The organism is Mycobacterium persicum (genome assembly GCF_002086915.1).
Classification (GTDB): domain Bacteria; phylum Actinomycetota; class Actinomycetes; order Mycobacteriales; family Mycobacteriaceae; genus Mycobacterium; species Mycobacterium persicum.
In genome coordinates this window covers 1,000,736-1,058,406 of sequence record NZ_MWQA01000001.1, presented here as the reverse complement: position 1 = coordinate 1,058,406, position 57,671 = coordinate 1,000,736, and the positions used below count along the sequence as shown (strand labels likewise).

Sequence of the window (57,671 nt, the reverse complement as noted above, 5' to 3'; positions counted from 1 at the left end):
GGTTGGCCCCGAAGGCGGTATCGCGCCGGCGGAGATCGACGCGCTGACCGGCGCCGGAGCCGTCGCGGTCCGGCTGGGCCCGACGGTGTTGCGGACATCGACCGCGGCCGCGGTGGCGCTGGGCGCGCTCGGAGTGCTGACCCCGCGCTGGGACTAAGCACCGCACTGGCACTCGCGTGACCGGTCACCGTCTGGCCTGGCAGCGCACGAGCTGCGCTCTCGTAAATCAACTTCTCGGCAGTGTCCACATCGAATCCGGGCTCAAGTTCAATCCCGTTGACACCCAAGAACCGCCACGCCGACCCCGGCGTTGAGGACGTCGCCGTGATCGGGCAGCTCCACCACCTTCAGAGCTGACACGGCGTCGAGCCGGCGATTTTCCCGCAGCACCGTTGCCGGCGTGGGACTCTCGGGTGCGAAAGGAGCGTGCCCCATGACCCATACTCCGCGCGACCTGGGTGCAATCTTCGACGAACACGTCGCTCACGAGTTCGTCGCCAAGAACCTCGCCGCGACCATGGCGACGATGACCGCCGATCCCTACGTCAACCATGTGCCCACCATGATGGGCGGTGTCGGCGCCGCCGGGGTGGCCGAGTTCTACGGCCAGTACTTCATCGGGCACTGGCCCGAAGACACCAGCATCATCCCGGTCTGTCGTACCGTCGGCGCCGATCGTGTCGTCGACGAGATGATCATGTCGTTCACGCACGACATCGCGATGCCGACCTTTTTGCCCAACGTGGCGCCCACCGGCCGCGCGGTAATGCTGCCCGTCGTCGTCGTGATGGGATTCGAGGTCGACCCGGACTCCCGGGAACCAAAAGTCGCCTACGAACGGAATTATTGGGATCAGGCCTCGCTGCTGGTGCAGGTCGGGCTGCTGCCCGAGGACCTGCTGCCGGTCACCGGCGTGGCCCAAGCGCACAAGGTCCTGGACAAGGACCTGCCCGCCAACACGCTGCTACGCCCCGCGTGAACCGGTGGCGCGCCAGGAATTGACCCGCCGTTACGTGGACCACGGGCAGCAGTGGGGTGTGTATTCCCCCGACTAGTGGGCATACCAGAACCATGGGCCTTGCAACCAGACTGGTGTCGACCCCTGCCTGGAGAGTCTTCGCCAAGTACTACTACCCCTTCATCACCCGCCACGGCGCCGACGACGTGGCGTTGCTGAATCTTGGCTACGAGGAAGACCCGCCGATGGCCATCCCGCTGTCGGAGTCGGACGAGCCGGACCGGTATTGCATTCAGCTCTACCATCGCACGGCAACCCAGGCCGATATCGCCGGAAAGCAGGTGCTGGAGGTGAGCTGCGGCCACGGCGGCGGAGCCTCCTACCTGATGCGTACGCTGCACCCGGCCTCCTACATTGGCCTGGACCTCAACCCCGCCGGCATCGAGGTCTGCCGCAGCACCCATCGGCTACCAGGGCTGGACTTCGTCCAGGGGGACGCCCAGAACCTGCCGTTCCCCGACAATTCCTTCCATGTCGTCGTCAATATCGAAGCCTCGCATTGCTATCCGTCGGTGCCCCGATTTCTCACCGAAGTCGCGCGGGTGCTGCGCCCGGGCGGGCAGCTGCTCTACGCCGACGTCCGGCACAGCGACCACGTCGCCGAGTGGGAGGCCGAGTTAGCCGACGCGCCGCTGCGGATGCGTTCCAAAGAGATCATCAACGAGCAGGTGGTGCGCGGGCTGGAAAAGAGCCTGCCGCGCTCGCAGAACATGTTCACTCGACGTACCCCGGCTCTGTTCCGTGGCCTGGTCCGCGACGCCGTAGCGGCGTCGAACGCCAAGATCTGTCGCGGGCTGCAGAACGGCGAGAGCTCGTATCGGCTGTATTGCTTCGAAAACGAGTGAGTCGTCCCGTCTTTCGATATCCGTGCCGGCGACCGGCGCCGGCGAGTCCGTTGGAGATGTAGTCCATGACAACGACCAAACGAGACACCTTCTGGGTCACTCGAAACCCGGTCGGCCGCGCGCGTGACGCGCTGGGTGCGCGGCGCCACCATCGAGCGCCGCGACCGCCCGGCCCGCGCGGGCGGCCCTTCGTCGGCGTGCTTCCGGAACTGAAGTCCGACCCGTTCGAATACCTACAACGGCTGGGCAAGACCTATGGCGACGTCTACCGACTGCCGTTGCCGTTGTACGACGTGGTGGTCCTGAATCATCCCGACCACGTGCGCCACGTCATGAGCCACCGCGACGGCGAGTACAGCCTGATCGGCCCCGCCGCGGGTGCGGCCAGGAAGGTGCTGGGCGCTTCCATGCAGATGATGGAGGGCGCCGAGTTTCGCCGCCGGCGCAAGCCGCTGACACCGATGATGGGCCGCCAACAGCTGAGCCGGGTCGCCGCCACCGTCGCCGACGAATTCGCCAACCGCCTGACCAAATGGGAGCGGTTCGCGCAGACCGGCGAACCGATCGATCTGCAGCACGAGATCAACGGCGTGGTGATTCCGGCGTTCATGCGTGCGATGTTCACGACGGGGCTCTCCGATGACGAGTTGCATCGGCTCGACGTCGACGTCCGCACGCTGATGCAGAGCGCGTCGTCACCGCTGCTGCTCGGAGCTGCGCCGCGGGTGCTGCCGGGAGACGGCAACCCCGTGCAAGCGTGGTTGCGGATGCGGCGCTGGGTGCAGCGGCGGGTCGAGGAAAGGCTGGCCGACTCCCGTTCCCACGACGACCTACTGCAGATACTTCTGGACGCGCGCTACGAGGATGGCACACCCATCAGCCGGCGTGACGTGCTCACCGAAGCGATCATGCTGATCGGCGGCGGTTATGAAACCGTGGTCGCCGCATTGGCCTGGACGCTGGCGCTGCTTCCGCAGAATCCGCAGGCGCAGCAGCGACTGTATGACGAGGTCGACCAACTCGGCGGAGCATTGCCCGGCTACGCCGACCTTGACCGCCTCGAGTGGGCCAAGGCGTGTTTTGACGAGGGGCAGCGCCTGCAGGGCCTGTTGTTGCAGCCGCGGTTCGCCATGATCGACGACGTCATCGGTGGCTACCGGATCCGCCGCGGCACCCTGATCGGCTTGCCGATCTACGCGCTGCAGCGCGATCCACGCTGGTGGGGACCCGACGCCGAGAGTTATGAGCCGATCCGGTTCTACGACAAGGAGATCGTCGCTGCCCGGCCGAATCTGGCTTTCCTGCCCTTCGGCGCCGGGCCGCACCGCTGCTTCGGTGCGGCCATGGGTTATCTGGAGGCCCAATTGTTTCTCGCCCAGCTTCATCAGCGGTTCCGGATACAGATCCCCACCGGTTGGGCCCCCGAACACGACCCTGCCCTTCCGTGGCCGGTCAAGGGTGGCGTGCCGGCGGTGGTCACCAAGGTGCCCGTCGTCGCGCAACGGATCTAGCGGCCCGGGCGCCCTTACTGTTCAGGGGCGTCGGTTCCCGGGCGGCATTTCGACTGGACCAGGCCCGCGAGGCGCACCCGGCGGTAGACTTGACTACCGGCTGTCGTCGCCCGCTAACCCAGAAAGTAGGCATCAGAAACCACGTGACGCCCCGCGAAACCAAGGCTGCTGACGCCTTACCGGCTTCATCTCAGGTTCGCAGCAACATCGATGTTCCGCCTGATTTGGTCGTGGGCTTACTCGGATCGGCAGACGAAAACCTGCGCGCGCTGGAACGCACCCTGACCGCCGGGTTGCATGTGCGTGGCAATTCGGTGACGCTTTCCGGCGAACCGGCCGATGTGGCGCTGGCCGAACGCGCAATTTCCGAACTGGTCGCGATTGTTGCCGGGGGACAGTCGTTGACGCCGGAGGTGGTGCGTCACAGCGTCGCCATGCTGCTCGGCGCAGGCAACGAGTCGCCGGCCGAAGTGCTCACCCTCGACATCTTGTCGCGCCGCGGCAAGACGATCCGGCCCAAGACGCTCAACCAGAAGCGCTATGTCGACGCCATCGATGCCAACACCATCGTGTTCGGGATCGGCCCGGCCGGCACCGGGAAGACCTATCTGGCGATGGCCAAGGCGGTGCATGCATTGCAGACCAAGCAGGTCACCCGCATCATCTTGACCCGTCCGGCGGTGGAAGCCGGTGAGCGCCTTGGGTTTCTGCCCGGCACGCTGAGCGAGAAGATCGACCCGTACCTGCGGCCGCTGTATGACGCGCTGTACGACATGATGGATCCCGAGCTGATCCCGAAGCTGATGACCGCCGGGGTTATCGAGGTGGCGCCACTGGCGTATATGCGTGGCCGCACCTTGAACGACGCCTTCATCGTGCTCGACGAGGCGCAGAACACCACCGCCGAGCAGATGAAAATGTTCCTCACCCGCTTGGGGTTCGGGTCGAAAGTCGTCGTCACCGGGGACGTCACCCAGATCGACCTGCCAGGCGGCGCCAAGTCCGGCCTGCGGGCCGCGGTCGACATCCTCGAGGACATCGACGACATTCACATCGCGGAGCTGACCAGCGTGGACGTGGTGCGTCACCGACTGGTCTCGGAGATCGTCGAAGCCTACGCCCGGTCCGAGGAACCCGGCTCCGGGATGAACCGGGCGGCTCGGCGGGCCTCCGGCGCGCGTGGTCGTCGATGATGAGTGCGTGAGAACTCTCGTGAGCAATCTTATGAGCATCTATGAGCATCTATGAGCATTGAAGTATCCAACGAGTCGGGCATCGACGTCTCCGAGACCGAGCTGGTCAGCGTCGCGCGATTTGTCATCGACAAGATGGATGTCAACCCGGGCGCGGAGTTGTCGATGGTGTTGCTGGACACCGCCGCGATGGCCGACCTGCACATGCGCTGGATGGATCTGCCCGGGCCGACTGATGTGATGAGCTTTCCGATGGACGAGCTAGAGCCCGGGGGGCGCCCCGACGCGCCCGAGCCCGGCCCGGCGATGCTCGGCGATATCGTGCTGTGCCCGGAGTTCGCGGCGGAGCAGGCGGCCGCGGCGGGCCACAGCCTCGGACATGAGCTGGCGCTGTTGACAATCCACGGCGTGCTGCATCTGCTCGGCTACGACCACGGTGAGCCGGACGAGGAGCGGGAGATGTTCGCCCTGCAGCAGCGGTTGCTGGAAGAGTGGGTGGCCGCCCAGGTCGAGGCTTACCAGCACGACCGCCAACATGAACGAGATCGCCGGCTGCTGGACAAGTCCAGGTACTTCGACGAGTCGTGACCGGTCTTGCTCAGCTGCTCGGTGCGATCGTGTTGATCGGACTCGGCGGTGTATTCGCGGCGCTGGACGCCGCCTTCAGCACGGTGTCGCTGGCCCGTGTGCAGGAGCTGGTGCGCGAGGCCCGGCCGGGAGCGGTGGCACTGCTCAAGGTGATGGTCGAACGGCCGCGCTACATCAACTTGGTGGTGCTGCTGCGGATCGTGTGTGAGATCACCGCCACCGCGTTCCTGGTGGTGTTTTTCCGGCACAATCTGAACCTCAACGGCGGGTTGTTCGTGGCCGCGGCCGTCATGGTGGTGACCAGCTTCGTCGTTATCGGTGTGGGTCCGCGCACGCTCGGCCGCCAGCATGCCTATTCCATCGCGCTGGCCACCGCCGTTCCGTTGCAGGTGATTTCATGGCTGTTGATGCCGATCAGCCGGTTGCTGGTGCTGCTGGGCAACGCGCTCACCCCGGGCCGTGGGTTTCGCAACGGGCCGTTCGCCTCCGAGGTTGAGCTGCGCGAAGTCGTCGACCTGGCGCAGCAGCGCGGCGTGGTCGCCGCCGACGAACGCAAGATGATCGAGTCGGTCTTCGAACTCGGCGACACCCCCGCCCGCGAGGTGATGGTGCCGCGCACCGAGATGATCTGGATCGAGGGGGACAAATCACCGGCTCAAGCGATGAACCTGGCCGTGCGCAGCGGCCATTCCCGCATTCCGGTGATCGGCGAGAACGTCGACGACATTCTTGGCGTGGTGTACCTGAAAGACCTTGTGCGCCAGACCTTCTTCTCGCCTGACAGCGGTCGGGAAAGCACCGTGGCGGACGTCATGCGCCCGGCGGTGTTCGTGCCGGACTCCAAGCCGCTGGACGCGTTGCTGCGGGAGATGCAGCGCGACCGCAACCATATGGCGCTGCTGGTCGACGAATATGGCGCCATCGCCGGCTTGGTCAGTATCGAAGACGTGCTGGAGGAAATCGTCGGTGAGATCGCCGACGAGTACGACGAGGCCGAGACGGCGCCGGTAGAAGATCTGGGTGACAAACGATTTCGGGTGTCGGCGCGGCTGCCGATCGAGGATGTGGGTGAGTTGTACGGCATGGAATTCGATGGCGACCTCGACGTCGACACCGTAGGCGGTTTGCTGGCTTTGGAATTGGGCCGCGTTCCGCTGCCCGGTGCCGAGGTGGTATCCCATGGTCTGCGCCTGCAGGCTGAGGGGGGCCGCGACCACCGCGGCCGGATGCGCATCGGCACCGTCTTGGTGAGCCCCGTAGAGCTGGGCGAAACCGTAGCAATCGACGGCTCCGGGGACCGCCGGGGTGAAGGTGATTCCGATGGCTGAGCCGGCGGATCCTGAAGACGCCAAGCTGGTGGTGCTGGCGCGGGCGGCCATGGCGCGGGCCGAGGCCGACAGCGGGGCGGCGGTACGCGACCGCGACGGGCGCACCTATGTGGGCGTACCGGTGAACTTGTCGGCGCTACGGCTGACCGGATTGCAGGCGGCGGTGGCTGCTGCCGTATCCAGCGGGGCGATCGGTCTGCAGGCTGCCGCGCTGGTCGCCGGATCCGTCGACGATCCGGGCATCGCGGCCTTACGCGAACTGTCGCCGATGGCGTTGGTGATCGTCACCGACCGCGCCGAAACCCCGTTATGACGGCCGAATTCCGTTCCGGCTTCGTCTGTTTGGTCGGACGGCCGAACACCGGAAAGTCAACGCTGACCAATGCGCTGGTGGGTGCCAAAGTCGCGATCACGTCGATGCGGCCGCAGACCACTCGGCACACCATCCGCGGGATCGTGCATCGAGAGAACTTCCAGATCATCCTGGTCGACACGCCCGGCCTGCACCGGCCGCGGACGCTGCTGGGCAAGCGGCTCAACGACCTGGTCCGGGCCACCTACGCCGAGGTCGACGTGATCGGACTGTGTATTCCGGCCGACGAAGCGATCGGACCGGGTGACCGGTGGATCCTCGAACAGATTCGCTCCGTGGCACCCGGCACAACCCTGGCCGTCATCGTCACCAAGATCGACAAGGTGCCCAAGGAGCGGGTGGCGGCGCAGCTGGTGGCGGTCGGCGAGCTGGTGGAAAACCTGCCCGGGTCAACCGAAATCGTCCCGGTGTCGGCCCTGACCGGCGCGCAGGTCGACGTGCTGGTCGACGTGCTGGCCGGGGCTTTGCCGCCCGGCCCGGCGTACTACCCCGACGGTGAGCTGACCGACGAACCCGAAGAGGTCCTGATGGCGGAGTTCATCCGCGAGGCCGCCTTGGAGGGTGTCCATGACGAACTGCCCCATTCGCTGGCCGTGGTTATCGACGACGTCAGCCCCCGCGACGGACGCGACGACCTGATCGACGTGCACGCGGTGTTGTATGTCGAGCGGGACAGCCAGAAGGGGATCGTCATCGGCAAGGGCGGCGCCCGACTGCGACAGGTGGGCACCGCGGCCCGCGGTCAGATCGAGAAGCTGCTGGGGACCAAGGTCTATCTGGACCTGCGCGTCAAGGTCGCAAAGAACTGGCAGCGCGACCCTAAACAGCTTGGCCGGCTGGGCTTTTGAACGGCGAACGGATCAGCGCTGCTAACGCTGTGGCGGCCGGACGCTGTGCGGGGCGGGAGTTTCGGTGCCCTCGTCCCACCAGACCGTCGGCTGCTTGGCCGCCCAGCCGCTGACGGCTTCCAACTCGGCGGCCAGCGAGATCAGCATGCCTTCGCTGTTGGCCGGTCCCATGAGTTGGACACCGATCGGCAGGCCCTCGACGGTGAACCCCGCGGGCACGTTGATGGCGGGCCAGCCCAGTAGATTCCACGGCCAGGTATAGGGGCACGCCGCGATGATGGCGCGGTCGGTGGCCAGCCCGCCCAGCTGGTCGAACGCGCGGGCCAAGGGCGGGGGTTGTGCGGTAGTCGGTGCCAGCACCACGTCGACGATGTCGAAGATCGAGCCCACGCGACGCTGCGCGGCGGCTTCGTGGCGCCGCGCGCTGCGCAGGATGGCCTGGGAAAGCATGTGTCCGGTGCGCAGATTGGACACCGTGCGCGGGTCCAGCGTGACGCCGTCACCCAGCCGCTGGGCCCACTCCCACAATCCGGCGGTGGAGCGGGCAAGAAAATCCCACGACATCTGCACGCTGTAGTCGGGGTTACCGCGTACCACGGTATGGCCGAGCAGCTGAAGCTGTTCGCCCACCTGACGCGTCGCGGCCAGGATCTCCGGATCCAACTTCGCCCGAAAACCGTTGAACGGGGCTCGGGTTGACAGGGCGATCTTCAGCGGGCCGGGGGCGATGCCGACGTAGTCGGATGCGGTCACCGGCGGCGGCCGGTGTAGATCACCCTCGACATTGCCCGACGCCGCATCCAGCACCAGCGCCGCGTCGGCCACCGTGCGGGCCAGCACGCCGTTGACCGTGATGCCGTTGAACGCCTCCGGCAGCGGCCAGGTGGAGATGCGGCCACGCTGCGGTTTGATGCCCACCAAGTGGGTCCACGCCGCGGGAACCCGGATGCTGCCGGCCCCGTCGGAGCCGATTGCCGCGGTGACCAGGCCCGCGGCCACCGCGGCCGCGCTGCCGCCCGACGATCCGCCCGGGGTATGCCGGCGCGCCCACGGGTTGCGGGTGTGTCCGAACCCGGGCCCGCTGGTGAACGGCCACTGACCCAGCTCACACGTGTTGGTTTTGCCGACGATCACCGCCCCTGCCGCCTTGAGCCGCCGGACGACCTCCGAATCCGCGGTGGCGGGAGCGACATACCCCTCGGTGCCGTAGGCGGTGGGCACTCCAGCAACGTCGACGTCGTCTTTGACCGCGATCGGGATGCCCAGCAGCGGCCCGGTGTCGCCGGCAGCCCGTCGCCGGTCTGCCGCGGCCGCGTCGGCCACCGCCGACTCGGTGAGGACCACCCGGAATGCGTTCAACGTGGACTGGCTCGCCTGAATCTCGCGCAGGGATCGGCCTACCAGCTCGACGGAGGTCACCGAGCCGTTGGCCAGCTGATAGAGAAGATCGGTCAAGGTGGGCAGGCGCTGGTTACCGGACCCGGAAACGGCCCCGGAAGCGGACTCAGAAGCGCCAACCACGGGGTACGAGACTATCGGCGCGGATACCCGCGATGTCGCGCCGGGGTGCGAAACTATGGGGATGCGGCTATATCGAGACCGGGCTGTTGTGCTGCGCCAGCACAAGCTCGGCGAAGCCGACCGGATCGTCACCCTGCTGACCCGCGACCACGGGCTGGTTCGTGCGGTGGCCAAAGGGGTACGTCGCACCCGCAGCAAATTCGGTGCCCGGCTGGAGCCGTTCGCGCACATCGACGCGCAACTGCATCCCGGCCGCAACCTCGACATCGTCACCCAGGTCGTCTCCATCGATGCCTTCGCCACCGACATCGTCAACGACTACGGCCGCTACACCTGCGGCTGCGCGATGCTGGAAACCGCCGAACGCCTTGCCGGTGAAGAGCGGGCGCCCGTCCCGGCCCTGCACCGGCTCACGGTGGGCGCGTTGCGGGCGGTCGCCGAGGGACGTCGTCCTCGCGACCTGCTGTTGGACGCCTATCTGCTCCGTGCTATGGGTATCGCCGGCTGGGCGCCGGCACTGACCGAATGCGCTCGCTGCGCCGCACCCGGGCCGCATCGGGCGTTTCACATTGCCGCCGGGGGCAGTGTCTGCGCGCACTGCCGTCCCGCCGGTGCGACGACACCGCCGTTGGGTGTGCTGGAGTTGATGTCGGCCCTGCACGACGGCGATTGGGAGGCCGCCGAGCAGGCGCCGCAATCGCATCGCGGCTACGTCAGCGGGTTGGTGGCCGCGCACCTGCAATGGCACCTGGAACGTCAGCTCAAGACGTTACCGCTGGTGGAGCGGACCTATCGGATCGATCACACCATTGCCGAGCGTCGCGCCGCGCTGATCAGACAGGTAGGTGAGTGTGGCTAAGAAGGCCGAACGAGTGCTGACGTCCACCGACTTCCCACAGCTGCCCCCCGCACCGGATGACTATCCGACCTTTCCCGACACCTCGACGTGGCCGGTTGTCTTCCCGGCATTGCCGCCGTCGCCCGACGGCGGTCCGCGCCGGCCGCCGCAGCACATCTCGAAGGCGGCTGCGCCCCGAATTCCTGCCGACCGGTTGCCCAATCATGTCGCCATCGTGATGGACGGAAACGGCCGCTGGGCCACCCAGCGTGGCCTGCGCCGCACCGAGGGGCACAAGATGGGCGAGGCGGTGGTGATCGACATCGCTTGCGGTGCAATAGAACTCGGAATCAAGTGGCTGAGCCTCTATGCTTTTTCCACCGAAAATTGGAAGCGTTCGGCCGAGGAGGTCCGCTTCCTGATGGGTTTCAACCGCGATGTGGTGCGACGACGCCGGGAGAACCTCAAGGAGATGGGGGTGCGGATCCGGTGGGTGGGCTCACGGCCGCGGCTGTGGCGCAGCGTCATCAACGAACTGGCGGTGGCCGAGCAGATGACGAAGTACAACGACGTCATCACCATCAACTACTGCGTCAACTACGGTGGACGCACCGAAATTGCCGACGCCACAAGGCAAATCGCGCGCGACGTGGCAGCCGGCCGATTGAACCCGGAGCGGATCAGCGAGTCCACCATCTCCCGGTACATGCAGCGCCCCGACATCCCCGACGTCGACCTGTTTCTGCGGACCTCGGGGGAGCAGCGGTCCAGCAATTTCATGCTGTGGCAGGCCGCTTACGCCGAGTACATATTCCAGGACAAGTTGTGGCCCGACTACGACCGCCGCGACTTGTGGGCGGCCTGCGAGGAGTACGCTTCCCGAAATCGACGGTTCGGGAGCGCCTAGTGCCCTCACTGCAGCAGCGGCTGGCATCGATTCTGCGCGACGTTCTTTCCGTCGAGCAGGAACTCGACGGCGCGTTGACGGTCCGTCATAACGGCACGTTCGCGTCGTTGCGGGTGGTGAGCATCGTCGAGGGCCTCGAGTTGGTGTCGCTCACCCAGATATTGGCGTGGGACCTGCCGCTGAACAGGAAGATTCGCGATCGGGCGGCCAAGCAAGCGCGCGACGTCAACTTCGGCGCGGTCACCGTGCTGGAGAAGACCACGCCCAAGGGTGCGGCCCAGACGGCCACGACGGTAGCCAAGACAGCGTCCAAAACCGCGGATGTGATGCTGCGGTACAACTTTCCCGGCGCCGGGCTGAGCGACGACGCGCTGCGCACCCTGATCCTGCTGGTGCTCGACACCGGCGTCCAGGTACGCGAAGCGTTGCTCGCCGGGGCTCCCTGACGCCGGGATCGACGTCGGCGCTTCGAATGTCAGGCCCGGCAGTCTGCGCAGTTGCCGAAGATTTCGATGGTGTGGCTGACATCGGAAAAGCCGTGCCGGGCAGCCACTTCCGCGGCCCAGACCTCCACTTCGTGGTCGGCCACCTCGATGGTGGAGCCGCAACTGCGGCACACCAGATGGTGGTGATGATGTTCCGAGCAGCGGCGGTAGACCGACTCACCGGTGTCGGTGCGCAGCGTGTCGACGACGCCTGCGGCGGCCATCGACTGCAGGGTGCGATAGACGGTGGTCAGGCCGATGTTTTCGCCGCGGCGGCGTAGTTCGTCGTGCAATTCCTGTGCCGACCGGAAATCATCGACCGTCTCCAGCAGCGTCGAGATCGCCGCCCGCTGGCGGGTGGACCGGACACTGGGTCCGGTCACGGCGACTCCTCACCGGCATGGGCGACCGCGTCGACGACGATATGCGCGAGGTGATGATCGGCAAGCCGGTACAGCACTTCCCGGCCCGACCGCTCCCCGGTGACGACGCCCGCTGCCTTGAGGATCTTCAAATGCTGACTGACCAGCGGTTGCGGTACACCCAGCGCATCGACCAGTTCATGCACGCAACGTTGCGATTCGCGCAATTGCAGCACGATGGCGATGCGTACCGGTGCGGCCAGTGCACGCAGCAACTCGCCGGCGGCGTCGAGAATTTCCCGCGGTGGGGGTGCGGGGGAGCCAGGATGTCCCGAGGAGCTGCGGGCGCCGTGCTCATGATGACCGACCAGGTCGTCGACGGCGACAGGCGTAGCGGGGGACGTCGCCATATCTGAACCACCTCGAGACGTACCGGCAGAAGGGCCGCTTGTCGCGAAAGGATCGCGGACACCTGCGGCTGTCCTCCACTGTCACATGCGTGATGGTGCATGTCAAAGAACCGCCGCCGATCGCTACCATGACTGAGGTTTGTGCGCAGTGATTACCCGCTGCATGCAGTTGCCCGATTCGGGAAGGGAGTGCGGTACCACGTGGCGTCTGTCATCGACACGGTGGTGAACCTGGCCAAACGGCGTGGCTTCGTCTATCCGTCTGGTGAAATCTACGGCGGTACAAAGTCGGCGTGGGACTACGGTCCACTGGGGGTGGAACTCAAAGAGAACATCAAACGGCAGTGGTGGCGGTCGGTGGTCACCGGCCGCGACGACGTCGTGGGTATCGATTCGTCGATCATTTTGCCGCGTGAGGTATGGGTTGCCTCAGGCCATGTCGAGGTCTTCCACGACCCGCTGGTCGAGTCGCTGATCACGCACAAGCGCTACCGGGCCGACCATCTGATCGAAGCCTACGAAGCCAAACACGGGCATCCGCCGCCCAACGGGCTGGCCGACATTCGCGACCCGGACACCGGCGAGCCCGGCCAGTGGACCGAGCCGCGCGAATTCAACATGATGCTCAAGACCTACCTTGGACCTATCGAGACCGAGGAGGGGTTGCACTATCTGCGGCCGGAAACCGCGCAGGGCATCTTCATCAACTTTGCCAACGTTGTGACGACGTCCCGCAAGAAGCCGCCGTTCGGCATCGGCCAGATCGGCAAGAGCTTCCGCAACGAGATCACCCCCGGCAACTTCATCTTCCGCACCCGCGAGTTCGAGCAGATGGAGATGGAGTTCTTCGTCGAGCCGTCGACCGCCAAAAAATGGCACCAGTATTGGATCGACACCCGGTTGCAGTGGTATGTCGACCTGGGCATCGATCCGCAGAACCTGCGGCTGTGGGAGCACCCGAAGGAGAAGCTGTCGCACTACTCCGACCGCACCGTCGACATCGAGTACAAATTCGGCTTCCTCGGCAATCCATGGGGTGAGCTGGAAGGTGTCGCCAACCGCACCGACTTCGACTTGTCGACACATTCACAGCATTCCGGCACCGATCTGAACTTCTATGACCAGGTCAACGACACTCGGTATACGCCCTATGTCATCGAACCGGCAGCGGGCCTGACCCGGTCGTTCATGGCCTTCTTGATCGACGCCTACAGCGAGGACGAGGCCCCGAATGCCAAGGGCGCGATGGAGAAGCGGACGGTGCTGCGACTGGATCCGCGGCTGGCCCCGGTCAAGGCCGCGGTGCTGCCGTTGTCCCGCCATGCGGATTTGAGCCCCAAGGCCCGCGACCTCGCCGCCGAGTTGCGCAGTTGCTGGAACATCGACTTCGACGATGCGGGCGCCATCGGGCGTCGCTACCGGCGCCAGGACGAGATCGGGACTCCTTTCTGTGTGACGGTGGACTTCGACTCGCTCGAGGACAACGCCGTCACGGTGCGCGAGCGCGATGCCATGACCCAAGAACGGATCGCGATCGACAAGGTCGCCGATTATCTAGCGGTCCGGCTCAAGGGCTGCTGCTAGCGCACCCGGATTTCACCGGCGCCGACTGTTTGCTGCGTGTTAGCGGCGCCCGCGGCGTACCCGCCGCTGCGTCAAACGAGCTACAAAGACATGGTTCGCATCCCATACCGCGGCGAAGCCCTTTTCTCGTGGTGGTTGGGGGGTCCACACGGGTGGGTGGTGGGGGTAAATGCGGGGGTTTGGTGGGGGGTGTGGCCTAGGGTCGCTGCCAGGAGCGGTGGTTGCTGGCCGGGTGCGCGGTGGTGGTTGCGGTAACGCCTGTGGGTGGTGTTGAGAATATTCCGTTGAAGGAGGGGCGGGTTGATGAATTTTTCGGTGTTGCCGCCGGAGGTTAATTCGTTGCGGATGTTTTGTGGTGCGGGTTCGGCGCCGATGTTGGCGGCGGCGGCTGCGTGGGCTGGGTTGGCTGATGAGTTGGGGTCGGCGGCGGCGGCGTTTGGGTCGGTGACGTCGGGTTTGGCGGGGGGGTCGGGTTCGGCGTGGCAGGGTCCGGCGGCGGCGGCGATGGTGGCGGTGGCGGTTCCGTATTCGGGGTGGTTGAGTGCGGCGGCGGCGGGGGCCGCGGGGGCGGCTGCGCAGGCGCGGGCGGTGGTGGGGGCGTTTGAGGCGGCGCGGGCGGCGGTGGTTCATCCGTTGGCGGTGGCGGCTAATCGCAATGTGTTTGTGCAGTTGGTGATGTCGAATCTGTTTGGTCAGAATGCGCCGGCGATTGCGGCTGCCGAGGGTGTGTATGAGGAGATGTGGGCGGCCGATGTGGCGGCCATGGTGGGTTATCACGGTGGGGTTTCGGCGGCGGCTGCTCAGTTGGCGTCGTGGTCGGGTTCGGTGGCGGGGCTGCCCGGGTTGTCGGGTCTGATCGGTGGCGCGACGGGCCCCGGCGCGACGGCCGGCGCACCGGCGGCGCTCGCCGCACAGGCGACCGCCGGCCCGGCGGCGGTTTCGCAATGGCTTGACGACTTCGTCTTCAACCTGGGTTTCGGCAACATCGGCTCGTTCAACCTGGGCAGCGGCAACATCGGTGGGATCAACCTCGGCAGCGGCAATATCGGCAGCAACAACATCGGCAGCGGGAACTATGGCAGCCAGAACTGGGGCAGTGGCAACACCGGGACCGCCAATAGCGGCACCGGAAACATCGGGGACTACAACTTCGGCAGCGGAAACTTCGGCAGCGGCAACCTGGGCAGCGGCAACGTCGGCAGCCTCAATCTGGGCAGCGGAAACTTCGGCACCATCAATATCGGCGGCGGAAACCTGGCCGACGTGTCTTTTGGCAGCGGAAACACCGGCGACTTCAACCTCGGCAGCGGCAATCTCGGTGGTGGCAACATCGGATTCGGAAACCTCGGCACCGGCAATATCGGGTTCGGCAACAAGGGTAACGACAACATCGGCTTCGGGCTTACCGGCAACGGTCAAATTGGCTTCGGCGCGTTGAACTCCGGCAGTAACAACATCGGTTTATTCAATTCCGGTGACAACAATATCGGCTTCTTCAACTCCGGCAACAATAACATCGGCTGGATAAACTCCGGCAACGGAAATACCGGTTTCGGTAATGCTGGCGACTTCAATACCGGTTTCTGGAACGCGGGTAGCTCAAATACCGGCTTCGGCAGTGCGGGTAGCGGCAACTTCGGTATTTTTGACGCGGGGAACGGAAACTTCGGCAGCTTCAACGTAGGCACCCATAACACTGGCTTCGGAAATTCTGGTGCGGGAAATACCGGCTTTATGAACGCGGGCAACTCGAACACCGGTGCCTGGAACGCGGGTAATGTCAACACCGGCTCTTTCAACGGCGGCAACACCAACACCGGCGGCTTCAACGGCGGCAACCTCAACACCGGCTTCGCCAGCGCGGTAGACCAGCCGGTCTTGAACTCCGGATTCGGCAACCAAGGCGCCGGAAACTCGGGCTTTGGGAACAGCGATCCCAACGGTACCGTCAACTCTGGCTTCTTCAACACGGGCATCGGTAATTCCGGAATCTCGAATGCCGGGCCCGCGTTGATCCCCGGCTTCAATTCCGGTTTCAGCAACATCGGCACCAACAATGCCGGACTTATCAACTCGGGTAATAGCCTCGCAGGTATCTCGAATTCCGGTGACGACAGCTCGGGCATCGTTAATTCCGGCGATCAGAACTCCGGCGGCTTTAATTCGGGTTCAGGGATTTCCGGGTTTTTCCGGTAGCCGCCGAATCTGGCCTGCCCCCACCGGCTTTGGGCCCGCCGGCATGGGCGGCGGCATCCCATACCGCGGCGAAGCCCTTTTTTCGTGGTGGTTGGGGGGTCGACACGGGTGGGTGGTGGGGGTAAATGCGGGGGTTTGGTGGGGGGTGTGGCCTAGGGTCGCTGCCAGGAGCGGTGGTTGCTGGCCGGGTGCGCGGTGGTGGTTGCGGTAACGCCTGTGGGTGGTGTTGAGAATATTCCGTTGAAGGAGGGGCGGGTTGATGAATTTTTCGGTGTTGCCGCCGGAGGTTAATTCGTTGCGGATGTTTTGTGGTGCGGGTTCGGCGCCGATGTTGGCGGCGGCGGCTGCGTGGGCTGGGTTGGCTGATGAGTTGGGGTCGGCGGCGGCGGCGTTTGGGTCGGTGACGTCGGGTTTGGCGGGGGGGTCGGGTTCGGCGTGGCAGGGTCCGGCGGCGGCGGCGATGGTGGCGGTGGCGGTTCCGTATTCGGGGTGGTTGAGTGCGGCGGCGGCGGGGGCCGCGGGGGCGGCTGCGCAGGCGCGGGCGGTGGTGGGGGCGTTTGAGGCGGCGCGGGCGGCGGTGGTTCATCCGTTGGCGGTGGCGGCTAATCGCAATGTGTTTGTGCAGTTGGTGATGTCGAATCTGTTTGGTCAGAATGCGCCGGCGATTGCGGCTGCCGAGGGTGTGTATGAGGAGATGTGGGCGGCCGATGTGGCGGCCATGGTGGGTTATCACGGTGGGGTTTCGGCGGCGGCTGCTCAGTTGGCGTCGTGGTCGGGTTCGGTGGCGGGGCTGCCCGGGTTGTCGGGTCTGATCGGTGGCGCGACGGCCGGCGCACCGGCGGCGCAGGCGGCCAGCGTAGTCCCGGCACCTCTTCAGGGCATCAACTTCGGTTTCGGCAACATCGGCTCCCTCAACCTCGGTAGCGGCAACATCGGTGACGCGAACATCGGCAGCGGCAACGTCGGCTCGTTCAACCTGGGCAGCGGCAATATCGGCAGCACCAACGTCGGTAGCGGCAACCAGGGCGACATCAACCTGGGCAGCGGCAACGTCGGCAACCTCAACTTCGGTAGCGGAAACTTCGGCAGCCAGAATCTGGGCGGCGGCAATATCGGTAGCACCAATCTGGGTGGCGGAAATATCGGCAACACCAACGTGGGCAGCGGCAATATCGGCGACACGAATTTCGGCAACGGTAATGGTGGTAACTTCAATTTCGGCAGCGGAAATTCCGGGAGTAACAACGTCGGCTTCGGCAATGCCGGCAATGGCAATTTCGGCTTCGGCAACACCGGGAACAACAATATCGGCATCGGGCTCACCGGCAACGGCCAAATCGGCTTCGGCGCGTTGAACTCCGGCAGTAACAATATCGGTTTGTTCAACTCAGGCAGCGGTAACGTGGGCTTTTTCAACTCCGGGACCGACAACGTGGGCTTCGGCAATTCTGGCGTGAGAAATACCGGCTTCGGTAACGCGGGCAGCGTCAACACCGGGTTCTGGAACGGCGGCAGCACAAACACCGGCGCCGTAAATGCGGGGGCCGGCAACTTCGGCTTCTTCGATTCCGGCAACTTCAATGCCGGCAGCTTCAATGCTGGCAACTCGAACACCAGCTTCGGTAACTCGGGCAACGTCAACACCGGCTTTTTCAACGCAGGCGACATCAATTCCGGGTTCGGGAACGCGGGCGACGTCAATACCGGTTTCGCAAACGCGGGCAACACCAATACCGGCGGCTTCAACGGTGGCGCGCTCAACACCGGGTTCTTCAGCGCTATAGCCCATCCCGGACCTAACTCCGGCTTCTTCAATGTCGGCACCGGTAACTCAGGCTTCGGTCAGAACGACCCAAATGGTAGCGGCAACTCGGGTATTCAAAATTCGGGATTCGGCAACTCGGGCTACGTCAACACCAGTACCACGAGCATCTTCGGCGGCAACTCTGGCGCGCTCGACACCGGTTACGGGAACGCGGGTTTCTATAATGCGGCTGTCCAGAACGCGGGCATCGCCATCGCGGGCGTCACGACGTCGGGCATCCTGAACTCCGGGACGGGAAGCTCGGGACTGTTGGTCTTCGGCAACGGGCTTTCGGGCTTCTTCAAGAACCTTTTCTAGCGGGGCCCGAACGCCAATTTTCCGCTGATAAACCCGTCGCCGGGTATTGGCGTCTCCGGCAATCGCCGGGTGCTGAGCGTGCTGATCTCAAACCGCCGGGCAACACATTCGGCCTCGCAGCCGGTCGCCACGGGCTGACCAGGAAGTTCTTGCTATACGCCGCGCAGTTGGCCGGCGTCGGTGCGCATCAACGATCAGGCCCCGACCGCAGGGGGCAGGGCATTGCCTTCCCGGCGTGGCGGCGATAGGGAAATCACTCGCCGAACCAATCAAGCGGATCATTGTTTGTCCACGTCATTGACATTACGCGGGCATGGCTGCCTGGCCCCGCCGAGATAGTTCCGAGATCTGGCGCGCTGGTGGACCGGCTCTTATCCAATACGGCTCTTCACAATCGAGGGTGTAGTTGGGGTCTGAATCCACCGGTTTCCAGTAGCGATCTGGCAATGTAGTTGGTGAGGTTGCGAAAGCCTAGGGCGGATCCGCGGAGGTGTTCAAGACGGCCGTTGATCGCTTCGGTGGGCCCGTTGGAGGTGCCGGGCCGGTCGAAGTAGGCCAGGACATCGGTGGCCCTCTTCTTGAGCGTGCGCCCGAGGGTGATGACCTCCTGCAAGGCTTGGGGAACGCCGGTGCTCAGCGTGGTGATCAGCGCGGCCATCATGGTGCGGCCGGTGGCGCGGTCGGGGTGGCGGTAGGCGGCCACGGTGCGCTGATACATCTGCCAGGTGGCTTCGACCTCGGCATGGACGTCGACGGCGAATAGGGCTGTCAGCCTGGCCCGTTGCTTGTCGGTAAGCAGATCAGCGCCAGTCTGCAAGGTCCGCCGGCACGCATAGAGCGGGTCGGTCTTGCGGCCCCGGTGCCCGCAGGTGTCCAGCTGGACACGGCGCCGGCATTCATCGAGGGCGTTGCCTGCCAATCGGACCACGTGGAAGGGATCCATCACCGTCGCTGCATCGGGAAGCTCTTCAACGGCCGCGGTCTTGAACCCGGAAAATCCGTCCATGGCAACGACTTCCACACCATCACGCCATTCCTTCGGCCGGTCGGCCAACCATTGCTGGAACGCCTTCTTCGACCGCCCTTCGACCATGTCGAGCAACCGCGCAGGACCAGCCTTGTCGCGCACCGGGGTCAAATCGATGATGACGGTGACGTACTTGTCGCCCCGGCGGGTGTGCCGCCAGACGTGCTCGTCGACGCCGATCACCGCCACCGAGTCGAAGCGGGCCGGATCGGCGATGAGCACCCGCTTGCCTTCGGCCAGGACCGCATTGTTGGCGGTGTTCCACGACACCGCCAGGGCTTCGGCGATCCGAGCCACGCTCAGGTGCTGGCACACAAGGGCTTCCAGCGCCCACTGCAACCCGCGGCGGGAGAGCTTGCCCCGCGACTCGGCGACCTTGCTGCTGTCTTGACGCCACACGTGCGCGCAGCCCGCGCATCGGTAGCGGCGGATCGTGACCAGCAAGGTTGTCGGCCGCAACCCGAATGGCTCGTGCGCAAGTTGACGGGTCACGGTGTCGCGCACCGCACCTTGCTCGCCGCAGCGCCGACACCACGAGTCGTCGCCGACGATCCGGCACGCCAGCACCGCCTGCTCGGGTCCCAGGCGTTGTCCAGTCACCTCCATCCCGAGCTCATCAAGGCGGCAGAACGTGGTCAGATCAGGGCAAGCGAAGGTAGCGTCAGGCATGTCGAGGTCTTCCAGATCAGGTGTGTAGGAACCCTCATCTTCGGAAGACCTCGACCCCTATCCCGGCAACGACGCGCCGACCACCTCTACACCCTCATCTGCGAAGAGCCTCCAATACTTATGGATAATTCGGCGAATCTGGAGTTTTTCGCTGTGGGTTGGCTTACGATCCGCCCGAGGGTTGGTGAGCCTTCGCGTTCGGTTGGTTGTCGGTGCCGTTGGCGCGGCTGGTTGGTTTGGGGTTGGAATGATTCCTGAATTTGCGTGGTTGCCGCCGGAGATCAATTCCGCGCGGATTTTTGCTGGTGCTGGCGCGGGGCCGTTGTTTGCGGCGGCGGCGGCGTGGGAGGCGTTGGCCGCGGAGTTGGCGGGGTCGGCGTCGTCGTTTGATGCGGTGATTGCGGGGTTGACGGGTGGGCCGTGGGCGGGTCCGGCGTCGGTGTCGATGGCGGCGGCGGCGGCGCCGTATGTGGGGTGGTTGAGCGCGGCCGCGGCGCGGGCGGAGACGGCGGCGGCGTCGGCGGCGGCGGCGGCGACGGCGTTTGAGGCGGCGGTGTCGGCGACGGTGCATCCGGCGGCGGTGGCGGCCAATCGGGTGTTGTTGGGGGCGTTGGTGGCGACCAATTTCTTGGGGCAGAACACGCCGGCGATTGCGGCTACTGAGTTCGATTATGTGGAGATGTGGGCTCAGGATGTGGGGGCGATGGTCGGCTATGACGCGGGGGCGGGGGCGGCGGCTGCGGAGTTGATGCCGTTTAGTGTGCCGCCGTTGGATTTGGCGGGGTTGGCCTCGCAGGTGGGTGCGCAGGTGGCCGGGTTGGCGACGACGGCTACGGCGGCGGTGTCGCCGGCGTTGCAGGGTGCGCTGGCGGGGGTTCCGGGGGTGGTGACCGGGTTGCAGTCGTTGGCCTCGTCGCTGCCGTTGTCGTCGGTGATGCAGGTGGCGCAGTTCGCGGCGCAGCCCGCCAGCATGATGCTTGGGCCGCTGATGCAGTTGGGCAGCACGGCCAATGCGGGTACGGCGGGGTTGGCCGGGGCGACGGCGTTGGAGGGTCTGGCTGATGCGCCGAAGTTTGTCGGTGATGTCAATCCGATGAAGGGCCTCGGCGGTGGCGCCGGGGTCGGTGCCGGTATTGGCGCGGACTTAGGTAAGGCGCGGTTGGTGGGGGCGATGTCGGTGCCGCCGACCTGGGAGGGGTCGATGCCCAAGGGGTTGTCGTCCGCAGCCATGGCGGGGTTGGGTGGTATGCCCAATGCGGCGGAGCTGGCGCAGGCGGCCGGGACCGGTAGTGGGATGGGGATGATGCCGATGCCGATGGGGATGGGCGGTGCCGGCGCGGGGATGCCCGGCGGAATGATGGGCCGTGGGGGGGCTAATCCGCATGTGGTGCAGGCGCGCCCGAGTGTGATCCCGCGGACCGGTGTCGGGTAGGGCCGGGACTTCGGGGCCAGAGTGGGGCACGGCCCGCCAGGACTTCACCACCGCGTTAGGCCCCAGCTTCCAGGCGATCTACGAACCAGCCAACGACCACGCCCAAGCCGACTCCGCCGTCGGCGCCAGCTGGGCCTGACCAACACCGAGCCGGCCTCACCAGCCAGCTCTACAGGGCGCGGGTAACACCAGCCAACCAGTGTTACCCGCGCCCTGACCCTGCGAACATCCCGTCAGCCGCCTAGTCGCAATGCAGCGCTTCGGTGCAGGCGTAGCTCATGGAGACCACCCAATGCCGCTGCGGTTTCCGCGTTTGGCGAATCTGGAGTTTTCGGCTGTGGGTTGGCTTACGATCCGCCGATGGGTTGGTGAGTGTTCGGGTTCGGTTGGTTGTCGGTGCCGTTGGCGCGGCTGGTTGGTTTGGGGTTGGAATGGTTCCTGAGTTTGCGTGGTTGCCGCCGGAGATCAATTCGGCGCGGATTTTTGCTGGTGCTGGCGCGGGGCCGTTGTTTGCGGCGGCGGCGGCGTGGCAGGGGCTGGCCGCGGAGTTGGCGGGGTCGGCGTCGTCGTTTGATGCGGTGATTGCGGGGTTGACGGGTGGGCCGTGGGCGGGTCCGGCGTCGGTGTCGATGGCGGCGGCGGCGGCGCCGTATGTGGGGTGGTTGAGCGCGGCCGCGGCGCGGGCGGAGACGGCGGCGGCGTCGGCGGCGGCGGCGGCGACGGCGTTTGAGGCGGCGGTGTCGGCGACGGTGCATCCGGCGGCGGTGGCGGCCAATCGGGTGTTGTTGGGGGCGTTGGTGGCGACCAATTTCTTGGGGCAGAACACGCCGGCGATTGCGGCTACTGAGTTCGATTATGTGGAGATGTGGGCTCAGGATGTGGGGGCGATGGTCGGCTATGACGCGGGGGCGGGGGCGGCGGCTGCGGAGTTGATGCCGTTTAGTGTGCCGCCGTTGGATTTGGCGGGGTTGGCCTCGCAGGTGGGTGCGCAGGTGGCCGGGTTGGCGACGACGGCTACGGCGGCGGTGTCGCCGGCGTTGCAGGGTGCGCTGGCGGGGGTTCCGGGGGTGGTGACCGGGTTGCAGTCGTTGGCCTCGTCGCTGCCGTTGTCGTCGGTGATGCAGGTGGCGCAGTTCGCGGCGCAGCCCGCCAGCATGATGCTTGGGCCGCTGATGCAGTTGGGCAGCACGGCCAATGCGGGTACGGCGGGGTTGGCCGGGGCGACGGCGTTGGAGGGTCTGGCTGATGCGCCGAAGTTTGTCGGTGATGTCAATCCGATGAAGGGCCTCGGCGGTGGCGCGGGTCTGGGTGCGGGTATTGGCGCGGACTTAGGTAAGGCGCGGTTGGTGGGGGCGATGTCGGTGCCGCCGACCTGGGAGGGGTCGATGCCCAAGGGGTTGTCGTCCGCAGCCATGGCGGGGTTGGGTGGTATGCCCAATGCGGCGGAATTGGCGGCTGCCGCTGGCGGCAGTGGCGCGGGAATGCCGATGATGCCGATGCCGATGGGTGCCGGTGGTGCCGGCGCGGGGATGCCCGGCGGAATGATGGGCCGTGGGGGGGCCAATCCGCATGTGGTGCAGGCGCGCCCGAGTGTGATCCCGCGCACCGGTGTCGGGTAGCGCCGGGACTTTTGGGGCGCGACCTGCCGGGAGTTCATCACCCAGCTAGGCCCCAGCTTCCAGGCGATCTACGAACCAGCCAACGACGACGCCCAAGCCGACTCCGCCGTCGGCGCCAGCTGGGCCTGACCAACACCGAGCCGGCCTCACCAGCCAGCTCTGCAGGGCGCGGGTAACGCCAACCAACCAGTGTTACCCGCGCCCTCACCCTGTCAGCCGAAGCGATCCGTGGTCTGGGTGCCGCACACGTTGGGTGATGAGGTGGGGGGACGGGGCCGGTAGCCGCAATCAGAGCGGGCGCTTATACGCGGCCCATCCCCCTGGTCATCAGGAATGCTCCCAGCAGGGCAATGACGACAGCGAAGATCTGGTGTCGCCGAGCCTTGACCCAGCGCTGCACCACCGACATGATCTGCCCGGTCTTAGCCGGCGCCGCCAGCTGGCTGGCGAGTGGGAGCTCGACGAATGCCAGTGCCACAAGGGTGTACACACCCGCCGCTGTGACCTGGATGGCCGCCGCGGCTCCCGAGGCCAAAATCGCGGTGAGCGCTACCAGAAACCGGAAATCCGCCAACAGCCCGACTCCGAGGACGAACGCCACCCCCAGCGGGCGGGCCTGCAACGCGACGTCGGCGCGCGTCGACAACCTCGAGATCGTCGTGGACGTCCGGACCTGCAACTGTGATGGATTGGCGCCTATCATCCCGAGCCGGATCCGCTGGCCTGGGGAGAGGGTGATCGCCAGCGCGGCGATGAGCAGCGCCGTGACACCCATCGCGATCTGAATGTGTCCGGCGGTGGAACTGGCGGTGGCAACTTCCACCCGGTGCATGACATCGAGCGCGAATCCTCGTAGTCCGAAGAGCACACCTGTAGCCAGAGCAACGCTGGTGACAATGCCGCCAAGCCAAAATGCAACGAGCTGGCCGACGGCACGGGGTCGCGATGACAGGAGAACGCTGATCCCGATCCGCACCGGGTCGGCCGTCGCGACAAGCGCCAACACGAGCACCGTACCCCACATGGCAACGGACGCTACAACGACGACGACGATCACGAAACCCGGTCAAGACAATGGTTTTCCGATTACGACCGGGTTACTCGCGGCACGACATCATTCCTGGCGTCGGATTAAGACCGACGGTGCCGAATGCAATTCGGTGAAAAAGTTGGAGAACGGGCGCTGACCTGGGGTAATCGGGCAGGCTGCCGGCGCCGGCGCTAAGTCGAGAAATGGCACTATGAGGGATCGATTAGGAATGTGGGATTCGATAAATTTTTGTCGTGAAGCACTTTAGTCCGATGGGTATTGGCACGTTGGTCGCAATGGGTTGCGTCGGCACGGTGTACCGTCCGCTTCGATAACCGGGTGCCCGGCCGGTGCGCTGCGGGAGGGTCGCCGCCGCGTAGGCACCGCTCCCAGCCGCGGCTTAATCAGACCCTGGCGGTTCTCGTGGCTTCGACAACGGCGGCCAACAGATCGGAACTCCATACCCACCGGTACCCCGCGACCGGCCGAGACAGATCCCGGAAACCGATTCCAGCTCGTTTGCTGCAGGTGAAGTAGGCCTGCGACACGCCGGTCGGCCTGCCGCGATCGATCGGCGTGGTAACTATACCGTGGGCTGAACTGTGCGCAGGGAGGCGAATTACGTGACGGAAAACCCCTTCCGGGGAATGTCACGCCGGGAGTTTTTTGCAAAGCTCACCGGCGCCGGCGCTGCGGCGTTGATGATGGACTTTGCCGGTCCGGTGATCGAAAAGGCGTATGGTGCGGGCCCCTGCTCGGGGCATTTGACCGATATCGAGCACATCGTATTGTTGATGCAGGAGAACCGGTCATTCGATCATTACTTCGGCACACTTTCGAGCACCCGAGGTTTCAGCGACCCGTCGCCGGCATACCAGCAAAAGGGTTGGAATCCGATGACGCAGGCGCTCGACCCTGCGGGAATCACCATTCCATTCCGGCTCGATACCACCCGTGGCCCCATTCTGGACGGCGAGTGCGTCAATGATCCCGACCACGCCTGGATCGCCATGCACACCTCCTGGAATAACGGCGGCAACGACAACTGGCTTCCGGCGCAGTCGGCGACGCGCACCGGGCCTTATGTCCCGATGGTCATGGGTTATTACACCCGCCAGGACATCCCGATCCACCATCTGCTGGCTGATACCTTCACTATTTGCGACGGCTATCACTGCTCACTTTTGGGTGGCACGCTGCCTAATCGGCTGTATTGGATGAGCGCCACCATCGATCCGGCCGGCACCAACGGGGGACCGCAGTTGGTGGAGCCCGGCTTCCTGCCCGAGCAGCAGTACAGCTGGCGCATCATGCCGGAGAACCTCGAGGACGCCGGCATCAGCTGGAAGGTGTACCAAAGCAAAGACGCCGGGCGGTTCATCAACACTCCGATCAGCAATAACGGGCTAGTACAGGCTTTCTCGCAGTCCGCCAACCCGAGGTCGAACCTGGCTCGGTTCGGCATTGCACCGACTTACCCGTTCGACTTCGCGGCCGACGTCAAAGGCAACCGGCTGCCGCAGGTTTCCTGGCTGGTTCCACCGTTCATCCAGTCGGAGCATCCCGCATTGCCGGTGGCGCTGGGCGCTGTGGCCATGGTCAATGCGCTGCGCATTCTGCTTTCCAACCCGGCGGTGTGGGAGAAAACCGCGTTGATCATCAGCTATGACGAAAACGGCGGCTTCTTCGACCACGTGACGCCGCCGACGGCGCCGCCGGGTACTCCAGGTGAGTACGTGACGGTGCCCGACATCAACGCAGTGAGCGGGTCCGGCGGTATCCGGGGCCCGATCGGCCTGGGCTTTCGGGTGCCCTGCCTGGTCATTTCGCCCTTCAGTCGCGGCGGGTTGATGGTCCATGACATTTTCGACCACACCTCGCAGTTGAAATTGATTCGCGCCAGGTTCGGTGTGCCCATTCCCAATTTGACCGCCTGGCGCGACGGCGTCGTCGGCGACATGACCTCCGCGTTCAACTTCGCAACACCGCCAAACCCGACCAGACCCAACTTGAGCCATCCGCTCTTGGCCGCCGTGCCGAAACTGCCGCAATGCATCCCCAACGTCGTATTGGGGACGACGGACGGCACGCTGCCGGCAATTCCGTACCGAGTGCCTTATCCCCAAATGATGCCCACTCAGGAAAGCAGCCCCACCCGCGGGATTCCCAGCGGGCTTTGCTGATCGGCCCGGGAAGCTGCCGTTAGGGCCTTCGGTGACGGCGGTGGATTTGCACTCGGGAAATGATGATCAGCACTGATTTGCGTATCGGGTCCGACACGCCGGTGGGCTTATCAGGATTGATTGCCGACGCAACTATACCGTGATCGGGAATATGCGACGCGGCCGTCAGGGAGGGCGTGTGGTGGGCGAGCACCCGGTCGACGGAATGACCCGTCGACAATTCTTCGCCAAAGCCGCTGCCGCCACCACCGCCGGCGCTCTCACGTCATTAGCCGCTCCGATTATCGACAAGGCGTATGGAGCCGGGCCCTGCTCGGGGCATTTGACCGATATCGAGCACATCGTGTTGTTGATGCAGGAGAACCGGTCATTCGATCACTACTTTGGCACGTTATCGGGGACTCGGGGTTTCAACGATCCGTCACCGGCGTTCGCGCAGAAGGGCTGGAATCCGGCGACGCAGGCGGTCGACCCGGCCGGCACCACCATTCCGTTTCGATTCGACACCACCCGGGGGCCGCTGCTTGACGGCGAATGCGTCAACGACCCCGATCACGGCTGGATCGCCATGCATAACTCATGGAACGGGGGCGCCAACGATGGCTGGTTGCCGGCGCAGGCCGCGTCCAGCCCGCTGCAGGGCAACGTCCCGGTGACGATGGGTTATTACACTCGCCGGGACCTCCCCATCCATTACCTGCTTGCGGACACATTCACAGTCTGCGACGGCTACTACTGCTCGCTGCTGGGCGGCACCACGCCCAATCGGTTGTATTGGATGAGTGCTTGGATCGATCCGGACGGCACCAACGGTGGTCCCATTCTGATCGAACCCAACATCCAACCGCAGCAAAAACTCAGCTGGCGGATCATGCCGCAGAACCTCGAAGACGCGGCCGTCAGCTGGAAGGTTTACCAGAACAAATTTCTGGGGCCGCTCAACAATACGGTTGTGGGCTACAACGGACTGATCAACGATTTCCAGCAGGCCGCAGATCCGCGATCCAATCTGGCCCGCTACGGCATCGCCCCTACGTATCCGTTGGACTTCGCCGCTGACGTCAAGAACAATGCGCTACCCAAAGTTTCCTGGGTGCTGCCTGGATTCTTGTTGTCCGAACATCCCGCGTTACCCGTTTCTATCGGTGCTGTCGGAATCGTCGACGTGCTGCGGATTTTGCTGTCGAATCCGGCGGTGTGGGAAAAGACCGCGGTGATCGTCAACTACGACGAAAACGGGGGTTTCTTCGATCACGTGACGCCGCCGACGCCGCCGCCTGGTACCCCGGGGGAGTACGTCACTGTCCCCGATATCAACGCCGTGCCGGGTTCGGGCGGAATTCGCGGGCCCATCGGTTTGGGTTTTCGCACCCCGTGCATCGTCATTTCGCCCTACAGTCGCGGTCCGCTGATGGTCCACGACACCTTCGACCACACCTCGACGTTGAAGTTGATCAGTGCGCGGTTCGGAGTGCCCGTTCCCAACCTCAGCGCCTGGAGAAACGGCGTGGTCGGCGATATGACTTCGACATTCAATTTCGCGGTCCCGCCCAACCCGTCGAAACCCAATCTGGATCACCCGTTGCTGAGGTCAGTCCCCAAACTGCCCCAGTGCGTTCCCAACGCGGTATTGGGAACGACGACCAAGACATCAATTCCGTATCGGGTGCCATTTCCACAGATGATGCCGACCCAGGAAACGTCACCGACCCGCGGAATTCCCAGTGGCCTCTGCTGAATCGGGCTGCACAAGTCACCGGCCGCCAGGGCTGCGGTTCGCCGACGCCGATCCCTTTCTGCTGGCTGAAAAGGTACGGCGGGGAGGCTCCTCCGACGCCGGAATGCACGCAACGTGGAAACAGGTTCCGGCACCGAGGCCCTTTCCCTATCGAGTCTCGTCTGCGCCGAATATGCCGGTGCCAGGAACGGGTCCGCACGGCATTCCCGGCGGGCCCGGTTATATCGATGGGGCTGATTCAAGGTCAAACCGGACACCGCGGACTGCCGTCGAAACGATTGAATACGCCAGGACACGCCGGTTTGCGTTTCGCAGCCGACTTCCGTCACGCCTATACGGTCAACTCAAACATCGATAAAGGAGGGCCGGTGGGCGGCGGTGCATTTGCTGGAATGTCGCGTCGAGAATTCCTGGCGAAGGCCACCGGGGTCGGGGCGGCAGCTTTTCTCACGGACTGGGCCGCCCCGGTGATCGAGAAGGCTTATGCGGCCGGTCCGTGTTCGGGACATCTGACCGACATCGAGCACATCGTGTTGTGCCTGCAAGAAAACAGGTCATTCGACCATTACTTCGGCTCGCTCTCCAGCGTGGACGGGTTCGACACCCCGACGCCGCTGTTCGCCCAGAAGGGCTGGAATCCACAGACACAAGCGGTTGACCCTGCCGGCACTACCTTGCCGTATCGCATCGATACGACCAGAGGCCCCAACGGGGTTGGCGAATGCGTCAACGACCCCGACCACCAGTGGATCGCGGCACATTTGTCGTGGAATGGCGGGGCCAATGACGGCTGGCTTGCGGCGCAAGCCAGAACCCGCTCGGCGGCCAATACGCCCGTGGTGATGGGCTACTACGCGCGCCCCGACATACCGATCCACTACCTGCTGGCCGACACATTCACCGTCTGCGACCATTACCACTCTTCGCTTCTCGGCGGGACGATGCCCAACCGGCTCTACTGGATCAGTGGCACCGTCAACCCCGACGGCGACCAGGGCGGACCACAGATCGTCGAGCCGTCCATTCAACCGAAACTGACGTTCAGTTGGCGCATCATGCCCCAGAACCTCAGCGACGCCGGTATCAGTTGGAAGGTCTACAACAGCAAGCTGCTCGGCGGCCTCAATGACACGTCGCTGAGCCGCAACGGCTATGTGGGGAGCTTCAAGGCGGCGGGAGATCCGCGGTCAGATCTGGCGCGATACGGGATTGCGCCGACGTACCCCGGGGACTTCGTCCTCGACGTCATCAACAACAGGCTGCCGCAGGTCTCCTGGGTTGTGCCGCTGACCGTCGACTCCGAGCATCCGTCCTTCCCGATCGCCGTGGGTGCCGTCACGATCGTCAACCTGATCAGGACGTTGCTTCGCAATCCTGCCGTTTGGGAAAAGACCGCGCTGATCATCGCTTACGACGAACATGGCGGATTTTTCGACCACGTCACGCCACCGACGGCGCCGCCGGGCACACCCGGCGAATGGATTCCCAACAGCGTCGACATCAACAGGGTCGACGGCTCGGGCGGTATCCGGGGGCCGATCGGTCTGGGGTACCGGGTGCCGTGTTTGGTTATCTCTCCCTACAGCCGAGGCGGGCTGATGGTTCACGACCAGTTCGACCACACGTCGCAGCTGCAGCTCATCGGCAAGCGCTTCGGGGTTCCGGTCCCTAACCTGACCCCCTGGCGGGCCAGCGTGACCGGAGATATGACGTCGGCATTCAATTTCGCCGCCCCGCCCGACCCGTCGCGACCCAACTTGGACCACCCGGCTCGGCAATTGCCGAAGGTTGCCAACTGTGTGCCCAACGTGGTCCTGGGGTTTCTCAACGAAGGGCTGCCCTATCGGGTGCCCTATCCGCAGACGATGCCGGTCCAGGAATCGGGGCCGGTCCGCGGAATTCCCAGCGGCATCTGTTAGCCATCCCATGCCTTTTGAATGCAACTCTGAACCAGACCTGCGCTGCAACCGGGTGCGGTGCAGGCCATTTTCCCGCTGCGTGGATCGTGTGTCAGGCTCGGCTGTCGCGAGCGGCGAATGCCGCAGCCAGGCCGCCCGACGTGGGTCAAGTGCCGCTGGTCGCGCTGGCATGCAGAGAAATCGGAGAAATGGGGATATTGGCCGCGGGATTGTCATACGATGCGAAGTGCTCGATGGTTTGTGGTTGCCATTGAGGGTTGGTTTATTGGAATCGGCACTGGAAGGGGACAGCGTGCTTTTGCCTCTTGGTCCGCCCTTGCCGCCCGATGCCGTGTCGGCGAAGCGCGGTGAGTCGGGGATGCTTGGCGGGTTATCGGTTCCGCTCAGCTGGGGTACGGCCGTTCCACCGGATGACTATGATCACTGGGCCAAAGAGGATGAAGCGGCCGAGGTCGCCGTCGTGCCCGGTGCGGTGGACCCGGAACCCGCCGAATCCAGCACCGACGAGTGGGACGAGTGGGCGGAGTGGAACGAGTGGGAGGCAGCCAATGCCGAACCTCGGTTCGAGGTGCCGCGTAGCAGCAGGGTCGTACCGCATTCTCCGGCGGCCGGTTGAGAGAAAGGGGTAACTGTCGTTCTTCATGACCGATTGGTGACTTCGGTATCACCGCGGTCGGCACTACTAGGAGTCAATCTGCACAAATAACTCCCGACTAAGAGCCCAGTTGACTATATAAGCCCAGTTGACAAGGAGACAGGCAACATGGCAACACGCTTTATGACCGACCCGCACGCGATGCGGGCGATGGCGGGCCGTTTCGAGGTGCACGCTCAGACGGTTGAGGACGAGGCCCGGCGGATGTGGGCGTCCTCGCAGAACATCTCCGGCGCGGGCTGGAGCGGTCTGGCCGAGGCCACCTCGCTGGACACCATGGGCCAGATGAACCAGGCCTTCCGCAACATTGTGAACATGCTGCACGGAGTGCGTGACGGGCTGATCCGCGACGCCAACAACTACGAGCAGCAAGAGCAGGCCTCCCAGCAGATCCTCAGCAGCTAGCCCCGGCCCGACAGCTTCGATTCAGGAGGACAAGACCAATGACCATCAATTACCAGTTCGGCGATGTCGACGCCCACGGCGCCACGATTCGTGCCCAGGCGGCGTCGCTCGAGGCCGAGCACCAGGCCATCGTTCGCGATGTGCTGGCTGCCGGCGACTTCTGGGGCGGCGCCGGTTCGGTGGCCTGCCAGGAGTTCATCACCCAGTTGGGTCGCAACTTCCAGGTGATTTACGAGCAGGCCAACGCCCACGGCCAGAAGGTCCAGGCCGCCGGCAGCAACATGGCACAGACCGACAGCGCTGTCGGCTCCAGCTGGGCCTGACCTCTGCCGGACTGAGAGGCCGGCCTGAGAGGTTTGCGTTTCCGGCTGCTCATTGCAGCCGGAGCGCGGCCTCCACAAGTTGATTGCGCACGCCTACGTATGGGATTGCCTGTGCGTAGGCGTGCGCACTTTTTTGTGCCGTGACTCGCCGGTCCCGCTTCTAGAATCGCCCGCCGCCACCCATGAACCCGCCGCCTGACGAGCCACCGGACGAGCTGGAAGAACCACCGAACGACGTCGGGCTCCAGCCGCCGAAACCACCCCGCAGGCCCCCACTGAGCAGGTTGCCGATGATGATGCCGCCGAGGATCGCTCCCGCATTGTCGCCGCCCTGCCGGGTGTAGGCGCGCTGAGCCGCCGCCACGTCGGCGTTGGCCAGCGCCTGGGCGTTGGCTGCCAGCGTCGATGCCGCATTGGCGTGACCGATCGCTTCGGTGATATTGGTCGAACGTTTGTCACGCGCGGCGTGCAGCTGACGTTTCGCTTCGGCCAGCCGGGTCCGTGCTTCGGGCCCGATACTGCCGCGACGAGTATCGATATAGTCCGACACCGCACGCACCCGTGACTCCGCGGTGAACAATGCCTGCTCGAAGGAGCGGTTGAGTCGCTCGGCGTTGGCCTGCTCCTGAGCAACAGCGGTCAAGAGCCGATCCAGATCCGCGCCGGCCTTGCTCACCCGGGCAAAAGTACCGAGCGGATCGGCGACGCTCGCGCCGCGAGCGTTGCGGGACTCTTCGAGAGCTTGTGCGGCCGCATCCCGCGCGGCGACGAGTTCGCGGGTGTGTGCCGACGCGTTGTCCGGTGTCTTCTGCAGTTGCTCGTCGGCCTGCGTGATGCTCGCCGCCACATCAGCCAGGACCGACGGCAGCTCGGTGACGGCGTGCCGGATGTCACCGGCTGCGCTATCCACCGCGTCGAGTAGCGAACGGGCTTGGCCGAGCGCGGATTCAGCGGCGCGAACGGCATCCACCAAGCCGGACTGCCGGCCGCTGACGGCTTGAGCGGACAGCTCACGGGCCGTGCCGATGTTGTGGTCGGCGAACACCAGTCGTTCCTGGGCGGCGGTGACGTTGGCAGCCACGGAAGCCAGCGCCGTCTCGCCGAATTCGTGATGCAAGTCGGCCAACCGCTGCTGGCTGGGGGCAATGCGGGTGGTGAGTTCGACGTACTGCTGGGTCAGCATGTCCAGCCGGGACGGGGCATTGATCACCAAGTCGCGCAGCTGTTCGAAGGCCTCGGTCTGCGCCTCCAGTTCGCGGTCGGCCGTGGCCGCCGACACGATGACCCGGGTCAACAGCTCGCGCCGTTGCGCGGGTGTCTCGGGAGCGCTGTCGTCAAGCTGCTGGCGCACGTTGAACGCCTGCGCCAGGGCCGCTTTGGCATTGTCCACGGCACGGGTGAACGGTGCGGTGCGCTCTTGGCCGAACTCGTCGATCGCCAGCGCGAGTTCGTTGGAGCTGGTGCGCACCGCATTGTCGACAGCGACCACCATCGACCGTGACAAGTCGTCGAGGATGTCCAGCGGCACGGCGGCCAGTGCCCGCTGATCGGTGGGGTCCACGCGTCGTGCCGCGGCCACCGCGTCAGCGCGCCGCCGGCGGGCCCGGTAACGCATCACCACCAGCAGGATCACCACCGCGACGCCGATGACGCCCAGCGCCACCAGCAATATCAGCCGGCCCGACGAACTGGGTGCCTTGTTGAGCCCGTTGGCCGCCGCAACGGCGGCACCGCCCCAGTCGCCGCTGCGCAGTGCCGGTTCGATCTGATTTCGGCGAAGCTCTTCGACCTGGCCGGCGCTGACATCCGGCACGGTGGACGGCACCAGGAAGACATAGGACCGGGCGACGGTGGCGACGGCCAGCAGGGCGTCATAGCTCCCCAGCTCGCTGCTCCGGAAAGTGCTCTGGCCCCAATTCATCGCGCTCTGCCCGGAGAAGTTGTCGACATAGACCACCCATAGCCGGATATGGCGATCGGCGTAGAGCTCGTTGATGGCCGAGGTGACTTCGGCGCGATCAGTAACGCTCAGCACGCCGGCGTTGTCCGTCACATAGCCCGATAGCCGAAATGGCGGTTGCGCGGCTGAGGGGGGCGCCAGCAGCACGCCTCCGACGAGGCCCACAGTGACGACCGTCAGAACCACGCCGAGCAGGCGAGCGATGTGCATACGGCTAATCTAGCCCGGCAAAGGGGCCGGTCTGACGGAAGCGCGGCGCGGTGCGGCCGCATTGCGGGATGGGGCCGCAGCGACACCGCCGGCAGCGACCTGCCTGGCAGACTGTCGGTCGGTGACCACGAATCAGCAAGACCCCTATGGCGACTTCGACCGCCAGCGGCGGGTAGCCGAAGCGCCGAAGTCGGCTGGTCTGCCGGGCACGGAAGGGCAGCACCGCACCGACTTCGCCCGGGACCGCGCCCGGGTGTTGCACAGCGCCGCGCTGCGCCGCCTCGCCGACAAGACCCAAGTCGTCGGGCCGCGGGAAGGTGACACCCCGCGCACCCGGCTGACTCATTCGCTGGAAGTGGCGCAGATCGGCCGGGGCATGGCGATCGGACTGGGTTGCGACCCGGACCTTGTCGAGCTGGCCGGTCTGGCCCACGACATCGGGCACCCGCCGTACGGGCACAACGGTGAGCGCGCACTCGACGACGCCGCGGCCTGCTGCGGCGGCTTCGAGGGCAACGCCCAGAACTTCCGCATCCTAACCAGCCTTGAGCCGAAAGTTCTTGATAGCCAAGGGCTCAGCGTGGGGCTGAACCTGACCCGCGCGGCATTGGACGCGGTCACCAAATACCCGTGGACGCGTGGTGACGGGCGCCGCAAGTTCGGCTTCTACGAGGAAGATCGGCAGCCGGCGGCGTGGGTGCGCACCGGCGCACCGGCTGATCGGCCATGCCTGGAAGCACAGGTGATGGACTGGGCCGACGATGTCGCGTATTCGGTCCACGATGTCGAGGACGGCGTCGTCTCCGAACGCATCGACTTGCGGGTGCTCGCCGACCACGACGACGCGGCCGCGCTGGCCAAGCTGGGCCAGAGCGAATTCCCCCGGGTCGGTGCCGACGAGTTGATGGCGGCCGCCCGCCGGCTGTCATCGCTGCCGGTGGTCGCGGCAGTGGGCAAGTACGACGCCACGTTGGCGGCGTCGGTCGCGCTGAAGCGATTGACCAGTGAACTGGTGGGGCGGTTTGCTTCGGCGGCGATCGCCACCACCCGGGCCGTGGCCGGTTCCGGGCCGTTGACCCGTTACCAGGCCGACTTGCAGGTACCAGACCTGGTGCGGGCCGAGGTTGCGGTGCTGAAAATCCTGGCGCTGCAGTTCATCATGTCCGACCCACGGCATCTGGAAGCACAGGCTCGCCAGCGCGAACGCATCCACCGGGTGGCGCAGTGGCTTTCCTCCGGTGCGCCGCGGACGCTCGACCCGGTTTTTGCCGCGGCGTACCACACTGCGGCCGACGACGCCGCCCGGATGCGGGTCATCGTCGATCAGATCGCCTCCTACACTGAGGGGCGGCTGGAGCGCATCGACGCTGGTCAATTCCCGGGCCGGACCACGGTTTTGCACTGAGCCCTAAGATGAGCGAATGTCGAGTCCGGCGGGGCGCTCCAGGATTTCCGACCGCGACATCGCGGCCATCCGTGACGGCGCCCGCATCGAGGACGTGGTCGGCGACTATGTCCAGCTGCGGCGCGCCGGAGCGGACTCGCTGCGCGGTCTGTGCCCGTTTCACAACGAGAAGTCACCGTCGTTTCATGTGCGACCCAACCACGGTCACTTCCACTGCTTCGGCTGCGGTGAGGGTGGCGACGTCTATGCGTTCATCCAAAAGATCGAGCACGTCAGCTTCGTCGAGGCGGTCGAACTGCTGGCCGACCGGATCGGCTACACCATCAGCTACACCGGCGCGGCCACCAGCGTGCAGCGCGATCGGGGCAGTCGCAGCAGGCTCCTCGCGGCCAATGCCGCCGCGGCCGAGTTCTATGCGGCTGCCCTGGAGTCCGACGAGGCCGCACCGGCCCGCCACTACCTGACGCAGCGCAACTTCGATGCCGAGGCGGCTCGCCGCTTCGGCTGCGGATTCGCGCCGTCGGGCTGGGACTCTCTGACGAAACACTTGCAGCGCAAGGGCTTTGAGTTCAAGGAGCTGGAAGCCGCCGGACTGTCCCGGCAGGGCCGGCACGGTCCCATGGACCGGTTTCATCGGCGGCTGCTGTGGCCCATCCGGTCGTCGGCCGGCGAGGTGATAGGTTTCGGGGCTCGGCGCCTGTTCGACGACGACCCGATGGAAGCCAAGTACGTCAATACCCCCGAGACGCTGCTGTATAAGAAGTCGTCGGTGATGTTCGGCATCGACCTGGCTAAACGTGATATAGCCAAGGGGCATCAGGCGGTGGTCGTCGAGGGCTACACCGACGTGATGGCCATGCATCTGGCCGGGGTCACCACCGCGGTCGCGTCCTGCGGCACCGCATTCGGCGACGAGCACCTGGCCATGCTGCGCAGGCTGATGATGGACGACAGCTTCTTCCGCGGCGAGCTGATCTATGTTTTTGACGGCGATGCCGCCGGCCGCGCCGCCGCACTGAAGGCCCTCGACGGCGAACAGAACCTGGCGGGACAGTCTTTTGTCGCGGTAGCCCCGGACGGCATGGATCCTTGCGACCTGCGGCTCGCATCGGGGGACGCGGCCTTGCGGGACTTGGTGGCGCGACGAACCCCGTTGTTCGAGTTCGCAATTCGGTCCGCGCTCGCCGAGACGGACCTGAACAGCGCTGAGGGTAGGGTGGCTGCGTTGCGTCGGTGTGTGCCGATGGTGGGCCAGATCAAAGACCCGATGCTGCGCGACGAGTACGCCCGGCAGTTGGCCGGCTGGGTCGGTTGGGATGACGTCGCCCAGGTCGTCGACCGGGTGCGCAGTCAGGCCAGAACCGTCAAAACGCCGGGCCGCGGTGGTCCCGGATCGTCCGGATCGAAGGCGCCCCGGCGGGCGGCGCAGCAGTCCCCTGATGCGCCGTCGGCCGAACCCGCGGCCGCTCGTCCCGACCCCCGCGACCCGACGCTGTGGCCGCAGCGTGAGGCACTGAAATCGGCCCTGCAGTACCCGGCGCTGGCGGGACCGGTTTTCGACACGTTGACCGTCGAGAGCTTCACCCACCCCGGCTACGCGGCCGTGCGGGCGGCCATCGAGGCGGCGGGAGGGACATCGGCCGGGGTCACCGGGGCCCAGTGGATGGACATGGTGGCCCGGCAGACCACGTCGCCGTTGACCACCGGTCTGATCAACGAGTTGGCGGTGGAGGCGATCGCGGTCGACGACGACAAGCTGCCGCGCTATATCGGCGGAGTGCTGGCCCGCCTGCAGGAGGTGTGGATGGGCCGGCAGATCGCCGAAGTCAAGTCCAAGCTGCAGCGTATGTCGCCGATCGAACACGGCGACGAATATCACGCGCTGTTCGGCGATCTGGTGGCCATGGAGGCCTACCGGCGCAGCCTCCTGGAGCAGGCCAGCGGCAACGACCTGAGCGCGTGAGGCTGATACGGCGCCGGCGCGCTATTTCGCCTGGCGCTCGACAACCCGTTCGGCCCGCTCCACGATGGCCGTCTGCTCGTCGATCTCGGTGACCGTCACCAAGCCCGCGTCGGGGGAGATTCGACTGGCGATCTTGCGGCGGCCCCCTTCGATCATCGACCTGGCCACCGGACTCCCGGTCAGCGCGCGATAGGTGCCGGCGATCTGCTCGTAGCGGCGACGCCCGGCTTTCGCTCCCAACACGTACCCAATCCCCAGCACGGCGACATACCCGATCAAAGCGGTCCCTCCGACTATCAGCGCGGTTCGTTCCATCCTGCCTCATCCGCCCGAGCGCTGGCCCGGCGATCCGCCAGACCCGTGGCGCCGACGGGCTCGCCAGTCTGGCTGATCCCGCTAGTTGGCGCGGATATGCCAGTACGCTAGAGTCGTCCCGCGATCCGCGACACATTGCCGCGGACGCGCCGGTCCCCTGTAGCTCAACTGGCAGAGCATTCGGCTGTTAACCGAAGGGTTGAAGGTTCGAGTCCTTCCGGGGGAGCCAGGCCCTAAGAATGCGGCGCCTTGGTCACCGGCGCGCGGCGGAGCCGGGCGACCAACGGGTAGATCTGACAACCCAGGCAGATGCCGAAGGCGGCGTTCAGGAAACAGGCGAACAGCGCGAAGGAGGTGGCGGCCACGCCCAGCACCGGGACCGCCACGGCAAAACCGATAATTCCGATGACCGTGAAGACAAGCCCGACCAACTGGGCGAACTTCAGCGGTGGCACCGGTTCCCGTTCGGTCACCGGCCCCAGCCGGGGCGCCACCAGCGTGGCGAACAGCAGGCCGTAGGGGCTGTTGCGGGGGCCGCGTAGCGCACTGATGGCGAAGACGACGGCCTGGGCAACCAGTATCACCGCCGCCACCTTGGTACTGAACACCGAGACGATCAAGGCCACGACGAGGACCGTCGTGGTGATCCACGCGGCAAATCGCGGGCCGCGGACGTCCACTTGTCCGGGATTATTCGACATCACGTCCGCTCCTTTGTTGCGCAAGGTCTCAGGTGAGCAGGGGCTGCAACGCTGCCCTCAGGTCGGCCGCCTTCGGCACCCCCGCGGTGCGGTACAGCTGCCGCCCGTCCGCGTCGAAGATGAACGTGGTGGGTAGCGACAGCACAGACATCCGCTGTGCGGCCGCCGGATTGGCGTCGATGTCGATCTCGACGTGTGCCACGTCGGGCAATCCGGCGCACACCTCGTCGACAACGCGGCGCACCACCGCGCACGGACCGCACCACGCGGCGCCGAAGTGTACGACGGTGGGACCGGTGTCGGACAAGCCGAGATCGGAGGTGTCCTGATGCACTGCGGCGCCGGTTTTCCGCAGCACGCCGGACCGTCGATTGACCGTCCAACCGATCGCCGTCGCACCTGTCAACGCCGCGATCAGCGCCGCCGAGGCCATTGCGATCGAGCTCATCGGCTCGCCATGCCTTTCTTAGTCGTCATAGTCGCCATAGTCGGGTCTTCCTCGGATAAGTCAGATGGAGAAATCTTCGCCATGCCATACACCGGCCTCGGGCGGCCGGATCACCCGTCCGGCCGGTGGGTGGTGGTCAACTTTGGCCTCCAGCCTGGCCACCCGGCTGAGCAGCGACTGGAGGCTGACCCCCACCAAATCGGGCAACACCGAGTCGTCGGATCTGGACGAACCGTTGCGGCTGATGACCTGCCCGGGGACGCCGACCACCACCGCGGCGGACGGAACCTCTTTGACCACAACGGAGTTGGCGCCGATCCGGCTGCCGTCGCCGATCTTGATCGGGCCGAGGATCTTGGCGCCGGCCCCGATGATCACCCGGTCACCGACGGTGGGATGGCGCTTACCGATATCCGTTCCGGTGCCGCCGAGCGTGACGCCGTGGTAGAGCGTGACATCGTCACCCACTTCGGCGGTTTCACCGATGACCACGCCGGTCGCGTGATCGATGAACAAGCCCGAGCCCAGGACGGCGCCGGGATGGATGTCGACACCGGTCAGGATACGGGTGAGTTCCGCCAAAGCCCGGGCGGCCAACCGGGCACCGCGCAGCCACAGCCAGTGGCTGATCCGGTGGCCCCACACCGCGTGGACACCGGGATAGCAGAAAACGACCTCCAATGCGGTCGGCCGGGCCGGGTCGCGCTGCCTGGCCACCCGGATGTCGCGCCGTATCTCTGCCAGCATTGCTAATTACTCAGATCCGCGAACAACGGCGTGCTCAGATAGCGCTCGCCAAAGTCGGGAAGTACGACGACCACGAGTTTGCCAGCGTTCTCCGGCCGACGGGCCACTTCCACCGCGGCCCACGCGGCCGCGCCTGAGGAGATGCCGACGAGCAGACCTTCTTCCTTGGCCAGCCGCCGGGCCAGGTTGAAGGCGTCGTCGTTGGCCACGGTGATGACCTCGTCGACCAAGCCCATCTCCAGCACCGGCGGGACGAACCCGGCGCCGATGCCCTGGATCGGGTGTGGTCCCTTCTGCCCTCCGGACAGCACCGGCGACGCCGCCGGTTCCACGGCGACGAACTGCGCCGACGGCCTGCGTTCCTTGATGACCTGCGCGACACCGGTGATGGTGCCGCCGGTGCCGATGCCCGACACGAAGATGTCGACCTTGCCATCGGTGTCCTTCCACACCTCCTCCGCCGTGGTCACGGCGTGGACCGCGGGGTTGGCCGGATTTTCGAATTGCTGCGGGATGAAATACCGCTCGTTGGTCTTGGCCAGTTCTTCGGCCTTGGCGATGGCGCCCGCCATGCCGTCGGCGCCGGGGGTGAGCACGAGTTCGGCGCCGTAGGCGCGCAGCAGCATGCGCCGCTCGATGCTCATGGTGTCGGGCATGGTGAGCACGCACTTGTAGCCGCGGGCGGCGGCCACCATCGCCAGCGCGATGCCGGTGTTCCCACTGGTCGGCTCCAGGATGATGGTGTCTGGCTTGATCAGGCCCGCCTTCTCGGCGGCGTCGATCATGGCTACTCCGATGCGGTCCTTCACACTTCCCGCCGGATTGAACGATTCCAGCTTGGCCACCACGTCGGCCACTGCGCCGTCGGTGACCCGTCGCAGCCGGACCAGCGGCGTGCCCCCGATCAGTTGGGTGATGTTCTCGGCGATGGTCATTGGCGGTCTCCAGCGATGTCGGCGCGGGCCCCGGCGGCCTGCCAGTGGATGTCGAACTCGATTGTCACGTGCACGGGTGTCGTCAGCGCAACCGGCGTGAGCCGCGGAGTTGTGCTCGCCAGTGCCACTCCGGTCAGCACCCGTCCACCCAGGTGGTGGTGGGTGGTCGTGGCAGTCAGTGTCGTCGCCGTGGTGCCGGGTGCTCGGCGCAGGTAGAAGTCTGCACCGGGCTGAACGGTTTCGGTGACGGCACGCCCGTCGGCGTCGACAAGTTCGTGGCCGTCAGGCACGCTGAATGCCAACGGGATTCGGACCCGGAATGGCCCCACGAGTTCCGAGTCGACTGCGGCGGCGGTGTCGACGAGGTGCGGTTCGCCGTTGTCTCGCAAGGCCGTGTATGCCCCCGCGAGCAGGTAGTCGTAGAGGTGCACGACCCGGTCGGCGTTGCGATAGTGGCTGGAACCGGTCAGCCAGAAGTCGACGTGGTCGATCACCGGTGTGGTGTCGGAGGTGGCGACCAGCCGGTAGCAGCGGTAGCCGTGCGCGCCGTATCCGTGGCTGCTGGTCGACAAGGTGCTGCCGACGCCGAGGGTACGCTGGTAGCGCCCCCGGCCGGCATCGGTGGTCAGTTGGGATCCGGAGATGTCTTGCCAGACAATGCCATCCGTCGACTTCTGCAGCTTCACCGCCACCGGGTTGTCGGACGCCGTCCACAGTGAATAGCCGCCCAGCTGTGGCCGACCGTCGAATTCGAAGGTGAGCACCGGTCCCGGTCCGCGGCGCACCGCGACGGGGGCATTGAGCGGGCGGGTGTCCAGCGCCATGCCGTTGGTGAAGTACCAGATCGCCGCCTGCGTTGCGGCGATGGCTTCGTGTTCGCTGATGTTGGCCGGTCCCAGCGGATACCCGGCGGCGCGTAGCCGCCGGCTCAGCTCGGCGATCGGGCACATGGGGAAGGAGTTGCGCAGGATCCAGTCCACCTCGGCTTCGCAATCACGGTTGCGCAGATGCGGCAGGGCGGACCAGGTGCCCAGGCGGTAGGGCGACGGCTGGTGTGGTGCGACGCCGGTGAAATCCAGCGAGTAGGCCTGCACGTTCGGGTTCAACCTGATCAGGTCGGTGCGGGCGGTGGTGCCGTCGGCGAACACGATCCTGTCCACCGTGTGTGAGTAGGTCCCGCCTCGGTAACGGGTCATCCGGGTCAACTCGGTGGCCGGTCGTAGCCGGATGCGCCGACGGGTCGCCACCGTAGCCGGCGCGCGGTGCGGGATGCATAAGACAGTCATAGGGGCGGTTGCTCTTCCTGAAGACTTGGGGTCGCGCGCGTCATCAAGGCGTGAAGCGCCGCAGCGCGACGATTGCTGAACGGTCAGAAGACGTCAGGAATCAACAGCAACAACAACAGTCGACGGCGATGCAGCGCGTAAGGACAAAGCGCAGCGGTACGGCCTGTTGCATGGCATCCACTATAAGGCATGCCGCATCTCGGCTGTTCGGCTCAGGCGATGATCTAACGCTTTGCCCGGGCAACCGCGTCGAATACGCTCTCAGCGCACGTCTGGGCGCGGCCGACGATGGTTGCGCCCGACCTCCAGGCCCGGCGCCTGCGCAGGGATCGATCATGCACCGGAAGGACAATGATGAGTTCGCCGCAAACCGAGTCTCAGGCACTGGGTGATCTTGCTGCCAGGCAGCTCGCCAACGCCACCAAGACCGTCCCGCAGCTGTCGACGATCACGCCTCGCTGGTTGCTGCATCTGCTCAGCTGGGTGCCGGTGGAAGCGGGTATCTACCGGGTGAACCGGGTGATCAACCCCGAGCGGGTGGCGATCAAGGCCGAAGCCGGCGCCGGCACCGACGGGCCGCTGCCGGAGACCTACGTCGACTATGAGACCAGCCCGCGGGAGTACACGCTGCGAACCATCTCCACCCTGCTCGACATCCACACCCGGGTGTCCGACCTCTACTCCAGTCCGCACGACCAGATCGCGCAGCAGTTGCGCCTGACCATCGAAACCATCAAGGAGCGCCAAGAGTTCGAACTGGTCAACAGCCCGGAGTACGGCTTGGTTGCTCAGGCGACACCCGGGCAGACCATCCGGACCCTGGCCGGAGCGCCCACGCCCGACGACCTCGACGCGCTGATCACCAAGGTCTGGAAGACGCCCAGCTTTTTCCTCACCCACCCCCAGGGCATCGCGGCGTTCGGCCGTGAGGCCACCTACCGCGGCGTGCCGCCGCCAGTGGTGAGCCTGTTCGGCGCGCAGTTCATCACCTGGCGCGGCATCCCGTTGATTCCCTCTGACAAGGTGCCGGTTGTTGACGGCAAGACCAAGTTCATCCTGGTGCGCACCGGCGAAGAACGCCAGGGCGTGGTGGGCTTGTTCCAGCCCGGGCTGGTGGGGGAGCAGGCGCCGGGGCTGTCGGTGCGGTTCACCGGCATCAACCAATCGGCGATCGCGACCTACCTGGTGACGCTTTACACGTCCTTGGCCGTGCTCACCGACGATGCGCTTGCCGTGCTCGACGACGTGGCGGTGGACCAGTTCCATGAGTACAAGTGAGTACCCGCCGCCAGACGCCGCAGGCGAGGCGCCGATCAGCACCGCGGAGCTGGCCGCGTTGGCAAGCCAGCTCTACGCCGCCGGCATTCGGCCGGGCTTCGACAGCCCCCCGCAGGCGGCTCCGGTGGCCCCGCGCGGCAACATGCCCGACACGACGGCCGCAGCGGCCGCCGGGCGGGCAGCCGCCGGCGCATTCGACATCGTGCCGGCTACCGTTCCGTCCGTCGGCGTAGCCGACATCTACCTTCCGGCGCCGACGTCACCGGAGCCCGAGGGGCCGCCGCAGACGGCACCGGTGGCTCCGCGCGGCTCGATGCCGGTCCTGCCGCCCGAGTGGCCGCGTGCGGCGCCGTCGGTCGGCGACCTCGGTTGGTCCGACAGGTTGGCGGCCCGCCGCGATACGCCGCTCGGCGACGAACGCAACTACTCCTTCCTCACCCCGTTGCTCACCGAGGCCGACTCGGTGCCGAAGCCGGCCGACGATCACCGGGCCATCGATGTCTTCGACGTCGAGGCCGTGCGTGCCGACTTTCCGATCCTCCGGGAGACGGTCAACGGCAAGCCGTTGATCTGGTTCGACAACGCGGCCACCACCCAAAAGCCGCACGTGGTCATCGACCGGCTCGCGCACTTCTACGCCCACGAGAATTCCAACATCCACCGCGCCGCGCACGAGCTGGCGGCTCGGGCCACCGATGCCTACGAAGAGGCGCGCGACACGGTGCGTCGATTCATCGGCGCCGCCCGCGACGAAGAGGTCATCTTTGTCCGCGGCACCACCGAGGCCATCAATCTGGTGGCCTACGCATGGGGTGGAAAACACCTGCGCGCGGGCGACGAGATCGTCATCACCCACTTGGAGCACCACGCCAATATCGTTCCGTGGCAACTTATTTCGCAGCAGACCGGTGCCGTGCTGAAGGTGGCGCCGGTTGACGAAGCCGGCAATCTGCTGCTGGCGGAGTTCGAGGCACTGCTGGGCCCGAGGACCAAACTCGTTGCGGCAACTCATGTCTCGAATGCCCTGGGCACCGTGACGCCGGTACACCAGATCGTCGAACTCGGACACCGATACGGCGCCCGGGTGCTGATCGACGGCGCCCAGTCGATTCCGCACCTGCCGATCGACGTCGCCGGGCTCGGCGCCGATTTCTTCGCGTTCTCCGGGCACAAGGTGTACGGCCCCACCGGAATCGGTGTGCTCTACGGGCGTGAGGAGGCTCTCGCCGAGACACCGCCATGGCAGGGTGGCGGCAACATGATCACCGACGTCACCATGGAGCGCTCGCTGTACCAGGGACCGCCGAGCAAGTTCGAAGCCGGCACCGGCAACATCGCCGATGCGGTGGGTCTCGGGGAGGCGTTGCGTTACGTCGAGCGGGTGGGGATCGAGCGTATTGCCGCCTACGAGCACGAGTTGCTGCGGTACGCGACCCCGCGGCTGGCCGATGTCCCCGGTGTCCGCCTGGTGGGCACCGCGACCGAGAAGGCCAGTGTGCTGTCGTTCGTGCTGGCCGGACACGAGCCGCTCGAGGTCGGCAAGGCACTCAACGCCGAGGGCATCGCGGTGCGTGCCGGACACCACTGCGCCCAACCCATTCTGCGTCGCTACGGCTTGGAGGCCACGGTTCGCCCGTCGTTCGCGTTCTACAACACCTTCGACGAGGTCGACGTGTTCATCCGTGCGGTACGCCGGATCGCCGAGGGCGGCACGAACGCCGGCTGAGCGGGATTACGTCCGCACTCAGTCGTAGACCGGCAGCCACATGGTCTCGACGATGGCTCGCGCAACGTCGTCATGGGTTTTGGTGGCTACGCCGTCGTCGACTGCGGCGTGATAGACGGCCTCGGCGACCGTCGCGGAAATCCCGCGGAGGTCCTGAACGTCGGGCAATAGCGATTCCCCGGTCTTCGTCGGATTAGCCCGGCACGCAAGGGCTTTGGCCGCCGCGCGCAGCATGCCCTGGGTCAGCAGCCGGGCTCCGGCGACGACGACGCCCAGACCGATACCCGGAAACACCAGCACGTTGTTGGCCTGGCCGATGGTGTAGGTGGTGCCGTCGTACTCCACCGGCGCCACCGGGGTACCGGTGGCAACCAGCGCCTTACCGTTCGACCACGCGAGGACGTCGGCCGGCATGGCTTCCATCCGCGAGGTCGGATTGGACAGCGGGAAGATCATCGGGCGTTCGCACGATGCCGTCATCGCCTCGACGACCTCTTGGGTGAACGCGCCGGAGACCGTCGAGGAGCCGAGCAACACGGTCGGCGAGGCCAGCTTGATCGCGTCGACCAGGCCGATCCGTGCCCCGCGCTGGACACCCAGCCGGTTACGATTTTTGGCGCACGGCAGCTGGAATTCCCGCAGACCCTCCATGTCGTCGAACAGCAGCCCCTGCTTGTCGATGGCCCAGATCTGCGACATCGCCTGCTCGACGGTGGCGCCGTCGGCCACCATGGCGTCGCGGATCTGGTCGGCGACACCCATGCCCGCGGTGCCGGCCCCGAAGACGATCACCTTCTGGTCGCGGACCGGGACGCCGGTGACGTGTGATCCCCCGTCGATGGCGGCCACCACCACCGCGCCGGTGCCTTGCACGTCGTCGTTGAACACGCAGTACCGCGCACCGTAGGTCTGCAGGATCATCCGCGCGTTGGCCGGCCCGAAGTCCTCGAAGTGCAGCAGTGCCCGCGGAAACATCCGGTGGGCGGTCTCGATGTAGCGCTTGATGAACTCGTCGTACTCGGCGCCGCTGCGCCGCGCGTGCCGATTGCCCAGATAGAACGGATCCTGCAACAGCTGCTCGTTATCGGTGCCAACGTCCAGCGACACCGCCAAGCAACGACGGGGATCGATGCCGCCGCCGGCGGTGTAGAGCGCCAGCTTGCCCACCGCGATCTGGATGCCGCCGACACCCCAGTCGCCGATGCCCAGGATGGCTTCGGCGTCGGTGCAGACGATCAGGTCGACGTCGTCGGGTCCGAGGCCCAGGGTTTGGAAGGCAGCCGCGATGTCGTCGGGCTCGTCGATGCTCAGGAATAGGCCGCGTTGCCCACGGTATTCATCCGAGAACCGTTGGATCGCTTCGCCGACCGTGGGCGTGTACACCACCGGCAGCAGTTCGGGCAGATGGTCGATCAGCACCTTGTAGTAGAGCAGTTCGTGGCGGTAATGCAGCTGTTCCAGCAGCAGGTTACGGCCCAGATCGGTGGCCAGGCTCTGCAATTGATGCCACACCCGATCGGCCTGCTGGTCCAGGGTGAGCACCGCCGCCGGAAGGCGACCGACCAGGCCGAGCTGCCGGCGTTGCTCGTGGGTGAAGCCGACCCCGCGATTGAGACTGGGCGTGGACAGTGCTGCCGGAAACCGGGGCACGCGGGCATCGCTCATCACCATCTCCGTCCGTGACCTGACGCGTCAAGTCACGGTAACGCCGGGGGCCGGTACGCGCCCGGAAGAGTCCACCCAGAGCGAGCGCTGGTCAGTAGACGTCGCGGTGGTAGCGCTTGGCCGCGCTCAGCGACCGCACGTAGGCGGTGGCCGCTTCGGTATCGAGATGTCCGTGCTCGGCAGCGATGTCGCAGAGCGCGCGGTCGACATCTTTGGCCATCGGGTCGGCATTGCCGCACACGTACAATTGCGCTCCGTCCTGCAGCCATCGCCACAGCTGCGCGCCGCGCCGGCGCATCAGGTGCTGCACGTACACCTTCTGGTGCTGATCGCGCGAGAACGCCAGATCGAGTTCGCTGAGGAAGCCATCGGCGTGCATCGCCTGGATCTCCTCTCGGTAGTAGAAGTCGGTGGCGGCGTGGCGTTCCCCGAAGAACAACCAGTTCGGCCCGGTGTGGCCGAGCGCGCGTCGTTCCTGCAGGAATGCCCGGAAGGGCGCGATGCCGGTTCCGGGACCGATCATGATCATCGGTGTGTGCGGATCGCTGGGGGGCCGGAAGCTGCTGGATTTCTTTACATAGACCGCGATCTCGTCGCTGGGGGAGCGGTCGGCCAGATAGGTCGAGCACACCCCGCGTCGCGGCACGCCCTGAAAATTGTACCGAACCGGCGACACGGTCAGGTGCACTTCCCCCGGGTGCTGTTTGGGGCTGGATGAGATCGAATACAGCCGCGGCTGAAGCGGTTTGAGTACCGTCAGCCATTCGTCGGCGGTCGCGGTGACCGGTGCCTGAGCCAGCAGGTCGACCGACTGCCGGCCCCAGGACCAGTCATCAAGGGCGGCTTTGTTTTCCGGGCGCATCAACTCGGCGAGCTTGTCGGCGACGTCGCGGGCCGCGGTGCGCTGCTGGACGAAGCGCAGCAGGGCGGGGCTGATGTGAGCGATCTCCAGCCGATCGGTCAACGCCGCACGCAGCGACATCGACCCGTGGTTGGCGACATCGACTTCGGTGTGGCCGTTCAGTCCGGTCACCGTCAGCCATTCGTCGACCAGCCGGCTGTGGTTGCGGGGCCATACCCCCAGCGCGTCGCCGGCTTCGTAGCTGACCGCTGGCTTCGGAGCATGGAAAACTAACTGCCGCACGTCTTTTGACGAACGGGGCTTGCTGAGCGTGGTGTTGCGGACCACGCTGGTGACCAGTGGGTTCTTCTTGGTGCAGGCCGTGGGCTTGGCTGTTGGTGACGCGTGCGGTGACGTGACCGTGGTCGGTGCCGTACCCCGCAGCTCGTGCAGGACCCGGCTCAGCCAGCCGGCGGCGGGATCCTCGTAGTCGGGTTCGCAGTCGACGCGGTCGACGATGCGGGTCGCGCCCAACTCGGCAAGGCGTAGGTCCAGCGCGCGCCCGTGACCGCAGAAATTGGCATAGTTGGAGTCGCCCAACGCCAGGACGGCGTAGCGGATACCGGCCAGCTGCGGCGCGGTTTCAGCCGCCAGCGCGCGCCAGAAAGCTGCGCCGTTGTCCGGCGGATCGCCGTCCCCGGTGGTGCTGGTGATCAGCAGCAGCTGCCGAGCCGTCGGCAGCTGCGACACCGGGAACTCGTCCATGCCGTGCAACGCGACCGGCAGCTGGGCCGCACGCAGTTGCGCGGCGACGTCGGCGGCGAGTTCTTCTACCGTCCCGGTTTGCGACGCCCACAACACCACGATCGGTGCTGGCTCGGCGGTTTCGGTGACCGGCACCGGTTGCGGCGTCTCGGCGCGGGCGAACATGCCCGCGAGCAAGCCGTCCAACCACAGCCGGGTGGGGGTATCGAAGGGAGCGCTGACCGGCACGGTGGGAACCCCGGCCAGCCGCCGACCGGTTTCGGTGCGCAGCCCCGCCAGCAAACCGGCAAGGTAGGAGCGGGCGAACGGACCGAACTGCGGCATCGGCTCGTTCGCCACCCCGAGGAACTCCGCGAGCGCGTCTACGTCGGCCACACCGAGCCGCGGTGTGTCGGTGAGCAACGTCGGTTCCGGTCGATCGGCCGCGCCGGCGGTGGGTTTGCCTGCCGAATGTGGCTCGGCTGCGGGTTGGGCAACCTTCGTCAGGGTGACCGCACACACCTTGTATTCCGGTTGCCGCGATATCGGGTCGACGGCGTCGTTGGTGACCGCATTGATCGAGAGGTACTCGCCGAAGACGTCGTTCCAGTGGAACGGGGCAAAACAGTTGCCGGGCCGCACCCGGTCGGTGACCAGAGCGGGCAGCACCGCACGGCCGCGGCGAGACGCGATCTCGACGTGGTCACCGTCGCGGACGTGCAACCGCTCGGCGTCGTCAGGGTGGATTTCGACCAACGGGCCCGGATTGAGTTTGTTGAGTTTGGCGACCTTGCCGGTCTTGGTCAGCGTGTGCCAGTGGTGCGGCAGGCGTCCGGTGTTGAGCAGGAAAGGGTAGTCGCCGTCGGGCATCTCGTCGGGCAGCAGATGGGGGCGGGCGAAGAACACCGCACGTCCGCTGGCGGTCGGGAACGCCAACCGCGGCACCGACCCGTCGTCGCGCGCCAACCGTGTCTGGCTGACCCCGTCGTTGCGGTAGCGGATCGGGTTGCGACCACTGCTGTCTGGTGGGCACGGCCACTGCAACGGTGTCTCACGCAACCGGTCGTAGCTGATGCCCCGCAGATCGTATCCGGTTGCCATGTTCGAGAACCGCTTGATCTCGTCGAACACGTCGGCGGCGGACTGGTAGCTGAAAGACTCCGAATAGCCCATCTCGCAAGCGATCCGGGCAATGATCTGCCAGTCCGGCAGCGCCTGTCCGACCGGCTCGACGGCCTTCTGGAACAACGTCATGGTCCGCTCGGAATTGACCATCACCCCCTCGGACTCGGTCCACAGCGCCGCGGGCAGCAACACGGTTGCGTACTCGTTGGTCTCGGTCTCCGCGAACGAGTCCTGGCTGATCACCAGTTCGGCCTTCTCCAACCCGGCCAGCACCGTTTTCCGATTCGCCACGGTGGCAACGGGATTGGTGCAGATAATCCAACATGCCTTGATGTCGCCGGCGGCCATCCGGGAAAACATGTCCACCACACCGGCGCTGACCTCGGTGCGCAGCGACCCCTGCGGAATACCCCACTGCTGCTCCACGAATTCGCGGTCGGCGGCCGAGAGCACCGAGCGCTGTCCCGGCAGGCCCGTTCCCATGTAACCCATTTCGCGCCCGCCCATGGCATTGGGCTGTCCGGTGAGGGAGAAGGGGCCATTGCCGGGCTTGCAGATCGCGCCGGTTGCCAGATGCAGGTTGCACAGCGCGTTGGTGTTCCAGGTGCCATGGGTGCTCTGGTTGAGTCCCATCGTCCAGCAGCTCATCCAATTGGCGGCTTCGCCGATCCAGCGCGCTGCGGTGCGGATGTCTTCGACAGGAATGCCGGTGATTTCGCTGACCACCTCGGGTGTGAATTGCTCGAGAAAGCTCGGCATCACCTCCCAGCCCTCGGTGAATTCGGCGATGAAAAGCGGGTCTGTGTAGCCGTTTTCGACGATCAGCCGCAGTAAGCCGTTGAGCAGCGCCAGGTCGGTGCCGGGGGCGATCTGCAGGAACAGGTCCGCCTTGTCCGCGGTCGCGGTGCGGCGCGGGTCGACGACGATCAATTTGGCGCCCGCTTGAACGCGTTCCATCATCCGCAGGAACAGGATCGGGTGGCAGTCAGCCATATTGGCGCCGATGACGAGAAACACGTCGGCGTGGTCGAAATCCTGATACGAGCCGGGCGGTCCGTCTGCTCCCAACGACAGCTTGTAACCGGAACTGGCGCCGGCCATGCACAGCCGCGAATTCGCCTCGATCTGGTTGGTGCCGATGAACCCTTTGGTCAGTTTGTTGGCCAGGTACTGGGCCTCGATGGACATTTGTCCCGACACGTACACCGCGACCGCGTCCGGGCCGTGCTCGTCGATGATGGCGCGTAACCGCTTGGCGCAGTGGGTGATCGCATCGTCGATCGGAACCGGTTCGAGGGAATTCCCGCGGTCGTCGCGCAGGTATGCCGACTCCAGCCGTCCCGGTGCGGCGAGCAGGTCGGCGGTGGTGGCGCCCTTGGTGCACAACCGCCCAGAATTAGCCGGATGCGAGGTGCGGCCAATTGACTTGGCAATGTGGCGCTTTCCGGTTGCCGCGTCCGTTGTGACTTGCAGCACAATGCCGCAGCCCACGCCGCAATAGGCGCACATAGTCTCCACGGCGTCCTTACCGGGCGCCATGAGTTCCCTGGCCACGCCTTATGTCCTTTCTGCAACCGCCGCTTACGCACCACTGCACAACGGTGTGTTCGCCAAATCCTGCGACAAGGATGTTTCGGTACGGGATGTCGGACGTTTCGGCCGTTTTACGGTTTTCTCGCAGCGGGTTAACCGTGTCAGTGCGTTGCTGGAAATGGGCGAGCACGTCTGTCGGGCCGTCAAGCCGAGCCGGTCATCCCCGGGTCGTCATCGACCGGTGATCTCGACGTCAGATTACCCGCGAGCTATCCGCGGCGACGCCCGTCGGGGCGCGGGAGCCGCAGTTTTGACGAAACTTGGGGAATGTTGACAGTTTTCGCCAAGCTCCGGCCGTCGGTCGCGGACCTGACGTGCGCAGACCCAAGCGGTTTGCCCCCAGAGATTTACCTGCTAATGCACAGTTTTCGCTAAGCTCGCGGGGTGCGTCGTCGGCAGGCTGTGATCCGTCGGTGCCTGGCTGTGCTGCTCGGGATCGGCGGGATTGCCGGGGCTGCCGGTTGCGCGGAGAAATCGTCGACACCGCCGTCTTCGCCGGCGGATACCTGCAAGCAATCCGACGGCCCGGCGGCCGACACGGTGCGACAGTCCATAGCCGCTGTCCCGATCGAGGTACCGGGCTCCAGCTGGGTGGAAATCGCGCGGGGGCACACCAGGAAATGCCGCCTGTACTGGGTGCAGATCATCCCTACCATCGCCTCCGAGTCGACTCCGCAACAGTTGCTGTTCTTCGACCGCAACACCCCATTGGGTTCGCCGACCCCCGGTCCGAAGCCCTACATCACGGTGCTGCCTCCCGATGATGACACCGTGACGGTCCAGTACCGGTGGCGAGTCGGCGATGAATCCGAATGCTGTCCCAGCGGTATCGGCACGGTGCGATTTCAGATCGGACCTGACGGCAAACTGAAAGCACTGGGGCCGATACCGCACTCGTAGCGACCGGTAGCGGCCAGTGGCTTTGACGCACAGGACGGTTCCGGTGACATCACCAATCGGTCACGGTTGATGCCTACAGGTGTTATCCAGCTGTTCTTCAGCAGATTCAGGCTGCCCACGACGTGCCGCGCGACTGCAAGTTTGGCACTCTGGGAGTTCGTTGTTGTTTCCCGGCGGGAAGCAACGTGGCCGGGGCTCAGGAGTGGCTTAGGAGAGTGATGGAACAGCAGATGTTGCTGCAACGCGAGGAGTCGCTGAGCAATTCCGGCCAGGCTCAGCACAATTCGGATACTTCAGCAACGCGCAGGAGTAACTCGCGCGATATTTCGCATTGGGACGCTGAGGATGTCGCGGCATGGGAAGCCGGCAACAAGGTCATCGCCCGGCGCAATCTGTTCTGGTCGGTGGTCACCGTGCATCTGGGCTACTCCGTGTGGACGTTGTGGCCGGTGCTGGTGTTGTTCATGCCGCAGAGCGTCTACGGTTTCTCCGCCGGCGACAAATTCATGCTCGACACCGTCGCAACGCTGGTGGGGGCATGCACGCGGCTGCCCTACTCGCTGGCCACCACGATCTTCGGCGGTCGCAACTGGGCGATTTTCTCGGTGACCGCGCTGCTGGTCCCCACCATCGGCACGTTGGTGCTGTTGACTCATCCAGGGCTGCCGTTGTGGCCGTATCTGGTGTGCGCGGCGCTGACCGGGCTGGGCGGCGGTAATTTCGCGGCGTCGATGAGCAATGCCAACGCGTTCTACCCGCATCGGTTGAAAGGCTCGGCGCTCGGCATTGCCGGCGGCATCGGAAATCTCGGGGTGCCGACCATCCAGTTGGTCGGGCTGCTGATCATCGCCGTGTTCGGGGACGGAAAGCCGTACCTGGTGTGTGGGCTCTATGCGGTGCTGCTGGTCGGTGGGGCCATCGGGGTGACGCTGTTCATGAACAACGTCCAGCAACACCGGGTAAAAGCTTGCCGGCTGCGCCCCATCATCTCCGCGGTCGTGTCCAATCGCGACACCTGGTTGCTGTCGCTGCTCTACCTCGGCACCTTCGGCTCGTTCATCGGGTTTTCGTTCGCGTTCGGGCAGGTGCTGCAGACCAACTTCGTGGCGGCCGGTCAAAGCGCCGCGCAGGCCGCGGTGCACGCCGCCGAACTGGCATTCCTGGGACCGCTGCTGGCGGCGCTGGCACGGGTCTACGGCGGGCGGCTGGCCGACCGGCTCGGCGGCAGCCGTCTCACCCTGGCGGTCTTTGTCGCCATGGCGCTGGTTGCCGGGCTGCTGATCGGCGCCGGCAGCCTGGAAGACCGGCACGCCGGTCCGACGCGAGGAGCCAGCATGGCCGGCTATTTCGTGTGCTTCATCGCGTTGTTCGTGCTGTCCGGGTTGGGCAACGGGTCCGTGTACAAGATGATCCCGACGATTTTCGAGGCATGCAGCCGCGAGCTGCATCTCGGCTCGGATCTCAGCGAATCCGAGCGCCGGGACTGGTCGAGGCTGATCTCCGGGGTGGCCATCGGGCTGGTGGCGTCTTTGGGTGCGTTCGGAGGGGTCGGAATCAACCTGGCGCTGCGCGAGTCCTACGTGGCCACCGGCGCCGCGACCGACGCGTTCTGGATCTTCATGGTGTTCTACGCCGGTGCGGCCGCCCTGACCTGGAAGGTCTACGTTCGCCGGCCGGTGGGATACCTTCCGGCTCTGCCGCCGGCCGCCGTCGAGCTCGTGGCGCAGCCGGCCGTCGTCGAGCTGGTGGGTCGCTGAGCTCAGTCGGGCAGGTTCTCCGGGTGCAACATCTCGGCGTAGCGCAACGGTTCTGGGATCCCGAAGCCGTCCACCAACGTCTTGGCGTGCGGGCGTAGCACCCGGCATCGGTCGTTGATGCCGCGGGTAACCGCCTTGGCTCGTTCCGTCGACAGGAACCGGTGCTCGATGTACCAGGCCTTGTCGTCGTCGATCACCGACAAGGCGTACACGTCGCACACCGCCTCGAGCACGTCGCGGGCCTGATGGTCCGGGCAGGATTCGATCCCGGCGACGAACGCCTCCAGCACCACCCGGTCGATGTGCGCCTGCGCGGCATGCAGCACGTGATCCTGGACCGCGTTGAAGGCGTCGAACGCCGACATCTCGTTGGCTTTGCTCTGCAGCCGGCGGGCCACCGAGGACAGCAGATACTCCTCACGGTCCTCGAACATCTTGACCTGGGTGCCGCGGTTGAACAGGCTGCCCTCTTCCTCGTTGTCCTGGCGGGCGTCCACGACCGTCTGGATGATGGTCTGGGCCGCGGTGCGTTTCAGCACCCGCTGACCCACGGTGTTGGCGGCGAAGCGCACCCATTCCACCGGGCTCATGCTGCGGATGTCGTCGGCGTAGGCGGTCAGCAGCTCCTTGGCCACCAGCTGGGTCAGCACGTGGTTGTCGCCCTCGAACGTGGTGAACACGTCGGTGTCCGCGCGCAGTGCGATCAACCGGTTCTCGGCCATGTAACCGGCTCCGCCACAGGCCTCCCGGGCCTCCTGGATGGCGCGGCTGGCGTGCCAGGTGTTGGCGGCCTTCAGCCCGGCGGCCCGTGCTTCCAGCTCGCGCTGCTCCTCGGCGTCCGGGTCGTCGGCCGTTTGCAGGTCATGGCACCTGGACACCAGCTCGTTCTGGGCGAACTGCAGCGCATACGACCGTGCGATCAACGGGAACAACCGCCGCTGGTGGACCAGGTAGTCCATGATCAGAACTTCGCTGTCGTCGTCGTCGGGTGCGCTGAATTGCCTGCGCTGCAACGCATATCGGGTGGCAATGTCCAACGCGACCCGTGCGGCCGCTGCCGCGCTGCCACCGACCGTCACCCGGCCGCGGATCAGCGTGCCGATCATAGTGAAGAAGCGGCGGCTGGCGTTTTCGATCGGCGAGCTGTAGGTGCCGTCGGGGGCGACGTCGCCGTACTTGTTCAGCAGATTCACCCGTGGAATACGGACGTGGTCGAACATGATGCGGCCGTTGTCGACGCCGGGCAGGCCACCTTTGTAGAGGCAGTCCGACGTTGTCACACCCGGCAGGTCGTTGCCCTCGTCGTCGCGGATCGGGACCAGGAAGCAGTGCACCCCGTGATTGACCTGCTCGCCGTTTGCGGTGGTGATCAACTGCGCGAAAACCGCTGCCAGGCGCGCGGTTTCGGCCGCCCCGCCGATGTAGTCCTTGCGCGCCGTCGGGGTGGGGGAGTCGATGACGAACTCTTCGGTCTCGGCGTCGTAGGTGGCGGTGGTCTCCAGCGACTGCACGTCGCTGCCGTGCCCGGTCTCGGTCATCGCGAAGCAGCCGCGGATATCGAGGTTGATGATCTTGGGAACGTACTCCTCGTGATGACGTTGAGTGCCCAGGTTCTCGACGGCGCCGCCGAACAGGCCCCACTGCACTCCGGCCTTGACCATCAGGGACAGATCCGACATGGCCAGCATCTCGATCATCGTGATCGCCGCGCCCACGTTGCCGGTGCCGCCATGTTCCTTGCGGAAGCTGTCCTCGGCGGCGCCCGCGGCGGCCAACAATTGCATCTGCTCGGCCACCTTGGCGCGGGCGATGACGGTGTTGGGTGTGTAGTGCGGGCGGAAGACCTCCAGGTTCAGCTTCTTGCGCATGTCGTTCTTCACGTCGCGGAAGCGCCCGTCGAGGGCGTTGCGCAGATGGTGGGCGATGTCGGCAGTGTTGGTCATGTCCGGCGCCATACCCGAACCGTAACCCCGTCAACCACGGTGTGGGGCAAGAGCCGGTATCGGTGTCCGAATACGGAAGGCACAGATGTCGTTTCGCCTCGGTGGGTTTAGATAGCGCAATGGCGAATCTTGAACCCGGGTCACGACCGGGCGAAGCGGGTCCATCCGGCGAACCGGCCTTCGACGTCGGACACTCGCACTCCGACGTCAGCGGCGGCTGGTTGCGGGCAGCCGCATTCGGCGCGATGGACGGCCTGGTCAGCAACACCAGCCTGATCGCCGGTGTGGCCGCGGCGGAAAGCGTGCACGCCACCATCGTCAGCGGTATCGCCGGGCTGCTGGCCGGCGCGTTCTCCATGGCGTTGGGCGAATACACGTCGGTGACCACGGCCAACGAGCAGATCGACTCCGAAGTCCACCTCGAACGCCGTGCGCTGCGCACGCGTCCGCAAGACGAACGGGCCGAATTGGTGGCGATGTTGCGGGAACTGGGTATGAGCGCACAAACCGCGGAAATCGCCACCGACGAAATTCACCGCGACGAGAACCAGGCGGTCAACTTTCACCTGGTGCGCGAGATCGGTGTCGATCCGGCCGCCAAGCCGTCGGCGCGGGTGGCAGCCGGGTCGTCGTTCGCGATGTTCGCCATCGGTGCGCTGCTGCCACTGATCCCCTACCTGCTGGGCTTCGGGTCGTTGGTCGCCGGGCTGGCATGTGGCGGGGCCGGGCTGCTGGTCGCCGGCGGCCTGACCGCCCGGTTCACCAGCAAAGCGGTGTGGTGGGCGGCGTCGCGGCAACTGCTGTTCGGCGCCGTCGCCGTCGCGGCGACCTATCTGGTCGGATTGCTGATCGCGGCGGTGCTGTGAGCGGCCCACGACGTCATGAACGGATACGCAGCGAGCGACCGGGCGGACGTAGCCGGAACAACACGAATCCGGCCCACAACACGCCAAAGATGATCAGCAGGGCCATGTCGAAGGCCCACCAGCCGCTGTAGTGCGTCCACACCCCGTTATGGGCCGCCAGCGGGTCGACCCGGCGCAGATCGATAGTGCAGGCGGCTGCGGCGAAGCCCCAGTGGGCCGGAATCAGCCAGGAGATCTGGTCGAATCCCCAGGTGCCCACCAGCGGCAGCAGCCCGCCGCCGAAGAGCGCGGATGCCAGGATCACCGGCACCGCCAGCGGCAGAACCTCGCGTTGCGACCTGCCCAGCGTCGACAGCGCCAGACCGATGATCGCCGAGACGACGGCCGTGGCCGCCACGCTCACGTAGAGCTCCACAGTGGCATTGGGCAGTAGGACCGCTTCATGGACGGGCGGACCTTTGCCGGCGACGACGACGGCGGTGAGGATGGCGGCCTGGATCGCCGCGACCAGGCCGAACACCGTAATCTTGGCGAGCAGGTAGGCCGGCGTCGACAACCCGACAGACTGCTCGCGCCGCAACATCCGCCGCTCGCCGACCAGATCGCCGATCGTCAGCAGGATGCCCATCAGCACCGCGGCGAGGTTCATCGCCGCCAGGATCTCGGTGGCCTCGTGCGGGTTGGGCGCCGACCGGCCGGCGCGGTCGAACCCGGAATCTCCGGGAATCAGCAACGTCAAGCCGCCCAATACCAACGGCAGCAGCACCATGCAGAGGAAGGGCAGCCGCCTGGCGACGAACAGTCGGATCTCGCGTCGAATCGCCAGTCCTAGTTGGCGGTCGGCGGTCAGCGCGAGGGGCGGCCGCCCCGCAGCCGCCACCGCGGGCGCTGCCGGCGGTGGCGAACCAGATGCCTGCTGGCGGTTCAGGAACGCCTGATGCGCGCCGCCGGGATCGGCGTCGACCTGCGCGAAAACCTCGGACCAGTCGGTAGTGCCCATCGCCGGTTCCAGCTGCACCGGCGGCCCGGCAAAGGCCAAAGTGCCGGCCGGGGTGAGCAGCAACACCTGGTCACACAAGTTCAGGTGAGCAAGCGACGTCGTCGCCACCACGACGACGCAGCCGAGATCGGCCTGCCGGCGCAGCATCGCCATGACGTGGCTTTCCTGCGCCGCATCGAGCCCGGCGCTCGGTTCGTCGACGACCAGCAGGGAGGGCCTGGAGACGAGTTCGGTTGCCATCGACGCGCACCGGCGCACCTCGGGCGCAAGCTTGGCCACCCGGGTCTTGCGATGCGGCGTCAATTCGAGTTCGTCGAGAACATGGTCCACCACCCGGTCGCGGGTTGGCGGGGTGGTATCGGGCGGCAGCCGCAACTCTGCGGCATACCCCAGTGCCCGTTCGACGGTGAGGCAGCCGGGTACCGCCTCCCCGCGCGGCACCACCCCGATGCGCGCTCTGACCCAGTCGGGCTCGGCCTTCATGTCGTGGCCGTCCACGGTCAGCACTCCGGAACCGAGCGGCCGCAGGCCCGCCAGCAGCTCGATCAAGGAGGTGGTGCGATTCTCCGACGGCCCGACGACCGCGATCAACGAACCCGGGCGTGCGGTGAACGAGATGTCAGAAAGCAGTTCGCGACCGTCGACGGTCAAACCCAATCGATATGCCGCCACGCCGACGGTGCGTGCGCCAGGTTTCAGCGGCAGCCGGCTGGTTGCCGGACCCTCCTCCGCTAAGTCCTCCCGTGGGCCGGTGTCGGGTCGAGGCGCGAGCAGCTTTCGGGTGGCGTCGGTCATCCGCTCGACCAGGCCGCGTCCCTCGGGCTGCCCGGCCTCCGGCGCGGGCTGCGCACCGGCCGGCGCGGGCTGGTCAGCGGTTGGCGGGTGCCCGGCCTCCGGCGCGGGCGGCGTTGCCTGTGGTGTCAACCGGATGGGCTTGGTAGTCCTGCCGAACGTCGGGGCTGCGGGGATTCGCTGGGTCGCCGACTCGGCGACGATGCGCTGCGCCACCGCCTGCGCGGGTTCTGGGTGAGTGATCGACTTGGCCGGCATCCGCTGCGTGGCTTGCTCTGTCGGTTTCACGGGTTTGCGCCACTGACCGGTAGGCGGCGGGGTCGGCCGATGCGCCTGCGGCGG

The 57,671-nt window shown here is 65.8% G+C and carries 47 protein-coding genes, 1 tRNA gene and 1 pseudogene (1 of these 49 cut by a window edge); 32 read left to right on the top strand and 17 right to left on the bottom strand.

Annotated features, from left to right (window positions below; translation table 11 throughout):
* Nucleotides 1-157 carry the 3' end of a 16S rRNA (uracil(1498)-N(3))-methyltransferase gene (locus B4U45_RS04750; protein ID WP_219859332.1) on the top strand. The gene continues 590 nt to the left of window position 1, outside the view, so only the last 157 of its 747 coding nucleotides appear in the window; its start codon lies beyond the left edge, outside the window; the stop codon is at nucleotides 155-157.
* 110 nt (nucleotides 158-267) lie between these two features.
* On the opposite strand, the gene B4U45_RS04745 is transcribed toward B4U45_RS04750, so the two are convergent.
* Nucleotides 268-435 carry a hypothetical protein gene (locus B4U45_RS04745; protein ID WP_158006364.1) on the bottom strand — a complete coding sequence of 56 codons (168 nt, stop codon included), beginning with the start codon at nucleotides 433-435 and terminating at the stop codon, nucleotides 268-270.
* On the opposite strand from B4U45_RS04745, the gene B4U45_RS04740 reads away from it, so the two are divergent.
* From B4U45_RS04740 to era, 8 genes are all read left to right on the top strand, one after another.
* On the top strand, nucleotides 434-979 hold the full coding sequence (locus tag B4U45_RS04740; RefSeq protein WP_219859331.1) for a hypothetical protein: 546 nt from the start codon (nucleotides 434-436) through the stop codon (nucleotides 977-979). The two genes, B4U45_RS04745 and B4U45_RS04740, sit on opposite strands and share 2 nt — an antisense overlap.
* Before the next feature lie 92 nt (nucleotides 980-1,071).
* Nucleotides 1,072-1,863, top strand: a complete 792-nt coding sequence (locus tag B4U45_RS04735) for a phthiotriol/phenolphthiotriol dimycocerosates methyltransferase (protein WP_075548048.1) — start codon at nucleotides 1,072-1,074, stop codon at nucleotides 1,861-1,863.
* 65 nt (nucleotides 1,864-1,928) lie between these two features.
* Complete coding sequence (locus B4U45_RS04730; RefSeq protein ID WP_219859330.1) at nucleotides 1,929-3,374, top strand: cytochrome P450; 1,446 nt, start codon at nucleotides 1,929-1,931, stop codon at nucleotides 3,372-3,374.
* 143 nt (nucleotides 3,375-3,517) lie between these two features.
* Nucleotides 3,518-4,567, top strand: a complete 1,050-nt coding sequence (locus B4U45_RS04725; protein WP_219859329.1) for a PhoH family protein — start codon at nucleotides 3,518-3,520, stop codon at nucleotides 4,565-4,567.
* A gap of 51 nt (nucleotides 4,568-4,618) precedes the next feature.
* Nucleotides 4,619-5,155 (top strand): rRNA maturation RNase YbeY, encoded by a 537-nt coding sequence (gene ybeY / locus B4U45_RS04720; protein WP_075548047.1) that lies wholly within the window; start codon nucleotides 4,619-4,621, stop codon nucleotides 5,153-5,155.
* On the top strand, nucleotides 5,152-6,483 hold the full coding sequence (locus B4U45_RS04715; RefSeq protein WP_075548046.1) for a hemolysin family protein: 1,332 nt from the start codon (nucleotides 5,152-5,154) through the stop codon (nucleotides 6,481-6,483). The genes ybeY and B4U45_RS04715 overlap by 4 nt, the downstream gene beginning before the upstream one ends.
* Nucleotides 6,476-6,796, top strand: coding sequence for a cytidine deaminase (locus B4U45_RS04710; RefSeq protein WP_075548073.1), 321 nt, complete (start codon nucleotides 6,476-6,478; stop codon nucleotides 6,794-6,796). The genes B4U45_RS04715 and B4U45_RS04710 overlap by 8 nt, the downstream gene beginning before the upstream one ends.
* Nucleotides 6,793-7,704, top strand: a complete 912-nt coding sequence (era, locus tag B4U45_RS04705) for a GTPase Era (RefSeq protein WP_075548045.1) — start codon at nucleotides 6,793-6,795, stop codon at nucleotides 7,702-7,704. Before B4U45_RS04710 ends, era begins: the two co-directional genes overlap by 4 nt.
* A 21-nt stretch (nucleotides 7,705-7,725) precedes the next feature.
* On the opposite strand, the gene B4U45_RS04700 is transcribed toward era, so the two are convergent.
* On the bottom strand, nucleotides 7,726-9,225 hold the full coding sequence (locus tag B4U45_RS04700) for an amidase (RefSeq protein ID WP_075548044.1): 1,500 nt from the start codon (nucleotides 9,223-9,225) through the stop codon (nucleotides 7,726-7,728).
* A 61-nt stretch (nucleotides 9,226-9,286) separates the two neighbouring features.
* On the opposite strand from B4U45_RS04700, the gene recO reads away from it, so the two are divergent.
* The 3 genes from recO to B4U45_RS04685 are packed head-to-tail and all read left to right on the top strand — an operon-like array spanning nucleotide 9,287 to nucleotide 11,416.
* Nucleotides 9,287-10,084: a DNA repair protein RecO gene (gene recO / locus B4U45_RS04695; RefSeq protein WP_075548043.1), complete on the top strand. Its 798-nt coding sequence runs from the start codon at nucleotides 9,287-9,289 to the stop codon at nucleotides 10,082-10,084.
* A complete protein-coding gene (locus B4U45_RS04690) occupies nucleotides 10,077-10,970 on the top strand; it encodes a decaprenyl diphosphate synthase (protein WP_083154382.1) in 894 nt (297 codons plus the stop codon). Before recO ends, B4U45_RS04690 begins: the two co-directional genes overlap by 8 nt.
* Nucleotides 10,970-11,416: a hypothetical protein gene (locus B4U45_RS04685; RefSeq protein ID WP_075548041.1), complete on the top strand. Its 447-nt coding sequence runs from the start codon at nucleotides 10,970-10,972 to the stop codon at nucleotides 11,414-11,416. Before B4U45_RS04690 ends, B4U45_RS04685 begins: the two co-directional genes overlap by 1 nt.
* Before the next feature lie 29 nt (nucleotides 11,417-11,445).
* Here B4U45_RS04685 and B4U45_RS04680 read toward each other — a convergent pair whose 3' ends face one another.
* Entirely contained in the window at nucleotides 11,446-11,838 is a 393-nt protein-coding gene (locus B4U45_RS04680; protein WP_075548040.1) for a Fur family transcriptional regulator, read from the bottom strand.
* Nucleotides 11,835-12,227 (bottom strand): ArsR/SmtB family transcription factor, encoded by a 393-nt coding sequence (locus tag B4U45_RS04675; RefSeq protein ID WP_075548039.1) that lies wholly within the window; start codon nucleotides 12,225-12,227, stop codon nucleotides 11,835-11,837. Before B4U45_RS04675 ends, B4U45_RS04680 begins: the two co-directional genes overlap by 4 nt.
* A 189-nt stretch (nucleotides 12,228-12,416) precedes the next feature.
* Here B4U45_RS04675 and B4U45_RS04670 point away from each other — a divergent pair, with 189 nt between their 5' ends.
* From B4U45_RS04670 to B4U45_RS30285, 4 genes and pseudogenes are all read left to right on the top strand, one after another.
* Nucleotides 12,417-13,811, top strand: a complete 1,395-nt coding sequence (locus B4U45_RS04670) for a glycine--tRNA ligase (RefSeq protein WP_089025111.1) — start codon at nucleotides 12,417-12,419, stop codon at nucleotides 13,809-13,811.
* Nucleotides 13,812-14,114: 303 nt separating this feature from the next.
* Nucleotides 14,115-16,007 carry a PPE family protein gene (locus tag B4U45_RS04665; protein WP_423734685.1) on the top strand — a complete coding sequence of 631 codons (1,893 nt, stop codon included), beginning with the start codon at nucleotides 14,115-14,117 and terminating at the stop codon, nucleotides 16,005-16,007.
* A 259-nt stretch (nucleotides 16,008-16,266) separates the two neighbouring features.
* A pseudogene (locus B4U45_RS30290) lies at nucleotides 16,267-16,774 on the top strand (PPE family protein); the annotation flags it as partial.
* 14 nt (nucleotides 16,775-16,788) lie between these two features.
* Complete coding sequence (locus tag B4U45_RS30285) at nucleotides 16,789-18,129, top strand: beta strand repeat-containing protein (RefSeq protein ID WP_371687243.1); 1,341 nt, start codon at nucleotides 16,789-16,791, stop codon at nucleotides 18,127-18,129.
* Between the two features lie 388 nt (nucleotides 18,130-18,517).
* Here B4U45_RS30285 and B4U45_RS04655 read toward each other — a convergent pair whose 3' ends face one another.
* A complete protein-coding gene (locus tag B4U45_RS04655; RefSeq protein ID WP_099225836.1) occupies nucleotides 18,518-19,825 on the bottom strand; it encodes an ISL3 family transposase in 1,308 nt (435 codons plus the stop codon).
* A 247-nt stretch (nucleotides 19,826-20,072) separates the two neighbouring features.
* On the opposite strand from B4U45_RS04655, the gene B4U45_RS04650 reads away from it, so the two are divergent.
* Entirely contained in the window at nucleotides 20,073-21,257 is a 1,185-nt protein-coding gene (locus B4U45_RS04650) for a PPE family protein (RefSeq protein ID WP_219859326.1), read from the top strand.
* Nucleotides 21,258-21,688: 431 nt separating this feature from the next.
* Nucleotides 21,689-22,876, top strand: a complete 1,188-nt coding sequence (locus B4U45_RS04645) for a PPE family protein (RefSeq protein WP_122526532.1) — start codon at nucleotides 21,689-21,691, stop codon at nucleotides 22,874-22,876.
* Between the two features lie 301 nt (nucleotides 22,877-23,177).
* Here B4U45_RS04645 and B4U45_RS04635 read toward each other — a convergent pair whose 3' ends face one another.
* The gene (locus B4U45_RS04635) at nucleotides 23,178-23,900 is read right to left on the bottom strand and encodes a GAP family protein (RefSeq protein WP_075545056.1); all 723 of its coding nucleotides are present in this window, start codon (nucleotides 23,898-23,900) and stop codon (nucleotides 23,178-23,180) included.
* Nucleotides 23,901-24,553: 653 nt separating this feature from the next.
* Here B4U45_RS04635 and B4U45_RS04630 point away from each other — a divergent pair.
* From B4U45_RS04630 to B4U45_RS04605, 6 genes are all read left to right on the top strand, one after another.
* Nucleotides 24,554-26,089 carry a phospholipase C gene (locus B4U45_RS04630; RefSeq protein WP_075545060.1) on the top strand — a complete coding sequence of 512 codons (1,536 nt, stop codon included), beginning with the start codon at nucleotides 24,554-24,556 and terminating at the stop codon, nucleotides 26,087-26,089.
* A 151-nt stretch (nucleotides 26,090-26,240) separates the two neighbouring features.
* The gene (locus B4U45_RS04625; protein WP_371687241.1) at nucleotides 26,241-27,827 is read left to right on the top strand and encodes a phospholipase C; all 1,587 of its coding nucleotides are present in this window, start codon (nucleotides 26,241-26,243) and stop codon (nucleotides 27,825-27,827) included.
* 392 nt (nucleotides 27,828-28,219) lie between these two features.
* The gene (locus B4U45_RS04620) at nucleotides 28,220-29,746 is read left to right on the top strand and encodes a phospholipase C (RefSeq protein ID WP_083155019.1); all 1,527 of its coding nucleotides are present in this window, start codon (nucleotides 28,220-28,222) and stop codon (nucleotides 29,744-29,746) included.
* Between the two features lie 292 nt (nucleotides 29,747-30,038).
* Complete coding sequence (locus B4U45_RS04615; protein ID WP_089025206.1) at nucleotides 30,039-30,362, top strand: hypothetical protein; 324 nt, start codon at nucleotides 30,039-30,041, stop codon at nucleotides 30,360-30,362.
* 147 nt (nucleotides 30,363-30,509) lie between these two features.
* Nucleotides 30,510-30,806, top strand: a complete 297-nt coding sequence (locus B4U45_RS04610) for a WXG100 family type VII secretion target (RefSeq protein WP_036393043.1) — start codon at nucleotides 30,510-30,512, stop codon at nucleotides 30,804-30,806.
* Between the two features lie 38 nt (nucleotides 30,807-30,844).
* Nucleotides 30,845-31,129: a WXG100 family type VII secretion target gene (locus B4U45_RS04605; RefSeq protein WP_023363993.1), complete on the top strand. Its 285-nt coding sequence runs from the start codon at nucleotides 30,845-30,847 to the stop codon at nucleotides 31,127-31,129.
* A 160-nt stretch (nucleotides 31,130-31,289) separates the two neighbouring features.
* On the opposite strand, the gene B4U45_RS04600 is transcribed toward B4U45_RS04605, so the two are convergent.
* Entirely contained in the window at nucleotides 31,290-33,299 is a 2,010-nt protein-coding gene (locus B4U45_RS04600; protein WP_075549001.1) for a TPM domain-containing protein, read from the bottom strand.
* 121 nt (nucleotides 33,300-33,420) lie between these two features.
* Between B4U45_RS04600 and B4U45_RS04595 the strand changes: the two genes are divergently transcribed.
* Together B4U45_RS04595 and dnaG are read left to right on the top strand one after the other, a co-directional pair.
* Nucleotides 33,421-34,704: a deoxyguanosinetriphosphate triphosphohydrolase gene (locus tag B4U45_RS04595; RefSeq protein WP_075549000.1), complete on the top strand. Its 1,284-nt coding sequence runs from the start codon at nucleotides 33,421-33,423 to the stop codon at nucleotides 34,702-34,704.
* 16 nt (nucleotides 34,705-34,720) lie between these two features.
* Complete coding sequence (gene dnaG, locus B4U45_RS04590) at nucleotides 34,721-36,667, top strand: DNA primase (protein ID WP_075548999.1); 1,947 nt, start codon at nucleotides 34,721-34,723, stop codon at nucleotides 36,665-36,667.
* 21 nt (nucleotides 36,668-36,688) lie between these two features.
* Here the strand turns inward: dnaG and B4U45_RS04585 are convergent, their stop codons facing one another.
* Nucleotides 36,689-36,946 (bottom strand): hypothetical protein, encoded by a 258-nt coding sequence (locus B4U45_RS04585; protein WP_075549008.1) that lies wholly within the window; start codon nucleotides 36,944-36,946, stop codon nucleotides 36,689-36,691.
* Between the two features lie 189 nt (nucleotides 36,947-37,135).
* Between B4U45_RS04585 and B4U45_RS04580 the strand changes: the two genes are divergently transcribed.
* Nucleotides 37,136-37,211 (top strand) — tRNA-Asn (locus tag B4U45_RS04580).
* Nucleotides 37,212-37,215: 4 nt separating this feature from the next.
* On the opposite strand, the gene B4U45_RS04575 is transcribed toward B4U45_RS04580, so the two are convergent.
* Genes B4U45_RS04575 through B4U45_RS04555 form a run of 5 tightly spaced genes read right to left on the bottom strand, consistent with a single transcriptional unit; the run spans nucleotide 37,216 to nucleotide 41,099 of the window.
* Entirely contained in the window at nucleotides 37,216-37,683 is a 468-nt protein-coding gene (locus tag B4U45_RS04575; RefSeq protein WP_075549007.1) for a DUF4395 domain-containing protein, read from the bottom strand.
* Between the two features lie 28 nt (nucleotides 37,684-37,711).
* Entirely contained in the window at nucleotides 37,712-38,131 is a 420-nt protein-coding gene (locus B4U45_RS04570; RefSeq protein WP_075548998.1) for a thioredoxin family protein, read from the bottom strand.
* A gap of 60 nt (nucleotides 38,132-38,191) precedes the next feature.
* Entirely contained in the window at nucleotides 38,192-38,878 is a 687-nt protein-coding gene (cysE, locus tag B4U45_RS04565; RefSeq protein WP_075548997.1) for a serine O-acetyltransferase, read from the bottom strand.
* A 2-nt stretch (nucleotides 38,879-38,880) separates the two neighbouring features.
* The gene (cysK, locus tag B4U45_RS04560; protein ID WP_083155005.1) at nucleotides 38,881-39,813 is read right to left on the bottom strand and encodes a cysteine synthase A; all 933 of its coding nucleotides are present in this window, start codon (nucleotides 39,811-39,813) and stop codon (nucleotides 38,881-38,883) included.
* A complete protein-coding gene (locus B4U45_RS04555; protein WP_075548995.1) occupies nucleotides 39,810-41,099 on the bottom strand; it encodes a TQXA domain-containing protein in 1,290 nt (429 codons plus the stop codon). Before B4U45_RS04555 ends, cysK begins: the two co-directional genes overlap by 4 nt.
* Before the next feature lie 354 nt (nucleotides 41,100-41,453).
* Between B4U45_RS04555 and B4U45_RS04550 the strand changes: the two genes are divergently transcribed.
* The gene (locus tag B4U45_RS04550; RefSeq protein ID WP_075548994.1) at nucleotides 41,454-42,377 is read left to right on the top strand and encodes a family 2A encapsulin nanocompartment shell protein; all 924 of its coding nucleotides are present in this window, start codon (nucleotides 41,454-41,456) and stop codon (nucleotides 42,375-42,377) included.
* Nucleotides 42,364-44,103 (top strand): family 2A encapsulin nanocompartment cargo protein cysteine desulfurase, encoded by a 1,740-nt coding sequence (locus B4U45_RS04545; protein WP_075548993.1) that lies wholly within the window; start codon nucleotides 42,364-42,366, stop codon nucleotides 44,101-44,103. The genes B4U45_RS04550 and B4U45_RS04545 overlap by 14 nt, the downstream gene beginning before the upstream one ends.
* A gap of 18 nt (nucleotides 44,104-44,121) precedes the next feature.
* Here the strand turns inward: B4U45_RS04545 and B4U45_RS04540 are convergent, their stop codons facing one another.
* Nucleotides 44,122-45,768 (bottom strand): NAD-dependent malic enzyme, encoded by a 1,647-nt coding sequence (locus B4U45_RS04540; RefSeq protein ID WP_075549006.1) that lies wholly within the window; start codon nucleotides 45,766-45,768, stop codon nucleotides 44,122-44,124.
* 91 nt (nucleotides 45,769-45,859) lie between these two features.
* Nucleotides 45,860-50,017: a bifunctional nitrate reductase/sulfite reductase flavoprotein subunit alpha gene (locus tag B4U45_RS04535; RefSeq protein WP_075548992.1), complete on the bottom strand. Its 4,158-nt coding sequence runs from the start codon at nucleotides 50,015-50,017 to the stop codon at nucleotides 45,860-45,862.
* Nucleotides 50,018-50,476: 459 nt separating this feature from the next.
* Between B4U45_RS04535 and B4U45_RS04530 the strand changes: the two genes are divergently transcribed.
* On the top strand, nucleotides 50,477-50,971 hold the full coding sequence (locus tag B4U45_RS04530) for an LppP/LprE family lipoprotein (RefSeq protein ID WP_371687240.1): 495 nt from the start codon (nucleotides 50,477-50,479) through the stop codon (nucleotides 50,969-50,971).
* Nucleotides 50,972-51,189: 218 nt separating this feature from the next.
* Nucleotides 51,190-52,728 carry a nitrate/nitrite transporter gene (locus B4U45_RS04525; protein WP_083155011.1) on the top strand — a complete coding sequence of 513 codons (1,539 nt, stop codon included), beginning with the start codon at nucleotides 51,190-51,192 and terminating at the stop codon, nucleotides 52,726-52,728.
* A gap of 2 nt (nucleotides 52,729-52,730) precedes the next feature.
* Here the strand turns inward: B4U45_RS04525 and B4U45_RS04520 are convergent, their stop codons facing one another.
* The gene (locus tag B4U45_RS04520; RefSeq protein WP_075548991.1) at nucleotides 52,731-54,683 is read right to left on the bottom strand and encodes an acyl-CoA dehydrogenase family protein; all 1,953 of its coding nucleotides are present in this window, start codon (nucleotides 54,681-54,683) and stop codon (nucleotides 52,731-52,733) included.
* Between the two features lie 107 nt (nucleotides 54,684-54,790).
* Between B4U45_RS04520 and B4U45_RS04515 the strand changes: the two genes are divergently transcribed.
* Nucleotides 54,791-55,537: a VIT1/CCC1 transporter family protein gene (locus B4U45_RS04515; RefSeq protein WP_075548990.1), complete on the top strand. Its 747-nt coding sequence runs from the start codon at nucleotides 54,791-54,793 to the stop codon at nucleotides 55,535-55,537.
* Nucleotides 55,538-55,550: 13 nt separating this feature from the next.
* Here B4U45_RS04515 and B4U45_RS04510 read toward each other — a convergent pair.
* A partial coding sequence (locus B4U45_RS04510) for an ABC transporter permease (RefSeq protein WP_244899348.1) occupies nucleotides 55,551-57,671 on the bottom strand: 2,121 nt, incomplete at its 5' end.

Bases quoted from the DNA above. Each gene is read 5' to 3' on its own strand.
- B4U45_RS04645 (WP_122526532.1), top strand. From the start codon at position 21,689: ATGGTTCCTGAGTTTGCGTGGTTGCCGCCGGAGATCAATTCGGCGCGG.
- B4U45_RS04745 (WP_158006364.1), bottom strand. From the start codon at position 435: ATGGGGCACGCTCCTTTCGCACCCGAGAGTCCCACGCCGGCAACGGTG.
- B4U45_RS04605 (WP_023363993.1), top strand. From the start codon at position 30,845: ATGACCATCAATTACCAGTTCGGCGATGTCGACGCCCACGGCGCCACG.
- B4U45_RS04740 (WP_219859331.1), top strand. From the start codon at position 434: ATGACCCATACTCCGCGCGACCTGGGTGCAATCTTCGACGAACACGTC.
- B4U45_RS04545 (WP_075548993.1), top strand. From the start codon at position 42,364: ATGAGTACAAGTGAGTACCCGCCGCCAGACGCCGCAGGCGAGGCGCCG.
- B4U45_RS04635 (WP_075545056.1), bottom strand. From the start codon at position 23,900: ATGTGGGGTACGGTGCTCGTGTTGGCGCTTGTCGCGACGGCCGACCCG.
- B4U45_RS04515 (WP_075548990.1), top strand. From the start codon at position 54,791: ATGGCGAATCTTGAACCCGGGTCACGACCGGGCGAAGCGGGTCCATCC.
- cysK (WP_083155005.1), bottom strand. From the start codon at position 39,813: ATGACCATCGCCGAGAACATCACCCAACTGATCGGGGGCACGCCGCTG.
- dnaG (WP_075548999.1), top strand. From the start codon at position 34,721: ATGTCGAGTCCGGCGGGGCGCTCCAGGATTTCCGACCGCGACATCGCG.
- B4U45_RS04535 (WP_075548992.1), bottom strand. From the start codon at position 50,017: ATGGCGCCCGGTAAGGACGCCGTGGAGACTATGTGCGCCTATTGCGGC.
- recO (WP_075548043.1), top strand. From the start codon at position 9,287: ATGCGGCTATATCGAGACCGGGCTGTTGTGCTGCGCCAGCACAAGCTC.
- ybeY (WP_075548047.1), top strand. From the start codon at position 4,619: ATGAGCATTGAAGTATCCAACGAGTCGGGCATCGACGTCTCCGAGACC.
- B4U45_RS04675 (WP_075548039.1), bottom strand. From the start codon at position 12,227: ATGGCGACGTCCCCCGCTACGCCTGTCGCCGTCGACGACCTGGTCGGT.
- B4U45_RS04620 (WP_083155019.1), top strand. From the start codon at position 28,220: ATGTCGCGTCGAGAATTCCTGGCGAAGGCCACCGGGGTCGGGGCGGCA.
- B4U45_RS04520 (WP_075548991.1), bottom strand. From the start codon at position 54,683: ATGGCGCCGGACATGACCAACACTGCCGACATCGCCCACCATCTGCGC.
- era (WP_075548045.1), top strand. From the start codon at position 6,793: ATGACGGCCGAATTCCGTTCCGGCTTCGTCTGTTTGGTCGGACGGCCG.
- B4U45_RS04630 (WP_075545060.1), top strand. From the start codon at position 24,554: ATGTCACGCCGGGAGTTTTTTGCAAAGCTCACCGGCGCCGGCGCTGCG.
- B4U45_RS04525 (WP_083155011.1), top strand. From the start codon at position 51,190: ATGGAACAGCAGATGTTGCTGCAACGCGAGGAGTCGCTGAGCAATTCC.
- B4U45_RS04735 (WP_075548048.1), top strand. From the start codon at position 1,072: ATGGGCCTTGCAACCAGACTGGTGTCGACCCCTGCCTGGAGAGTCTTC.
- B4U45_RS04610 (WP_036393043.1), top strand. From the start codon at position 30,510: ATGGCAACACGCTTTATGACCGACCCGCACGCGATGCGGGCGATGGCG.
- B4U45_RS04540 (WP_075549006.1), bottom strand. From the start codon at position 45,768: ATGAGCGATGCCCGCGTGCCCCGGTTTCCGGCAGCACTGTCCACGCCC.
- B4U45_RS04710 (WP_075548073.1), top strand. From the start codon at position 6,476: ATGGCTGAGCCGGCGGATCCTGAAGACGCCAAGCTGGTGGTGCTGGCG.
- B4U45_RS04575 (WP_075549007.1), bottom strand. From the start codon at position 37,683: ATGTCGAATAATCCCGGACAAGTGGACGTCCGCGGCCCGCGATTTGCC.
- B4U45_RS04600 (WP_075549001.1), bottom strand. From the start codon at position 33,299: ATGCACATCGCTCGCCTGCTCGGCGTGGTTCTGACGGTCGTCACTGTG.
- B4U45_RS04655 (WP_099225836.1), bottom strand. From the start codon at position 19,825: ATGCCTGACGCTACCTTCGCTTGCCCTGATCTGACCACGTTCTGCCGC.
- B4U45_RS04650 (WP_219859326.1), top strand. From the start codon at position 20,073: ATGATTCCTGAATTTGCGTGGTTGCCGCCGGAGATCAATTCCGCGCGG.
- B4U45_RS04625 (WP_371687241.1), top strand. From the start codon at position 26,241: ATGCGACGCGGCCGTCAGGGAGGGCGTGTGGTGGGCGAGCACCCGGTC.
- B4U45_RS04555 (WP_075548995.1), bottom strand. From the start codon at position 41,099: ATGACTGTCTTATGCATCCCGCACCGCGCGCCGGCTACGGTGGCGACC.
- B4U45_RS04665 (WP_423734685.1), top strand. From the start codon at position 14,115: ATGAATTTTTCGGTGTTGCCGCCGGAGGTTAATTCGTTGCGGATGTTT.
- cysE (WP_075548997.1), bottom strand. From the start codon at position 38,878: ATGCTGGCAGAGATACGGCGCGACATCCGGGTGGCCAGGCAGCGCGAC.
- B4U45_RS04550 (WP_075548994.1), top strand. From the start codon at position 41,454: ATGAGTTCGCCGCAAACCGAGTCTCAGGCACTGGGTGATCTTGCTGCC.
- B4U45_RS04570 (WP_075548998.1), bottom strand. From the start codon at position 38,131: ATGAGCTCGATCGCAATGGCCTCGGCGGCGCTGATCGCGGCGTTGACA.
- B4U45_RS04730 (WP_219859330.1), top strand. From the start codon at position 1,929: ATGACAACGACCAAACGAGACACCTTCTGGGTCACTCGAAACCCGGTC.